Raw genomic sequence first — 57,671 nt, 5'->3', positions numbered from 1 at the left:
ATCCGGTATCCAAAATATGCTTATCCAACACACCAAGTATATTCGTATAAAATCTATTGAATTGCCGGATATCTGCAATGGTATTTTTATTCATTATAGACTTCCTTTTTAGTGGACTTTATCCACTAATATTTTATTTTGATTAGTGGACTTTGTCAACATTTTCAATAAATCTTTGAAGGAACAATACCACTAGTTTAACCATAATCAAAAAATTCACTTTTAGCTTGAACCTGATTTAGTTTATATTCTTAGAAGGACATCCATAAAATTAAAGATTATCGAACACGGGATGAGTTAAGGTGCATAAAATAGGATTGTGATATTTAACTATATTTTTGAAAGGATGTAATATTGTGTATCCTTCTTACACTAACCCACACCAGCTCAAACAAGAGACATTGTCACAGGTTGGCCCTTGGGTACAGTATGGTTTAAACGAAGCCCAAAAAACATCTGTCCCTCATGCAATGATGGAAATTGCAGCTATTGCTTATCTGATGGGTAAAGGATATGATCCAAGGTTGGCGCATCAAATAGTCGAATCATGGGAAGTTAATGAAATGTTTTAACAGCTGTAGACTTGAAATAATGATTAATCAAAATATCCTCTTTAACCCGGATATTGGCGTAATTTAAAAAATCCATTTTGAAAAAAGATTGATCAAAATGGATTTTCTTGTGATTTCTTATTCAGTTTGATAATTTTTAGTGAGCCTTGATGAACTTCGCACCCGTTCGTTGCATAAGAAAACGAGCTGATTGTGACCTTCATAGCTCATTAAAGCTATAAAACCTTTTAGTTGAATTAAACAAATGGCTGTTTTTTCTCCTTTTCAGATTAAGCAAAAAGAAACCCATTCGGCAGCTCTGGATGTTGAAATTGTTTGTTAAAGTACCAAAAAACATATCTTCAAATGAGGAACTCTTTATTTTGCACAAACAATGAAACTATTTAATGAATTCTCCTCACCATTCGAAGTATTCATCAGTTCATAATAACCAGTTATCAACGTTTGTATCATGTTAGGGACTTTGATAAACTCTGCACGGATACTATTTGCATAATTTTTTTCCCATTGACCGTCCTGTAGTAATGTTGCATCGACTGTAAGTTGTTTTATCACTTCAAAATTTGCTTGCCGGAGTAGCTGCTGAATTTGAGTTTTATGAAATAGGTTTTGGATATTTCCATCATTCTTTACGAAGTTTGAATACAATGCCAGAATGGAAGCTGCACAAAAGTGGGAACGTTGAGAGATGCAGGTGAACTCGAGGTCCCAATCAGCAAAACATATATGTTTTGCCAATTTACGAATTTTTTTAAAGTAATTCAATAAATCCTCTGGTTGCTTGAAATACCATGAACAATGGGATAATACCGCCACATCAAATGGTATAGGTGATTCAAAATAATCAAAATCCATTTCAAAATGGAAGTCAATTCGTTCTCCTAATGAAGATTTCTTAATGCGCTCTGTTGCTTGACCTAATGTTAACGGTGCTCCGTAATCGGGACTAGCGATATCCATTGCGACAACACATCCGCTTTCCCCTGCTGCGTCTGCTATAGCAACGGTTGTATCCCCTTGACCACAACCTATTTCTAATACACGCATTCCTTTTTGAATCCCAAATGCCGCTACTAATTCCAAACGGTGCTGGAGCTGAACTTGTTGTATCAAATCATCTTCAAATAATTGATATTCCGCTAAAAAAGATCTTGTTTTTTCGCTCAGTTGAAATGACTTCAAGTATAATTCACCCCGCATTTATTATGTATTGGTACATCAACAATGAAAAAGGCCGCCTAAACAACCTCCATTATTGAAATTACACTTCAAATTCACGAGGCTAATTTTAACATCTTACATGCTTGCGTTTAAAACCAAGCTTTCCTTTACCGACTTCTTTTTGAATACTTTCATAAGCATTTAGAAAACTGCTTTTTTTCTTGTCCCGTTTGACTTCTACTATTCCTATTGCTTTTGCGGTCTCGACTGCCTTTTCATGGAGAGGCACATATGAAATCCCCACGGTGTATAGAAAATTATTCATAGCGGATTTCGTTCTTTCTGGCGAATCGTGAATCGTATTTTTCACAAGGTCAAGCATAGTGGAAATCTTGCTTACTGAAAATTCAACGTCTAGTCGATTCCCTAAAAGCCAACAGTAGCAACTCCAGCCCGCTGACATTCTCAGCTCTTCACCGCTTGCAATCCATTTATCAGAAACTTCTTGTGCAATATCTGACTCTGATAAAGTTACAGCCACTACATAATCGGACAGCATATAAAAATACGCAGCATCCATCCAACGATCATAATCAGACTCAGTCATGGCTTTTGGGTCTGCAATAATGCCTGCAAAGTACATTGCATCATAATTGCCTGTCGAATAAAGCTCTTCAGCTAGATGCTGATTTATTTTTATTTTCCTTACAATTGGTTTCATGGCGCCTGTAGCCACGCCAAAAAGCGGCTCATGCGCACCATTGGATATGTACATTTTTTTAGTTCGTTCCTTGCCAAGGGCTTCAAGCTCCTGCATAACCATTTCTAAATTCATCATTTAGCACTTCCTTCATTATGGAGTTTTCCCCTAATATTTTGCCCATCAAATATATCACCATTATCCTATAACAAACTGCCACTTGTCAGCAAAACTAGCATTTTCGCACATGATGCTATGCAGGGACCCACTTCATGCATGTTGGCACTTCGTTACCGAACTGATGGTAAGAAACAATGCCTTTTGTTACTGTTGCTTATAACGCTTAGAACCATGGGATTTCCTCTTTGTTCTTATTTAACTATACTGCCCCTTTAGCTTCATTAAAAAAAGAGCTGCCGAAGCAACTCCATTATTTGAAGGTTTAAAAAGCTCTTTTTCCCGTACTGTTTCGGTCAATTGTCTTAATTTTTTTTATGAAATAATAATGTTTGTAGAGGGCGAGCACTACCAATAAGATTTTCACTAATAGGATGTCCACATAAAATACAGAAATTACGATGAAGAAATCGGCCATTAAATTGATTCTGATTTTCTCTTTTCGAGTCATACCTTTTTTTTGCAGGAATGCTTCAACGTATTTTTCATATAATGAAGTGCTTTTGAACCAGTTTTCAATCGACTTGGAACTTTTAGCAAAGCAAAAAGCAGCAAATAAGTAAAACGGACCGCCCGGCAGAACTGGTAACACAGTCCCTGCAATACCAATCAAAAGAGATATGGATCCAAGAAGAAAAAATAGGATACTTTTTACTTTTTTAATTGTAATCACCTTTTTATTTATATTCTATTCTCTTATAACGTAAAGAGGAAGTCTAATTGATTAGTATCTTCCCTTTTTCTCCTTGAACTAACCTGACCCTGTTAGTTTCATATGAAACAGGATGCCGCAGCAACCTTCCTTAGTGAAGTGAAGCTCCTGTTAGTTGAACGATTATCATCCTATTTATTACTACAATTCTTCCGAACTGGACACAATAAATTTTAGTGTCATTTTCATATAACAAAAGCCTGTCTAGATGACAGATCTGATTTACTGCTCTTGCACCTACTACTTCAATATAACGTTTGATGGAGTGTCAAAAAATCCCCCTAACAATCACATAGGAATGTACCCTCTTGTTAGATATACAAATATCATAACAGGAATAAAACTAAAGACCATAAATATATTGCTTAAGGTTATTAATCTATTGTTTGAAAAAGACCCTACTATTACTCCAATTGGGTTAAGAACAAATGTCAGCATCCCATAAGATACTTCAATTTTGAAGACCAAATAAGGAATCCAAGAAATAATTCCACAGAGTAAAAGCGTAACAGATAGCCAAAAGTATATCTTCGTTTTTGGATTGGCTTGACTCATATTCCAACGCCTTTCAATATTAATACCCCAATCTTAACATAGTTTCCAAATAAAGTTACCGATTCCCCTGCCCCTTTAACTCCATAAGAAAAAGAGCTGCTAAAGCAACTCCCTTATTTTTGCGTGGGTGATCGAATCCTTCTTGTTTTAGAGCGAGTAACATTCTACGAATTTATACGTTACCCCATTTAAATTTACTACACGGTATACGAAATACTTATGTTTATACGTTTTGTCTATGCTTGAATTAAAGTGTGACAATAATCGGACCATTTTTAGTAAGGATAATCGTATGTTCCAATTGAGCTACAAAACTTTTTTCTGTTGCATAGGTCCAACCATCTTCTTTTTGGTATACTTCTTCTTCAAAGGTTGAGATAAATGGTTCGAATGCGATAACCATCCCTTCCTTTAATAGTTCATTATCCCATAGATCATTATAATTACAAATATGGTCAGGTGCTTCGTGTATACTACGTCCAACGCCATGTCCTGTAAGGTTTTTGATAACAGTGAATCCATGCTGTCCCGCTGTTTCGAATACTGCTTTTCCAATTCTGCTTTTTTTGGAACCGGGTTTTGCTTTCTTAAGACCTGCTTCAAATGCCTTTTTAGCAACGTCGCATAATTTCGTTAATACTTCGTCACCCTCCCCTACTACAAATGAGATTCCTGTATCTGCGAAATAACCGTTCTTTGAAGCAGATACATCTATATTCACTAGATCCCCTTCATGAATAACCCGAAGACCCGGAATACCATGTGCCACTTCTTCATTCGTGCTAATGCAAGTATAGCCCGGAAAATCATATTCACCTTTTGGAGCCGAAACTGCACCTGCCTTTTCTAAAAGTTCTCCGGCTACATCATCAAGTTCTTTGGTCGTAATCCCCGGAATTGTTCTTTGTACCAATTCATCTCTAATCGAGGCAACAATTTTGCCAATTTCCTTCAAACCATTAAAATCTTCTTCTGTTTTTGCAATCATTTTTTCCTACCTCATTATCGTTTAGAGTCTATAATCCATAAGCTAAATAAGTATTAATTGTACCTTTATTTTCTCGCAAAATAAAAGCAATGTAAATGATTTGGAACAATACCTTTTTTTACAAAGTTACCGACGTTCAAAATATATTATCGAGGGTTCCTTCACTAAACAACATGAACAAAGAACAAACAGCACCCTTTAATAAGAAAAAGCTGTCTTGAGGACAGCTCTGAACAGACTATTAAACTGCTTTAATCTTGTTCATCAAGTTCAATAAAATAATGATCCTTACGGTATGACACTGCCTCCATGGTTGCGATCAGGTTTTCCTCATGAAAGACGTCTATTCGATAAAATCCTGTCCGATAGTTTCGTTTGACTTCCGTTGCACGGGCTACTATCTTGTCTCCGGGTTTAGCTGATTCAATAAACTGGATGGTTGTGGAGAGGCCTAATGATGTTTTTCCATAGGCATTACAGGCTACGGAAAAAGCATGATCTGCCACAGCATAAATGACTGCCCCGTGAACAGTTCCATACGCATTTACCATAGTGCTTTGCACTTCTAACGTTGCTTCTGCTAAACCTGCCTCGAATTTCGTTAACTGAATGCCTAACGACAGAGCATACGGATCGTTTTTCACTTGTTCATGTATTTGTTCATAGTGTTTTTCATGTATTTTATCTTCATCAATTTTCTTCTTCACTATTACCTGCCCCTTCCAATACCATTGATCTCAGTGATTTGGATGTGCTGATTATTATCCATTTAAAAAACCAATTGAACCAGCATCATGTAGACAATCGTTCCCCCCGCTATGGAGAGGAGCATCATTTTCTTCCAAACGTGAAGCAGGGCAACTACAGCCACCCCAATAAATTCAGGGATGCCGTGACTTCCAGATTGTAAGCTCACATCCTTTAAACAATAAATGACCAAAAGCCCAATTACTGCAGATGGCAGCATTTTACCGAGATACTGTACATACTTCGGTGTGGGTTTACCTGATGGGAAAACGATGAAGGGAAGGAATCTTGTAAGCATTGTGCCTAAAACAACCATCGCAATTGTAATGATTTGCTGCGTTAAAGTCATTGTCATATGGTACTCACCTCAACTTTCTCTAACGGCTTTCTAAGTAAGGTGAGTACCCCCAAAATGGCAAACATAGCAGGGATAATGAAATTGCTTCCGCCAAAAATAATAAGACAGACAGCTGACAGCCCAAGCCCAGCGAGAGCACTATGATGTTTTTTCTCTTTCATCCATTGTTCAATGAAAATCACTACAAAGAGAGCCGTCATAACAAAATCGAGTCCCTCTGTGTTGAATTTGACAAAAGAGCCAAAAATACCGCCAATCGCCGATCCTATCACCCAATAGCAATGATTGAGCAGTGTCACGAAGAACATAAACCATCCCTTGTCTACATTCTTCGGAACATCAACGGTACAATTGATGGAAAAAGACTCATCGCAAAGCCCAAAAATCAGATACAGCTTTTTCTTACCGGTCCCCCTATATTTATCAAGCATGGATATGCCATAAAACAAATGCCGTGCATTCACCATTAAAGTTAGAAAAAGGGCGTTAATCGGATTGAACGCGACAAGCAATAAATTGGCTGCAATAAACTCCATCGATCCTGCAAATATCGTTAGACTCATCAATATCGGGTAAATCGCACTGAACCCTAATGAATTCATAAAGATTCCATATGCGATGCCTAAAAATAAAAAGCCTGCCAAAATGGGCACTGTGTACGGAAACGCCGCACGAAATGCAGTTATCATTTGAGTTCGTTTTTTCATATAAATCACATCCTGATGGCTAAATTTATTTAAACTTAACATACAAAATCCGTACAAAAAACTAGTTAATTGTATGGATTACAATTAAAAATAAAATTCCCCCATTTTATCAAAATGGGGGGGCTTATAGGATAATCACCTTATATTCTTTTAAAGCCGACCGTTTCAATATTAGAATTCCATACAAAAAATGATATGATTGTATGGAATAAGATAGTAGAGGTGAACTATGCCCGTAAATTCATTCGACAATTATCCAATGTCTTGGAAACCTGATAAGAATGCATTAAAGCGTCCCTTTTATAAATCCCTTGCATCATTACTTGAACAAGATATAACAAATGGTTTTTTAGCACCTGGAACCAAGTTGCCCCCGCAACGAGAATTGGCAGATTTTCTTGACTTAAACTTCACCACGATTACCCGTTCCTACAAAATATGCGAGGTAAAGGGATTGATATATGCCGTTACGGGAAGGGGAACTTTTGTGGCTCCCAATGCCACTCGTTCCATAACCATTTCCGCGGATAAAACGGCAAATGGCATTGATCTTGGTTTTGTGGCCTCTTTTGAGCAGACCAATGATATTGTATCAGAAACCATTCAAAAAACTGTGAATAAAAGTTATTTGGAGCAGCTGCTGAATTACAACGATCCGACTGGTATTCCACATCAAAAAACAGCAGCTCTAAACTGGATGGAATCTTTCGGCATTCACGCGGATCAAGAGCATATAGCAATCGTTTCCGGTGCCCAAAATGCATTGGCAGTTGCCTTGGCTGCATTGTTTGAGCCTGGTAATAGAATTGCGACCGACTTATACACCTATTCAAACTTCATCGAGCTGGCAAAGATGTTTCATATTAAGTTAGTGCCCATTCCCGGAGACCAGTTCGGAATGCTGCCAGATGAACTTGAAAAACAGTGTTGTCAAACAACTATTGACGGCATTTTCCTGATGCCCTCTTGCAACAATCCAACCACAATCATGATGTCAGATATCCGAAAGCAAGAAATAGCGACGGTCATCCGTAAGCATCGTTTAATTTTGATCGAGGATGATATCCATGCATTTCTGACGGCGGGCATTATCTCCGATTACCGGCAGCCTATGTACCGCTTGCTTCCAGAACAGAGCGTTTATATTTGCGGTACCTCTAAGTCAATATGTTCTGGATTGAGAGTTGCCTATATGGTTTATGGGGAGGCCTTTTGCGAGAAAATAGCCCAGGCCATTTTCAACATTAATGTAAAGACCTCTTCTTTTGATGCAGAGATTATCACAGAGCTAATCCTATCAGGAAAAGCTCATGAAATTGTTTCTCAAAAGAAACAGCTTGCACAGACTGCAAATGATATTTATTCCGAATATTTTCCTTTAAGAAAGGATGTTGGACACCCTCTCAGTCTTTATCGTTGGCTTCCAATTAAAGGACATAACGATGCGTTACAGCTGGAAACGGATTTGAAAAGGCGCGGTATTCGGGTTTTTCATTCCAATCGTTTTCAAAGCGGGCAGACCACCCCTGATATGTATTTGCGTATTGCACTATCTTCCACAAACTCATTTGATGAGTTAAAAATAGGACTAGACATATTAAAACAGTATCTTAACTGATTCAAAAATCGATGATACCTAAAGTTAAAAAGCCCGGCCGATAAAGGTCGGGCTTTTTTATACCCATCTTCCGCCTTAAAAACCACTACATCCAACAATAGTTAAGAGTATCAACCAAACGAATTTAAAGGCGAAACCTCCACCAAATCCAAAATAAATATGACAGCAATAGTCTCCAGCTCTGTACAGAGGATAAGGTGTTGGATTTATATGTATAGGCAGTAAAGGTACAAATTCAGTTGACATCTTAGAATAGGTTATCCATGTTTAACCTTTGCAATATTATTAGAACTGGACAAAATTAATAAACATATGATGGATAATACATTTTCATTAATTCCGCTCCTAAGTTTAACTATAAAAGCTACTGAAAGAGGAGATGTTTTTTTGTATCCGAATGATTATTATTATCGAGTAAACAACTGGGAACCGATTTTATATATGCTGCATCAAAGTTTATATGCTGAAGAAATGGTATGTGCTATGAGTAGTGAGCTTTTCCATATACCTGAAACCAAAGATTTAAAAGGAAGTCGCGAGATGCATAACCACCTAATCCCTGCTTCATATCACCGTGTAACCGCAGTGGGATCAGCCCAAAGGCTAAAAAATGGTGAGCAACAGCAAACCATTATAGAAACCATGACAACTTGTATAATAAACGCAGAAACCCAAGATAAAAAAGTAAGTGAAGGATTAAAAATAATGGAGGAAAATGCAAGACCTGAATATATAGCCTTTATTAAAGTGATCATCAAATGGCAAGAACAAGCAGAATCCTATTTAAATCAAGCAAAAGAAGCTTTACGAAATATGGGGGTTACATTTCCTGTTGGAAGTGAACAGCAGAATTATTAATATATTATGATTCTACAAAAATATTCAAACTAGCAAACCATATAGATTCCAAAGGTTATATCCCCCACCTTTGCTTGACTGAACGGTGAAAAGTTCGGTTTTTACGTAGTACTAGAGAAGCTGAAACAACCCGCAATAAATAATTTTAAAACTTCAAACACATATACCCCCTTCCTGTTTTAGATCGGGGTTTTATTTCTGCACCTTAACTATCCTGCCCCTTTAGTTCTCATAAGAAAAAGCTGCCTTTAAAGACAGCTCCATTATAAAGTGATTGTCCCACCATGATAACAATAGTAGTTTTCAGCTATTAAATCTTTAATCTTTCTTAAAGACTGTTCTGCTTTCTCGACATTTAAACAAAAGTGCGGATTAGCAATGACCAATTCATGATTCTCTACAACAGCTGCATCACCTGCTATTACAGTTTCTAAACTGGGAAAATATAATGAAATATGCCCTGACGTATGTCCTGGTGTTGCTACTACTCTACATTCGTTATCCAAAATCCATTCACCGTCATGTACCTTTTCGTCAATTGAAACATGCTTCAATTTCTTTAATTGTTGTATAAACCATTTACCGAATTCGATTTCTTGATTTGGCATATTTTCCAGCATTCCTTCGGCTTGAACCAATCTCTCTGACTTCATTTCACCACTAATAAATTTCGATTCAACTTCACTAGCTATAATGTTAATAGAAGGATACTTTTCCTTGAATTCAAATAAGGAACCTATATGATCAATATCATAATGAGTGATGATTATATTCTTTAAATTCTTCATTTCATAGCCATTTTTTATAATTTCATATTCAATTAAAGGTAAAAAATTAGGATAACCTGTATCGACCAAGGTCAGTTCATTCTTCAAAATAATCAAGCTAGGATTAATGTGGTTTTTTTGCCCATTAAATTCAAATTCAATTGGCAGTTCTATTATCTTCATTTTGCTCCTCCTCACCTACTAAAAAGGTAATAGTAGTTCTCGTTTTTAGTCCATAAAGAAACCCAGCATGGATACAAAGAATAGAAATAATGAGACAACAACGTACCTCAAAAAACCTCCTTTTCTATCTTTTTGAGGTTCCTCTAATCCTGTTATTAACAAAATTGCCGCCAGCAACAACATAGAATATGGCATCAGCTCAACACTTCCAGTAATTAGCTGATATGCATATAAAGCAACTACAATTATTACTAAGATGATTTTAACTATTTTCAAGAATATATTTCCCCTTACACATAATTTTTCCATTTAATCATTCCACTTAACCCCTTTTCATTTGTGTGGAAAATGGAAATTCCTCGATTCACACCCCCGCTTTTCTGCAAACAAAAACGAGACAGTTCATATAACCTCAGTTAATTCTGATATTCCTTTAGTTAAAAAGCACAAAATAATATCTGAAATTTCACACTTCTTCTAATGATTCCTAAATACGAAACCTGTATACTTTTCTCATGTTAGTTTTCATTACATCATCAGTCATATCATATAACGCTACGAATGGGAGTTGAGTGTAAATTGTCTACATATCTAGAAAGTCAAACTTTAGAAGAGGCGGAGTTCCACCATGCTGCGGATTTGGATGAATCTCTGAAGCCGAGGTCAAAAGAAGATAGGACGGTTGGCCCGATATCCTATACATTCATGTGGATTGGAGACGGCGTCAATTTAGGGAATATGACACTGGGGGCCAGCTTGGTCGTAGCGGGAACCGCAACGTTGAATATCATTCAGACATTTGCTGCAGCAGCCATTGCCATCGCTATCATTTCCGTGATATTCGCTTTAAATGATAGGATTGGATACAGGACGGGCATTCCCTATGTTGTTCAACTCCGAATGTCCTTCGGGATGAAAGGCTCCATCATATCATCACTTTTGCGCGGAATTCCGGCCATCATCTGGTACGGTTTTCAAAGTTGGATCGGCGGTACCGCTTTAAATGAAATCGTGAAGGTCATTACGGGTGGTGCTTTTGATAATGCCGTCATTTGCTTTGTCGTGATTCAATTGGTGCAAATTGTACTTTCGCTGTATGGCTTCCATGCCATTAAATGGGTGGAAATGCTTGCATCCATCGTTATCATGCTAGCTCTAGTCTATGTATTCGGCATTCTACTTACATCACATAGTGAGGTCATCGCGGAAAAATGGGTGCACACTGAAGGCTCATGGGGCTTGCCGTTCTTTTCTTTCATCATGATGTTTTTAGGAAATTATGCGGCTATCTTTTTAAGCGCAGGGGACTATTCAAGAGAGCTTAAGTCTGGCATAAGTGATGCAAAACGAGGGTTTTTGTACTTTTCGCCCATTTCACTGGCTTACGGCTTCGTACTGACAATCGGTGTAATGCTCGCTTCCGCTACCGGCATTTCCAATCCAGTTAAGGCGTTTGCCATTGTGGTGGATAATCCTTATATCACAGTAGGCGTTTCGGCATTTATCGTCATAGGTGCAATTGCGGTAAATATGGTTGCCAATATTATTCCTCCAACCTATGTCATTACTTTGCTTACAAAGTTGAAATATAAGATTGCCGTTATTATAACCGGAATTCTTGCCTTTTGCTCATTCCCTTGGGTGCTTGTACAGGATTCTTCGGCGAAGGGCCTTGGATTGTTCATTCTGATTTATTCCGCATTTTTAGGTCCGATCGTTTCGATTTTATTAGTCGAATATTATATATTAAGAAAGCAAAAAATGAATGTCGCCGATTTGTACAGAGAAGACGGGCCATTTGCAGGATATAATCCATGCGCACTGCTCGCCATGCTTATCGGCGCCGGCGCTGCCTTTATTAAAGTCGAGCTGGCTTGGATCATCGGCGTTGTCGTGGCAGGCATTGCCTATATTATCCTGATGAGGTTTGCCTTCAAGGGTTCAAGATTCAAAAAGGGGACGATCTTCGAGAATGAGCTTTAACTTATTGAAGGGGATACTAGGTAGGCAGTATCCCTTGTTTAAGTAAGGCTGGTTTCATGAAATATATGTCTGGCCATTTTTGTAAGTGAATGCATGGTTTCCTTCTTCTTTCAATAATACCGGCAAATACTGTGCGACCATCTCAGCAATTCCGAGATTAAGCGGGTGAAGTATCCAATCAATGGATTTCCAATCAAGAATGCCTTCCCGCGTTTTTTTCGGTGTTTCATATATTAAATCCTCATCCGCCATATACAAATATACATATATTCCATCCCATTCACCTTCTGGAGTTTCCCAGGTTACCGTCCCTTTAGAAAAAAAAGTCCCTACCACTATGCCCGTTTCCTCAAATACCTCACGCTGTGCACCTATATCAGGAGTTTCACCTTTCTCGATTTTGCCCCCCACCCCGTTCCAAACCCCCATAATAGGAGCTTTCTCCCGGTTAAGCATGAGAAGTTCATTATTCTTCTTTACAAAACAGACTGTATACTTAAACATTTATTAAAGACCCCTTTATCGTTAATTAACCACATCGCCGTTTGCTGTTTTACCCGTGAGTTTTCCACTATACTTCGGTATATATAATAGGAAAGATCTTAACCAAACATTCTAATACAATTTGTCCACTAATAAAAACAGTAGCTTTTCTCAATATTAACAATGAATAAAGTATCCGTAAACGTTCTCCGCCAATGTATGAATGCACTTCCCATTAGTTCCAATTCTTATATTTTTAGCGCATTTACTCGTGAATTTGAGCGATATAAACCTGAGTTTGCGCTGTTTACTCGTGAATTTTGCTGTTTTACTCGTAAGTTTTACTGTTTTACTCGTGAATTCGCACTTTTTACTCGTAAGTTTTACTGTTTTACCCGTGAGTTTTCACTATTTACTCGTGAATTTGTATTTTCATAAAGAAAGCAGCGATTCCCTTACGAATCGCTGCACCTTTCTATTTATGCTCCGGCCCAAACATCTTTCGCATATCTGCCATTCTCCTCTAATGATTGCAGCCATACTGTGGCTTCTTCTTTCGATGTTTGATAGATATGCATATAGCTTTCGATCAGTGTTCGTTCAACATCGGGTGCCATTTTGCTTCCGTCTCCGCAGATGTATAGGTGTCCCCCTTCTTTTAATAAAGGCAGGATGTCATGGGCGTTTTCCGCTAATCTGTTCTGGACATATGTTTTTTCTTGACCGGGACATCTTGAGTAAGCGGTGTGCAGTGTTACAAGGCCTTCTTGTTCGGCTTGCACGAGTTCTTCTTGATAGAGGAAATCGTGTTCCGGATTACGGCATCCAAAGTAAAGGTGAGCAGTCCCTAAAGTTTCACCTTTTTCTTTCAAAGCGCGACGTGCCTGTATGAATCCCCTGAATGGTGCAATTCCTGTTCCAGGGCCAATCATGATGATTGGTTTTCCTGTTTGCTCTGGAAGTTGGAAATTAGATTGCGGCGTATTGATAAAGCAGGCTATTTTGTCTCCTTGGAAGCGTTCTGCCAAATAATTCGATGCAATTCCTTTGTATTCCCCGTTTCCGCTCAAAGCTATTCCACGGACGACGCTGACGGTGATGCTTGCTTCTCCTTCTTTGTGGAGTGGTGAGCTTGAGATAGAATAGTATCTTGCTTTTAAAGGTGGCAGTAAAGCCAGGAAACGTTCAAACGGGATTTCACATGCAGGATACTTTTCTATAAGGTCAAGCATGGTTATGCGCTTGTTCAGGATTTCTTGTTTATAGGTACTGTCCAATAGAAGATCTTCGAGTTCTTTTACATGTGGAGGACATACCGTATGAATGGCAAGCGCCCGAATTTGAGACCGGGTGGCGGGTTCTTGGAACTCCACATAGTTTGATAGTAACTCCTCTAGTTTTACCGGTTTTCCTGTAGGAAGGTGGCCAGCTTTTCCGGAATCCCCTGTTAAATTGACGTAATCTTGGCTATTTAGGTTAAATCGACTGAGCACTCGCTCGACTAATTCCGATGGATTTTGTGGAAGTACCCCGAGATGATCGCCTTCCTGATAATGTATTCCCTCTGGCAGAGTTAATTCTATATGTCGTGTACTTCTTCCGCTATCTACATGTTGTAATTCAAAATTCCTTTTTACAATGGATGTAAAAGCATGATGGGTGCGGGCAAGTGGTGTGCCGCTCACATCACTTACAAAGTTCATCGTAATCGAACTGACTGCCTGATCATTCCTATTCACTTCAATGTTCAGGGTTTCGGCAAGATTCGGCCAAAGGGCTTCTGTCCATTTCTCGTAATCCCCTTCAAAGTCATCACTTGCATCTCCATAGCCTGTTTCTGACAGCCGCACTGCTCCTTTTTGCTCCAGCCGCTCATCAATGAGGATTGGAATGCGTTGATACGTATTGGCCCAATTGCGGTCCCCGCAGCCGAAGATCGCATAGTGAACACCATCCAATGTGTCACCCTGGCTTTCCTTCAGCCATGAAACGAAGTCACCCGCATTATCCGGGGAATTTCCATTATAAGATGCCGAGACTATCAGAACAGCTCCTTCTTGGGGAAGCCGATCAGTGTAATCATTTAAAGGGGCAACCTCGGCATGGAAGCCTTGTCGCTTCCCTGTTTCGGCAAGGTCACGAGCAATCCCTTCCGCTGTTCCCATATTTGATCCAAACAGGACAAGTAATGGTGTGCCATGTGAGGATTCGATTGGAGATGCCGTGGCTCCTTTGACCGCTGACTTTGGTTCTGGCGAAGCAGCGGTAAATGACATCGCCGGCTTCCTCGGTGAAACGCGCATGGTCAATCCGTCCGGTTTGAGTGTCAAAGTTTCTTTAACATCCAATTGATATTCTTCATGATCAATCAAGTCAAAGTGCTGTAAAACCATGCCGAGCACCAGTGTCGCTTCATGAAGGGCAAACTGCTGTCCGATACAGGCGCGCTGCCCGTTTCCAAATGGTTTATAAGCATGATAAGGGATGGAATCCAAATCCTCGAACCGCTCAGGAATGAACGATTCAACGTCATCACCCCAAACAGATGGATCACGGTGAAGCTCGGGAATAAGCAGCGAGAACACATCCCCTTTCTTCACATTGTATTTTCCGTCCAGCATGGTATCTTCTTTCGCATAAACAGAAAACGCCGGAGCTGTCGGCCACAGACGAAGCGTTTCATTCAGCACCATCCGGACATATTTCAGCTTTTTCACTTGTTTGTAATCAGGAACATCATCACCCAGCACTTCATCGACTTCCTGCTGCGCTTTTCTTAACTTGTCTCTGTTATTCATGAGGAAATAGATGGCGAACGATAGGAGACCGCTCGTCGTTTCATGCCCAGCTATTAAAAAGGTAATGATTTGAAAACGAATATTTTCATCATCCAGTGATACACCCGTTTCAGGATCGACTCCTTTCAACATATGGGAAAGAAGGTCATCTTCTCCCTGATCACCATTTTGTTTTCGGTCAGCAATCAATTCATCCACTAGAGAGAACATATATTGAATGTCTTCCCTGAATTGTCTTTTAGATTTGATCATCAGTTTATCTTGGATGCCAAGCCGCTGCGTTTGGCTCATCGCTTCATCCAAAGCACGCACCATACTGGTGACAAAAGGATGGGTGGTCTCCCGATAAAAACTGTTAAAACGGTAATTGAACCCGCAGAGTCCGATCGTATCCAAGGTCAATCGCGTCATATCTTCAGGAATATCTATCTCATCAGCCGGATTCAGGCGGGCCCATTTTTGAATGAGTTGGGTAGCAAGATCCACCATTTTGGCATGATATCCCTTCATTGCCTGCTGGCTAAAGCTGGGAAGCAGGATGTTATGGGCCTTTTTCCAATTCGGTTCCTTCGTTTCACTTGTGAAAAGGCCATCACCGCCAAACGCCCTAACTTTCTGCAGGGCTGGACCGACTTTCTTATCAAATCTTGTTTCATCACATATTTCTTTTGCGAGGGCAGCACTTGATACGAATGTAGTGATTCGCCCCGGAAATTGAAACTGAAAAATCGGCCCAAGTTCTCGTGCCAGCTTCATGAAAGACTGAAGCGGCTTATCCTTATCAATGATAGGCAGGCTGCCTAGGGGGCCATATGTCTTTGGCTGTGGAAACTGAGTTGTATTTTCCATTTTATTAGCACCTCTTTAGATAGTTAGATTGCGGAATGAACGTTCATTCATTCCGATTTATATTAAACATGTCTCAAGCATACAAGCGGACTGCATCCCAAAAGCTTTCTTCCACATCTGCCAAAAGTTTTGGTTCAGGTTCTAACTCCCCGATGCGTACAAGTCGCTCAAGCTCAAGAAATGCTCCGTAAATGATGGCAATCAAGGCTGAAGAAGGAAGCTCCTTAATTTCTTTTTTCTCTTTTCCTGATTCAAAGAAATTTTTAAATATATCCAATAGCCCTTGAAAGCTAGCATGACTATCTTCATTTAAAAAATGGGCTCCACTATGGATTTTAATAAAATAAAGTGCTTGTTCCTGCTCGGTTGTAAAGTGAACCATTGATTTAAAAATATGGTGAAACTGATTGCGAATTGAATCATCATGAGGAAATCCATTCTTGACCGTTTCAGTGAAAATATCCAAGTACTCTTGAAAAATCTTGTTGCCCAGCACTTCCTTATTCTCGAAATAACGATAAATGGTCCCCGCTCCAACTCCTGCCGATGTAGCAATCATCGGGATCGTCGTCGCATCATATCCCCGTTCTGCGAATAGCACTAAAGCGCTGGATACTATACTGTCTCGTTTATTTACTGCCGTGATCATAATGATTCACCCCTTTTTCACTCGATACGGAATGAATGTTCATTCCGTTTAATGTAAGTGTAAACCCAATAAAACCCAATCTCAATCGCGCATACTACCCATATTTTGTGAATTCTTTATTAACGAAGGGGGATAAAAGGCTGAAAGCATTTCTTTTTATGTAATTAAATGGTATAACGAACGATCATTTATCCCACAAGAAAAAGAGCTGATAGTCACAGCTCTTACTCAAATTATGTATGTAAAATTCTTTTTCACCTATTAAACGAGAAGAAACCTATGCCTGATTATAGCGTTCAGATAGCTTCTTTTTATGGGCATTAAACACTTCTTCCAATGGGATATTGTACTTGTTCGCAATCACAATCAAGTTTCCTAGCACATCTCCCAATTCTTCGGTTAACTCCTGTTTGTTTTCTTCATACGAACCAATAACCTCATCAGGTCTATCCCTGCCAATTTCAAGGGAGCGAATGGCTCGTGCCACCTCGCCGGTTTCTTCTGCCAAAAAGCCGATGCGAATGAAAATGTCCAATTCTGACCACCCGCGTGCTTCATAATAATCTTTTACCCATTGTTGAAATTCAGTAACGTTCATATTCATCCACCTTTCATTAGATAATTCAAGTTTAACAAATCCCCTTTAATTTTGTATGATAAGAAAGGAAGATTACTGAAAAATGGGAGATGTGATATTTTGAAAAGTCTAGCTGTATTTTGTGGATCAAGCAAAGGTTCATCTGCTGTTTATGCAGAAGAGGCTAAAAAACTGGGTGCTGAACTGGCGAAACGTAAGATTACCCTTGTTTATGGAGGCTCAAGTGTAGGAATCATGGGTGCAGTTGCAGATTCCGTATTGGAAGCAGGCGGAAATGTAATTGGCGTGATGCCGGATTTTCTAGAAAAAAAGGAAATAGCACATAAGAATCTAACCGAACTGATCGTCGTGGAATCCATGCATGAAAGGAAAGCAAAAATGGCTGAGCTTGCAGATGGGTTCATGGTCTTGCCAGGCGGGCCAGGAACATTGGAAGAATTCTTTGAGGTTTTCACTTGGGCTCAGCTTGGTCTTCATCAAAAACCTTGCGGACTCTTAAATATCAATCACTATTATGATCCTTTGGTCGCTTTATTCAACCATATGTCCGACGAACAGTTCCTGCATGAAAAATTCCGTTCCATGGCGCTGGTGGATGTTGAACCAAATGGACTTCTTGATCAATTCATTACATATGAACCTCCAACCGTAAAAACTTTCATTACCGAGAAACAAACCTGATCATAAAAAACAGCCGGCCAAGATCAATAATGATTTTGGCCGGCTGTGATTAACTGCAGGTTAGGTTAATATCTGGTTTAAATAATCTCCATGCCCTTTGATAAGCTGTATTTCATGCTCGGATGAAATCCAGAAGAAATGGAATGTCAGCCCTCATCTCCTCTAACAGCCGGCTGATGGTCCCATTCATCAGAAACATTCGATACACTTATTTGATAAGGCTGTTTTCTCATACTTTGTTGCTATTTACCAAGTAGTGCGGTGTGGTTGATTTCCCCTCCAGATGCTCACCTGTCCCGCTGCTCCCGCAGGAGTCTCGCACTTCCGCTCCAATAAACCTTATATCGTTTCGTTTTAAAAACAACAATCTTTACGAAAAGGGCCTTTGATAAAAATATCTATTATGTATGGCACCATCAGGGTTCTCCCAAAAATCCACTGCCATTAATTTCTCCACATGAAAATTTTCTAGATCTGTTTCTTCTTTTCCTTGAGGCTTCACTGTTCCCTTGGGTATCTGTATACCAGCTTCCTTAATGGGATGTTAAAAAACCAATACCCTGTGTTTCTCCATTATTGATTCTTGTCACTCCCCCCCTTAATCACCAAAGGCAAAAATGAGCTCTGTCTCGCATACAGTTTCTCCGTCGACAGTTGCCCTTGCTTTTCCTTTACCGATAGGACCTTTCAAGCGAGTAATCTCCACTTCTAAACGTAATTGGTCTCCTGGTCTTACTTGCTTTTTAAAGCGGCATCCATCGATCCCGGCCAAAAGCCCGATCCGCCCTTTATTTTCTTCTTTTGTAAGCATGACAACAGCACTTACCTGCGCTAAAGCTTCCACGATCAATACACCTGGCATCACTGGGTAATTTGGAAAGTGACCAGCAAAAAACTCTTCATTTGCTGTAACATTTTTAATGGCCACCGCTCTCTTTCCTTCTTCCAATTCCAGTACTCCATCAACTAAAAGGAATGGATAGCGATGCCTGATAATATCTTTGATTTCTTGGATATCAATCATTATTAAGTCCCCCATTGCAATGGATTGCTTTCACTTCATTTTACCAACAGTATCAATATATGGATATATTTTCATTTGTTAAAATGTTTTTTGTTCCGCTTACAAATCGTTTGATTTTTTTTCCTTTGATTTTGTTAACGGGGATAGAACCATTTGCTCATACCTTTCATATCCCCCTAATAATTTATGAATCAAGCTTATTTTCGGAACAACAAAGTAAACCGCCAATCCTGAAATGGTGCTCAGTATAGCTCCTGCCAGCACATCCGCCGGAAAGTGGACACCTACCCAAATACGGGAGATGCCAACAAGGAAAGCCACCATGATCCATAACAACCACCATCCTCTTTTGAAAAGCCAAAAAGAGACACAAAACGAGAAAAACAAGATGGTATGGTCGCTTGGAAATGAATTATCCACTGCTTTTTCAATTAACTGATTAACATTGTTCAATTCGGCAAATGGCTGATTATTCGAATGCAATCGCCCTGCCATTTTTCCCATCATTTCAGCTATTCCAAACGTAATCATCCCACAAACAACCATCATCCTGCTCTGTTCATTTCGAGTGAACCATATAAAGATGACTGCCAAAGCTAATAAAAAAACCATGTATTCGGCAATGAAAATGGCAGAGGGGTTTACATAATCGTACTGTTTCCCTAAGTCATTGATCATTCTGAACACATTGATATTCAACTCAAAAAAGTCCATTTCATATCCAGCCTTCCTCTTTTTCTTACATCTTAAAGAGAAAGGAAATAAATCGCCATCGTTCTCCCTAACAGTTCAATCCATTATCTTACAATTTTGTCACATGATTGTTAGGCTACTCAGCTTCACAGGTGAGTGCAAAAGCACCACACAATCATATAAGAGTGTGAAAACTTTATTCTTTTAAAGGTTTTATTGAAGTTGAATAGAATTATTATTTTGAATAAATAAACGAGGTGATAACTTGCAGATACTATTAATTCGGCATGGTGAGTCAGAAGACGATTTTCTAGAAGAAAATTACAAAGGAACTACTGATTTACCCTTAACTATTAAGGGTGTTGAACAAGTAGAAAAAATGTGCAGACGTGTATCCGAAGAGTTTCCACCAGAATTCATTTGGTCAAGTACCTTGCTTCGAGCTAGTAAAACTGCCGAAACTTTATCAAATACTATCAAATGTCCAGTAACCTTCCTGGAAGATTTACGAGAGATGCAGGATAGGGAAAATCATTTAGATTTTAGATTACGAGCTCAAAATGTACTTTCTTATATTAGAGAGAACAGTGCAAATTATAAACGAATTGCTATTATATCCCATGGAGGAATGATTACTAAAATTATTGAAAGCTTTCTTCAATTACCACCCGCAATTCATGATGTGTGGTTCAATTCTCATAATACAGGAATACATCTTCTTGAGTATACCAATCATCCATACAAACTTATAAGGTTTTTAAATAGTACTACGCATCTGGAATATAGCTGACGATCAGGTCTGTCTTGAGGCAGTCTTTTCTTTATGTAATATACTGGGGAAAAGGCTGACGTTCATAAAAAAATGAGCATTTCTATGCAGGTGTTGAATATGCAAATTTACAATGATTAATAAAGGTTTTAATGGTGATTCGTTGAATTTTTAGGTAAGGTTCAACGAAAGGTGGTAACGTATAAAATCAATAAATTCTCCTATTCACCCTAAAGTTAACAATGTTTTTATTCATGTTAAATATTTAAAGAAATCAGCTGGATGGTATTGTAATCTCCTTGGCATTCCTCATAACAGTGATTCTGTAGAATCGCCGGTTTACAATATTCCTATAACATATGAAACAGGATTAACGTTAGATGACCATACATTTGATCCTGATTTTAGATTCGAGCCATCCAGCAATGTATTGTTTAATTTCTACGCAAAGGTATAGACGAAGCTTATCAATTCATTAAGGGTAATAACATTTCTATTGTTAAAGAAATAGAGTGTATTGGAGATTTTGCTTATTTTAACTTTCAAGATCCTGATGGTAATATTCTTATGATTTGTACTTGTTAAGGATGAAAAGAACTGGTTGGTTTTTATGTCTAGTTTTAAGTTTAGGGAGGTTAAACATGCTGCACATACAGAAAAAATCCGATATTGTCATCATTGTCATTCACGAAATATATGGACTGAACCAACATATACAGGGTTATGGTGAGTTATTATCAAAACAGGGTTTTGATGTGATCTGTCCGGATTTGTTAGAATGTGAGACTCCTTTTGATTATTCCCAAGAGGATGCTGCTTATCGACATTTTATGGAGAACGTAGGTTTCACGGGTGCTTTAGGTAAGATAAAGGATATATTATCGGATATAAAAGATGAATACCAAAAGATTTTCATCCTTGGATTCAGTGCAGGGGCAACTGTAGCTTGGCTGTGCAGTGAGGAAGAATGTGTCGATGGAATAGTTGGTTACTATGGTTCGCGTATTAGGAATTATGCAGAATTAGTGCCACAATGTCCTGCACTGCTATTTTTCCCGCTAGAAGAGCCATCATTTAACGTCGACGAGTTAATTTCAGCTTTAGAAAGAAAGGATGTCGAAGTTCATAAATTCAGCGGAAAACATGGATTCAGTGATCTTTACAATTCAAACTATCATGTAGAATCAGCACAAGCAGCCGTTAGCAAAATGATGAAATTTTTTATGGTTCATGAACATTCAGCCTAATGCCGCTTTGCATGGATCCACTGTATCGAACCCGCATTACTATGGGGGTGACAGTCATTTTGAACCTTTTTATATTCTGTTTCCAATTCTTTTAAGGTTAACTTCATAAGCTGTTCCACAGTTTTATTTACAGTATGGATCATAAGTTTATAGATTAATTCCTTCCGCCTTTCTTCCACGCCCTTCCTCATTTCACCCTCTCCTTTTATTCTGACATTATATGAACTGTATCCTTAGACAGGGGGAATGATCGTCGGATTCCTTCTCCTCGATTTTACTTATTTTAATATACTCATTCTCTAAATCGGTTAAGGTTAATTCAAAAAGATGGATGTCATTCTTTTTATAAACTCCCTTGTTAATCAACTTGTTGATTAGGAAGTTTCTTTTTTTCTCAATGGCTTTACGTAATAATATTCCCATGATAAATCCCCCTTTATAGGATGTATTGAAAGAGAATCTTTCGACTTGCCCATTCACAAAAAAACCGGAGACGCCTCTTTACATGAAAGAAAAGTCTCCGGTTTTCCGGTCAATTAACCTATAATTCCCATTTAATTACTTGGTATTGTTATTTTTATAATACTAACTCTATGCTCCGCAGTCAACAATTTTTTCCTGCATCTTATTTATTTTTGCTTCGCTTCATGAAATGCTGCTTTCACTTTATCCAGCAGGTCTTGATCTGAAATCAATTTATACCCTGTAAGTGAAAGGGCTTTTGCTCCGGTCAGGATGGCTTTGTCTCCAGCAGGAGATTTGGCACAGTCGCGGAATTCATTCGTATGGGCAATCAGCTCATCATGGCCAATTTTTATATAAGGATGTGCTGTTGGCACTACATGGCTTACATTACCAGCATCCGTCGAGCCAAAGCCACTCTCTTTTCGAGGGCCCACCGCTTCCCCTAATTGAGCCAGTTCTTCTTTTAACAGTTCATCCAGAACTGGATTAATGACAAAATCGAGTACTTCATTTTGGAAACGTTCCACTTTAACCGTACTTCCTGTGGCAAGTGCTGCCCCTTCGGCAACAGCACGGATTTTATTGGATACTTCTTGGCAGAGTTTCCATGTTGTTGCTCTAATGTAAAACCTGGCGGAAGCATATTCAGGAATGATGTTAGGCGCTTCCCCGCCATTGGTGATGATTCCGTGGATTTTGACCTCGGCTGGGAGCTGCTGGCGCAAAGCATTAATGCCATTGAACAGCTGAATCACCGCGTCAAGTGCATTCACACCTTCTTCAGGTGCAGCTGCTGCATGTGCTGACTTCCCGTAAAAATGAAAATCAAGGGGGTCGACTGCCAAAAATGGACTTGTGACACGCGTTTGCCCGCCAGGATGGATAAGGATGGCCGCATCCACCCCATCAAATAGACCGTGCTTCACAAAGCTGCCTTTTGCGCTTCCATTCGGCCCGCCCTCTTCTGCCGGTGTTCCGAAAACAATCACCTCTCCGCCCGTTTCCTCCAGCACTTGCGCCAAGGAAATGCCTGCTGCAACACTCGTTGTGCCAATGATATTATGGCCGCAAGCATGACCTAAACCCGGCAATGCATCATACTCGGCTAAAAAGGCAATTGTGGGCCCTTTCTTTGAAGAGGCTTTTTTGGCGATGAATCCTGTTTCATGACCGGCAATATTGCGTGTCACTTCAAATCCTTCATTTCGAAGTATTCCGGTTAATGTATCCGAAGCGAAGAATTCTTGATTCCCAATTTCCGGTTTGGCATGAATGGCTTGACTCGTTTCGATATATAATTTGGAATAAAGGTCGATGTGATCTTCAATGATCTGCTGATGCTGCTTCTGCACTAATTCTCTCGCCATATTCGTATCTCCCCTTTTTGGTTTAAGGAACCGGATGGGCAACTTGAATCCATCCGGCATTCCTCACTTGTTCTTATTTTTCGTTAGCTGGTTTTGTCCAAGCATCCTGGTAATTCACTAATTCATCTACAGAAACATAGGCAGGAATGGTGTTTCCTTTAAACGTTTTTTCAATGAACGCTTCCACTTTTTTCGATTGATAAAGCTCCACTAATTTTTGCAGCTCAGGACGATCGGCATTCCCCTTTTTAACTGCAATGATATTAATATATGGTTTCGCCGTTTTACTTTCATGGAATAAAGAATCTTTTAAAGTAAGGCCTGCTTCGACAGCAAAGTTATTATTGATGGCTGAAGCATCGGCATCATCCAATAGACGCGGTGTATTGCCGGCAGCAACAGGTTGGATTTTCAAGTTTTTCGGATTTTCTTTAATGATTTCCAATGATCCCGATCCATTGAATTCCTTTTTCAAAGTAATCAATCCAGCTTCCTGAAGAAGGAGCAATGCACGGCCAAAGTTTGTTGCTTCATTCGGAACGGCAATCGTAGCGCCATTTGGAAGACTTTTAAGATCTTTATGTTTTTTCGAATAAAGGCCCATAGGCGCAATGACAGTCGACCCGATGGCCTCTAATTTCAGGTTTTGGTCTTGAACGAATTCATCGAAGTAAGCGACCGTTTGGAATGAATTGGCATCAATTTCACCTTCACTTAACGCAAGGTTTGGTTGGATATAATCATTGAAAGTGACCAGTTCGATATTAAGCCCTTCCTCTTTCGCTATATCGACAATGTATTCCCATGTTCTCGTATCCCCGCTGCTGACACCGACTTTTACTGTTTTCACATCATCCGAACTGCCTGATGCACCTTCTTCTTTCCCGCATGCTGCAGCCACGATGGCCAATGCCAATACCATGATCGTTAATAAGATTTTTTTCATTTCTCCTACCTCCTGTTATTTTTATCTTCTTCTTATTTTTCTTGAAACGAAATTCCCGGTGGATTGCAATAATTGAACGATGATCACGAGCGCCGCCACTGTAACGATCATCGTCATCGTATCGAACCTTTGATAACCGTAAGCCAAAGCCAGATCGCCGACCCCGCCTGCCCCGACGGCACCTGCCATGGCAGTAGATCCAACAAGCCCGATTGTCGCTGTTGTAAATGTAAGGATCAACGAACTAAGTCCCTCGGGAATCAAAAAGCGATAAATGATTTGCCATGTCGTAGCCCCCATCGCCTGAGCTGCCTCGATGATCCCTTTGTCCACTTCCAACAGGGAGTTCTCCACAAGCCGTGCAATATAAGGAGCCGCGTAAAAGATGAGCGGAACAATGGCCGCATTCATTCCGATCGCGCTGCCTACAATCATTCTGGTAAGGGGAATAACTGCTACAAGCAAGATGATGAAAGGAACCGACCGTAATATATTGATGATCGGGTTCAATACATTAAAAATCCATTTATTCTCCAGGATGTGACCCTTTCTTGTAATGACAAGCAGGATACCGAGCGGAAGTCCGATCAACCCGGAGAATACCAATGAGATGGCTACCATATAAAGTGTGTCACCGAAAGCTGTCAACAGCTGGTCTGCCGTTATTTCCATTCCCCAAAGCGTATTACCCATTTACCTGCACCTCCTGGACGAGAATCCCCTCATCTTTAATATATTGATAAGCCATGTCCACCTCATTTTTGCTCCCGGTAACTTCGATGATCAAATTCCCGAAAGGCGTTTCCTGAATTTCAGAAATATTGGCTGATAAGACACTTAAATGAACATCATATTTCTTCGAGATCGTTGAAAGTAAAGGAGTACCAGAAGTAGTCCCAATAAAATTAATTTTCCAAATAATCGGGATATGAGACCCTAAGCTTTTTATGAAACTTTGTGGTATTTCGTCATGTATGACCGTTCTCACGAAGTTTTTTGCAATATCCGTTTGCGGCTTCGCAAAAACTTCGAAAACCGAACCTTGTTCAACGACACATCCGCCCTCCATGACCGCTACCTTATTGCAAATTTCCCTAATGACAGACATCTCATGTGTGATTAGCAAGATGGTGATATTGTAATCTTTATTAATTTTTTTTAAGAGCTGCAGAACAGCACTCGTTGTTTGTGGATCCAATGCCGACGTAGCTTCATCACACAATAAGATCGATGGATTTGTAGCCAATGCTCTCGCAATGCCGATCCGCTGCTTTTGACCGCCGGATAATTGATCCGGATAACTCTTTGCTTTGCTCGATAAGCCAACGAACTCCAATAGCTCGCCTACACGGTTTTTGATTTCCTTAGCCGGAGTTCCCGATAAAACCAGCGGCATCGCAATGTTATCAAAAACATTCTTTGAGTTTAGCAGGTTGAAATGCTGAAAGATCATCCCGATTTTTTTCTTTTCTGCCCGTAATTCCTTCGGGCTTAACTTGGTTAAATCCTTGCCCCCAACAATCACTGAACCATCTGAAGGATCTTCAAGCAAATTGACCAGCCTGATCAACGTACTCTTTCCGGCCCCGCTATAACCGACTACACCGAATATATCCCCCTTTTCCACTGTCAAATTGATGCCCTTCAAAGCCTCGACAGTCTGTTTTTTTGTTTGATAATCCTTTTTAACATTTTGAAACTCAATCATCCAATCTCCCCCCATGTTGTTTATTTGTACGAATTCATTATCCAGAGAAGAGCTTTGCAAAGTTTCATAATGATAGGGTTAAATTTTTGGGACTTACGAGTAAATGCGCTGAATTCACGAGTAAATGCTCGAAACTCACGAGTAAATCTGCGAAATTCACGAGTAATTGCACCAATGCTCCAAATAACCATATACATTTTGAATAAACAAAAGAGGCCTCTTCCGTCATCAGACAGAAGAGGCCTCTTTTAGACATAAAAAAGAGTAAACTCTTAAATTAATTATCTAAGAAAAGCTCCTTCTTATCTTTCAAACTTTCGTCCGTTGGAATTAGCACAGTATTTTTACAAAAGTAAAAACCCGCTGCCGAGGTATCATAGGGCCAAGTCCCTCCACATCTCTTGATAAGAATTAACGTTTTATTTAATTATGTCCTTCACTATATATTCTAATCCCTCTAAAGTCAACCATATTTTTCATCGCTTAAAATATTTTCACAGTATAGTGAAATGATACTTTTTAATTATATCAATATAATGATTTACTCATTCTCCATACAAGGTATTTTTCATTTTCTTCGCTTATCTTCTTCATGCCTGAATTCGTATATAAACGAATTGCCCTTCCATTATCCGGAGAAACCCTTAAATGGTATTCGGATACAATAAATTGCCTGAAAAAGTTTTCTGCGTAGCGAACCAATTCCTTGCCAAGGCCTTTACTGCGGTATTCGGGAATAAGATAAAATAGATTCACATATCCAATCTCGTTTCCTTCATACTCCCGAATGTGAAGTTCCATTTGACCAATCGGTTCTTGGTCCTTTTCAATGATTACCTGCCCCCCCGGAAATTTGCGAACCCTTTCTTCCATTCGTTGCAGATATGTATTTTCATCTCCAAAACCAGCTTCAGATCCAAAACTTACAACAAAGGAATCTTTCCTGAATTTAACGATAATATCTTTATCTTTTTCCGTATCAATGGTCCGAAAGATCAAATTTATCCACCTCTATCATTTTAGTGAAATAGTTATCAAGCAAACAAACTTATTTTACTTACACTTTTTATGATATTTCATTATTTACTTTTACAAGCTTGTTATTTCATTTTTTCTGAAAAGAATATTGCCTGTATCCCTTTATGAAATGGCCATAATATTAAATTAAAAACAAATCCAATATTGTTTGGAGAGGTCTAGTAATGGAGATTGGGTTGGAACAAACAAATTTATTTTAATTTTCGAGTCTAACTTTGCAGGGTAACCCTAAGTGAGGAATTTGTTTATTCAGCTCTACTCAATCCCAAGCATCTTTTTTCTCTTTCATTTATATTCCAATTATAATGGATAAGTGGAACACATTTACATTTATCCATTATAAAAATCATTGGAGGTATTGAAGATGAAAGTTGTTGCAATAGTAGGAAGTATCCGTAAAGAGTCTTACAACCTTAAGCTTGCCAAATATATTCAATCTAAATATCAAGATCGGTTCGATCTCGAAATCTTGAACATTCGGGATTTACCTTTTTATGATCAAGATATTGAAAATGACCCTCCATCAGTTGTAAAGGAATTTAAAAGCAAAGTGGCCGAAGCAGATGCAGTCTTGTGGGTCACACCTGAATACAACGGTACGATTCCAGGAGTATTGGGCAATGCAATCGATTGGTTATCACGTGTCGATAAAGTCTTGAACGGCAAACCATCATGGATCATGGGTGCGTCAATGGGGCAATTAGGAACGGTTAAAGCTCAATTGCATTTGCGTGAAATCTTATTCGCAATAGGCATCGCCTCCCCACTCCTTCCCGGGAATGAAGTATATGTTGGTGCAGTGCATGACAAAATCGATAACGAAGGCAGACTTACACATGAGTCGACTGTCCAGTTTATCGATACGGTCGTCGATAATTTCATTAGCTGGTATAATCATCATACTCGTTAATGGTTTTAAAAAAAGAATCCCAACAGGTTTAATCCTGCTGGGATTTTTTTTTATTATCATTAAACATAATTCATCCTCTTCCAGCTTGGAATGCAGGGTATTTTGTCATTCCTCCGTCAGCGAATAGAGTGATGCCCGTTACATAACTGGATTCTGAAGATGCCAGCCATGCAGCAACCGCAGCAATTTCTTCAGGCTTTCCGATATACCCCATCGGAATCATGCTTTCAAGATCCTTTTTCTTTTCGGGATCTTCAAGCTTGTCTGCATTTATTGGTGTGGCGATGGCTCCAGGACCAATGCTGTTCACACGGATCCCTTTTGGTGCATATTCAAGAGCCAGGGTTTCCGTAAGCAGTTTCACCCCGCCCTTGCTTGCCGCATAGTGAACGAATAAAGGCCAGGGTATCATCTCATGTACACTGGACATATTTATAACATTCCCTTTAATGTCGTTCTCGACAAAATACTTGATAGCTTCACGGCAGCCTAAGAAATTCCCCGTTAAGTTGGTATTGATTACCCTATTCCAGTCGCTTAACGGCATCTCGTGAGACGGAACAGGATTTTCAATTCCTGCATTATTGATGAATATATCAAGTTTCCCGAAATTCTTTATCGCTGATTGAACAAGGTTAATCACATCTTCTTCAACGGTGACGTCGCCTTTTACTGCAATAGCTTCCCCGCCATTTGTTTTGATTTCCTCCATTACACTATCCGCTTCCTCGGATTTAGTGCGATAATTAACCACGACCTTTGACTTTTCCCTAGCAAAGCGGATGGCCATCGCTTTTCCTAAACCAGTGGATGAACCGGTTATAACAACGACCTTACCTTCTAAATCTGTATACATATAATCACCCTCCAATTAACTTTTTGCCATTCCGAGCATAATCCCAGCAATGATGATCAAGATAATTCCGATTATGATTCCAATTAGTTGGCGCTTCGTTTTCTTTTCACGTAAAATGATGATCCCGCCAAGAGTTGAGATGACAATGCCCATTTGCGAAAGGGAAAAACTAGTGGCTACTCCCACACGAGGCTGGGATATGAATAAAAACATGTTCCCTGCAGCCCATATCAATCCTGGAATGATATTGCGAATCGTATATTTGTTAAACGGTTTATGTTTAAAAGTCAATAATAGACCGCCTATCACCATCCCTATCGCTTGTGGGAACAACGCTGACCACCCATCAACATTAAAAAGACGGGCCACGACCACATAAACCAAATAACCGAATGTCGAGATAAGCAGAATAACAATTCCTTTCTTCAAGTTTCCCGATTTGCCCTCTTTTGATTCTTTATCCTCCAAGGAAGTCAAGACAATTCCTATAATAATGAAGACTAACGCCAACACGCCTAAAATGATTGCTTTCATTGTAGACCATTCATTAAAAACAATGACCCCGAATAAAGTCGTTGAAATGAGCTGCATTCCAGTGGATATCGGCATTGTTTTGGATACTCCCATTAAATCAATGCTCTTAAGCTGATTAGCTTGTCCAACGGCCCAAAACAACCCAGAAACAACTCCGACTCCAAACACCAGCAGTGACAACTTAATATCGGCAAAAATATAAACACCTATTGAAAAAATCAAGGCGCCAATCGTTGTACCTAGTGTTTGACTATAGGGCCCACCCCCTAGTTTCACATTAAATAAAACGATGCTTCCCCAAAATATTGCCGGCAAGAGAGCTAATAATATATCCATTTTCAACCCCCATATATGTAAGTTCAAAACTAAGCAGTAAATTTCCTTATGTCTTCTTTTTAATATGTTCGCATTATTTGAAATGACCCTTGGTAATTTTATGAAGTGTTTTTGCAAAAATAGTGTTCTACATAAAAAGGGCTTCCGATGCTGATAAATATTGGGAGCGTTAGAGTAAATACAGCAGTACTGCTGTCTAGGTTATAAAAAAAAGCAAACCTTATGTAGGTTTGCTCAGTTTGTACTATCTAACATTTTTAAACATAGTTGTTTGGAGCGGATGTGCGAGACTCCTGCGGGAATAGCTAGTCCAAGAGAGACCCCACAGGCGCAAGCGCGCCGAGGAGGCTCCCGGCCGCCCGCGGAAAGCGAGTGCCTGAAGTAAAAACAACGTCCAAATTTGTACAAGCAAAAAAACTGTAGACAAACCTTATGTAGGTTTGTCTACAGTAATAGATATGGAACTTATTTCTTCAAATGATAGGGCACTGTCGTAATAACCACATTTCTTTTATAAAGTAAGTAGGCGCGGATCAGTAAACTTGATTGGTTATGAAGTATATTGTGCCAGCCCTTCTTCGGAATGAATTGGGGGATGATCACCGTAACTTTATAATTGGATTCACTAGCCTTATGTTCAACTGTGTCCACAAATTTAGTTAGTGGTTGAATGATACTTCTGTAATAAGAATTCAGTGTAACGAGTCTGACATCTGGCTGCCATTTTTCCCACTTTTCTTCGAATTTCTTTTCGTCTTCTCTTTCAAAAGCGACATAAACGGCAATCACCTGATGTGCAGATAGAGATTTTGCATAATTTAAAGAGTTCTCAACCACATGGGTTATACCTGCCACAGGTACAATAATGATATTTCCTTCAATTGGTAAGATCGGCTCACATGTTGTAATCCTTAGTTGGTCACCAACTGCTTCATAATGCTTTTTAATTCGATGAAAAATTAAAATGATGATAGGTAAAAAAATCAATACAGGCCAAACCTGAGTAAATTTGGTTAAAAAGAATATCATCGTGACGATAAAGCTAATTATGGCACCAATTGAATTAATGGTTAATTTCATCATCCAGCCTTTTGGCTTTTCGCGGAGCCATTTAACAATCATGCCAGTCTGGGACAACGTAAATGGAATGAATACCCCTACCGCATAAAGCGGAATAAGATTTTCTGTATGTCCTTCAAATGCGACTATCAAGATGATGGATGCGAGTCCCAGTATGATGATTCCATTGGAATACCCTAATCGGTCCCCTCTGATCGTAAACGCCCTTGGTATGAATTTATCCTTCGCCAGATTTACCGCAAGCAGAGGGAAGGCCGAATAGCCAGTATTGGCCGCAAGTATCAAGATCAATGCAGTCGTACCTTGAATGAAGAAATACATGAAATTCCGTCCAAAGATCTCTTCAGCGATCTGGGAGACGACCGTCACCTCTGCGCTTGGAACGATGCTTAAATAATAGGCTAAGAATACGATTCCCGAAAATAATACAGCTAGCAATGAACCCATCGCTATTAAAGTTTTCGCCGCATTATTCGGGGCTGGATCTTTAAAGTTCGGGATTGCATTGGAAATTGCTTCTACTCCTGTCAATGCGGAGCTTCCTGATGCAAATGCTCTTAGCAGGATGAATAAACTGATGCCCGCTACCGGAGTCCCTAGTGACGTGTGTAATTCCGGTGAAACTCCCCCCGTCAAAATCTTGAAAATTCCAACACCAATCAAGATGAACAATGCTAAAACGAATAGGTACACCGGATAGGCCAAGACAGAGGCCGACTCCGTAACCCCCCGCAGGTTCAGGATTGTAAGTAGAATGACGAAAATGATGGCTATGATGACATTATATGAGTGCAGGCCGGGAAAAGCGGACGTGATGGCATCCGTACCTGCCGAAACACTTACAGCCACTGTTAATATATAATCCACCAATAAGGATCCTCCGGCTATCAACCCTGGATTGACTCCTAAATTGTTTTTTGAAACCACATAAGCCCCCCCGCCATGCGGATAAGCGAAAATGATTTGCCTATAGGACAAAATCAATGCCGCTAACAGGATCAATACCCCGATCGCGATAGGGATGGAATACCAGAATGCTGCAGCACCGATTGTGATCAGAACGATCAATATTTGCTCAGGTCCATAAGCAACCGAAGACAAAGCATCAGAAGATAATATCGCCAAAGCCTTTGTTTTGTTAAGCTTTTGTTCACCAAGCGCATTTGACTTTAAAGGTCTTCCAATCAAGAACCTTTTTATAGAAGATAACACTAAGTAGTCACCACCATAGTTAATTTATAAGTTTATGTTACCCAGCTGTAGCAAAAAAACGAGACGAAACACAAAAATGCCTACAAGTCATAGCTAAATAGACCTGTAGACATCAATTTTTTTGTCTAACAAGCTCCACCTTCCTTCTCATATAACGCTTACGAGGTTAGCTGTCGGATTCGGGCCTTAGAGTAGCCCTACCTTTTAAAGGATTCACCCCTTGGATTGTAGACAATCCCAATAACGGGTCCCCCGCACCATAAGGTTTAAGCGATTTAGAAATATGAAACTGTTGATTATCATACTCCCGTGTAATGGAAAAGTAAATGAAAATTTTGCTCAAAAACTGAAAAATTCTTTGTTCGTGAGGTTTTGTTTTGACGTATATAACATAAGTCCTGCAATGACATGATTCGAAGGTCGGAAAGGAGGTAAGTAAACGTCTAATACAGAAATAATCCAGGAGTCGATGAACAAAGGGTGGTCTGAAAAGGAAAAAAATCAGCCTCATGGAGAAGGCGTTGAAAGAAATTAACCAGTTCTGCCCCAGCTCGGATCGCATCTGTCCGATAGGGGCACTATTCCACTGATTCACCTAATTAGTTCCTTCCTTCTTGAATTGGTCTCAAATTGCCTTTTTTAAAGACAAAATATTTCTGGCCAATATAGTTAAGCACGGTATAAAAGATTGTTCCTATGAGAACAGCCAAATTTTGTTGTATGGATAAATGAACGGATCCTTCCAGAGATTCTGCAATAGCTTGGCCTATAGAATAAGCTGCGGAATAACAAATCAGGATGACGCAAAAGAAACGGGCAACTCCTCGCCGCCATTCTATATCGCTTTTAAAGGTAAAAGTCCTATTCAAAAGAAAACTCGTTATAGCTCCCGTACCATTGCCGAAAAAGGTGGAGACCCAGTATGATAATTCAAGGACATTCATAAGAAAAAGCATGATGGAAAGTCCAACCGCTGTATTGACTATTCCAACCAATAAAAAACGGATGAAGGAGTTAGTGTGTTTTAGATAGTTTTTCAATACTGTTCCGTTCATTGTCCAGTTGCTCCCGTTTTTTCAAATCGAGCGGATTAAATAGATCAAGATCAACAATATATTTAGGCCGGCGTTTGGATTCATTATAGATTTTACCGATATATTCCCCAATCAAGCCGACAGCAATCAACTGCAGTCCGCCGATCAACCAAATGGAGGTGATTAATGAGGTCCAACCAGTTTCAGTCTGTCCATAAAACTTTAACCATAAAAAGTAAGACCCAAAAAGTAAGCTAATGAAAAAGGAAAGACATCCTAGCCATAAGACAAGCCGAATCGGTGTAACTGAAAAGGAAGTAATGCCATCAAGCGCAAAAGCAACCATCTTCTTAAATGGATATTTCGTTTCCCCGGCCAATCTTTCTTTTCGGTCATAATAAACAGAGTCCGTCTTAAACCCAATGAGCGGGACAATGCCCCGTAAAAAAAGATTCGTTTCATCAAATCGTTCCAGCTCCGCGATCGCCCTTTTGCTCATTAGCCTGAAATCGGCATGATTATAGACAAGGTTAACCCCCATTTTGTTCATCAATTTATAAAAACCAGTTGCAGATGTCCGTTTAAAAAATGAATCAAGGTCCCTTTTCTGGCGGACACCATATACGATTTCACATCCTTCATTGAATTTCCGAATGAATTCAGGGATGACTTGAATATCATCCTGTAAATCTGCATCAATGGAAATCACACAATCCGAGGCTTCCTTGGCTGTAAACAAACCTGCCAGAAGCGCATTTTGATGTCCTGCATTCCTGGAAAGCTTTAGCCCGCGAACATATTCATTATTGATCGTTTCCTTATAAATGATCTTCCAGGTTTGATCTTTGCTTCCATCATCAACAAGCAGAATTTTACTCTGACCAGAAACAACGTTTTCTTCGACTAATCCCCTCATCAATCCACAAAGCTGGGAAATGGTATCCTGCAAAACGCTTTCTTCGTTATAACAAGGTACAACAATCGTTACTATCGGTGAATTCATTCTATTCCCCCCTTTCACATGACTCTGTATAAATAAATTTTCCATTTGCTGCCTTTTTTCGTGAAAACCCTATCCAGTACCAATCCGTTTTCCTTCGCGTTGTTGATTGGGATGGCAGAAAATATATACTTCCCGCCTAATCCTTTAAACGCATCCATGTTGAGGTCCAAATTTTCCAGTTCTTTCTTTGAGCCTTTCTTGAACATATAATGCTTTCCAAGCTCATCGGTAAATAGGTAACAACGTCCTCCCCATTCATCAAAGTAGATTCTGATGTTTTTATTCTTAGCCAATTCGTTTTCAATTATTTGACGAAATTGATGTTTGTAAGAAAGCGGATAGAAATTGTTATAGCTATCGAGGGTGTAAAATCCATTAAATTGTGCGATTGCAGGATGCAGTCCAATGCTAGCAACACGATACTCTTCCTGTGGAAGGTCAATATGATCTTTTATTTCCTGAAAAAGGCTTTCTGAATAGAACTCTTTAAAAGAGGGTTTTTTATTGTGAGTGATTTCTTCATTGAAACCCATTAAGATCAGAATTTGAACGGCTATGAAAATAGAAAGGGTTTTCTTAGCATAGTCGCTGTGTTCCCAAATGATTTTTATCGCGAGGGCAAAGCCCAAGTAAATCACCATCGGCCTTAAAAAGTGAAATCTGGCAAAATTAAAGGTATCCAGGGTATGGAACCTTTCCGTTAAAGGAAGCCAGCCTTTATAAAACCAAAATGCGTACCATGCTGAGAGTATAAAATTCAAGCCGAATAAAAATACATATACCTTTTCCTGTCTCCACAGTTTTTTGGTCAGAATGATATAAAGGGCAAAGACGGTAATCGGCAGAATGATAAGCGCATGTACAGTCATGACATGCGTATGTCCAAGAACGAAATTTTTGAAAGTAAGCTTGATGACCCAATCGAGCGGCAGCCTGGCGTGAAAATATTCATCTCTGCTGTTTGGCTCCGAATCAAAAATGAATGAAGACACCAAACGATACTCCACCAAACCAAAAATGAAGGTCATATACACGATTGAAAGAAGGAATGTTATATTCCACCCTTTTCCCCTGATTACATCCGTTAACCAAAGAAGGCCCATTGCAGCTAGGAAGAAGAAAAAACCAAGCACAATGCTTGAATAAAGCGGTAAAAGTGTAAGGACCAAATAATTCTTCCACGAATGGTCCTTGCTGCGAATATTCAAAAAAGCCCAAAGTGCCAGCGGCATCCCGAGTGTACTGAGCATTCCCGATGGCCAAAATGGGGTAAGGGCAAAGGCCAAGGATGTTCCAACCCTGATCCAACCTGATTGTCTTCCTGTAACCAAATGTTTCTTCAATAAGATATACATGCCAAAGAATGCAATAAACCTTGTTAATGCCTGGCTTATTGCATATGCAACCATTGTCGGGAAAAGAGCATGAAGCCACACGATAATACTGAACTCACTGCCAAAAGCATTACGTGGCAGCCCATTCATGATCTGCGGAATTCTGGCGTCAATTGCACCGAATAACTCACCGCTTTCTGAAAGGACTTTATACCAGGCAAGGTTGGAATCCAAATTATCATGTACACGAATATGCGCATTTTCTCCGAGGATGAATAAAGGAGAAAGATATAAAACAATGACGATTAAGGCAAAAAGGATTTGTGTTCTCTCTTGTTTTTCAATTGGCAAAATATACACCTCTTGACTCAATTCATATATCCATAATATTTGCTTTAAATGTAAATCTATTCTTTTTCAGGGATTTATTTTCACCTTTTTTGATATAGGTCAACCAATTGCCACATAAAATGAAGGGTAGAATAAAAAGCATATAAAAGAACCTTAAAAAGGGGCTGGGCTATGATAAAGAAAGCGGTGATTCCAGCAGCCGGTTTAGGAACACGGTTTTTACCTGCTACGAAAGCTCAACCAAAGGAAATGCTGCCGATTGTCGATAAGCCCACCATTCAATATATTATCGAGGAAGCGGTTCAATCAGGGATTACAGATATTATCATCGTTACGGGTAAAAACAAACGTGCCATTGAAGATCATTTCGATAAATCCATTGAACTAGAAATGCTCCTGCAAATGAAAGGTCAAAATGAGCTGCTTAAGATCGTGGAGAACATTTCCAACATGGTGGATATCCACTATGTAAGACAAAAGGAACCACTAGGTCTGGGGCATGCAGTTTTATGTGCCAAAACTTTTATCGGAGACGAACCTTTTGCCGTCCTGTTAGGGGATGATATCGTGGATAGCCAGGTTCCAGCTTTGAAGCAGTTAATGGAACGGTATAACAAGGTTCAAGCGAGCATTATCGGATGTAAGGAAGTGTCACCTGCCAATGTCTCCAAGTATGGGATCGTAAATTTCCAAGAACGATATGAGGATTTATTTCTGGTAAGAAACCTAGTGGAAAAGCCAAAAGTGGAGGATGCACCTTCAACACAGGCGATTATTGGCCGATATATTTTATCACCTGAAATTTTTGAAATCCTTGAAACCGTTCAGCCCGATCGGAAGGGGGAAATCCAGCTTACTGAAGCTTTAGACCTTTTGTTAGAAAAGGAACCATTATACTCGTATATCATCGAAGGAAATCGATATGACGTCGGCGATAAATTCGGCTTCCTTCAAGCCTCAATAGATTTCGCCATGAAACGACCTGAACTTCGTGATCAGCTAATAACATATTTAAGGCAGCTGTTCCCTTAATCAAGTATATAACCCAAGCCCAATTGCCCTGAGGTGATTGGGCTATTTCCACATTGGATTCAACCCTTTGATGGTAAGATTTCGACGTACCATAATCTCTAAGCTAAATATACTGTCTTCTATAAATGCTTCCGTGAAATGTAAATGCAAGTGAAAATGTTGGACAAAGAAAGAATAATTTATTAAAAGTGAGGTTATGTTGATAACGTATCCTTAATAAATGATCCAAACAACGATATCCAGAAAGGATTGTACATGCATAAAAAATCTAATAATCCGATAATATCAGATGAATTCTTAGATCAAGTGGTTAAGGAAATCAATGCAGAATTTGGCGGGCCCATTAATGAAAAAACTGATCGTCTCCAACATGGAGACGATGAAGAAAGAAGTTAAATCCCACATCATAAAATCTAAAGCTTTCATGAAAACCTCTGGCTCTATTCAGCCAGAGGTTTTTTATGGCTAACTTAAGTAGCTTTTTCTTCATAGAATTATCCGCCCTTTCTTTAACGACTTGTCCAAACCAATTTAGCTGACCCTCATAGAATGATTACATGTAATTATTTTAAAGAAAGGGGAAAAACCACATTGAGCCACGCTGATGATGTCTTCCGCACTTCTCCAAAGGTTCCAAAAGGAAGGCTGATTTCCGGACATACAATGGAGTTTCAAGCAGATCCCATTGGCTTTCTGACCCGATTGGCCAAGGAATATGGAGAAGTCGCTAAATTCCGTTTAGGCCCATTCCAAAATGTTTATCACGTTTTAAATCCTGATTTAATAAAACAAATACTCGTAACAAAACAAAAATCCTTCATCAAATCCAAGGACTTCAATGTTTTAAAACCGCTTATCGGTGAAGGTCTGCTTACAAGCGAAAAAGACTTTCATATGCGACAGAGAAGGCTTATCCAACCCTCTTTCAAAAAGACTCATATTAGCCAATACGCCAAGGATATGATCGATACCACAATGGATTTTATATCAACTTGGCAACATGATGAGGAACGGATCATAACGAAGGATATGATGGACATCACTCTCGGGATAATCAGCAAGACGATGTTCAGCATGGAATTCAAGGATGGGTATGAGATTGTTGGAAAACCGCTGGAAAATGTTTAAGAATTACAGTCAAAAGGATGAGAAAGATTTTCCGTATGCCATTATGGGTACCCACCAAAATCAACCGTGAATATAAAAAGGCGATACGAAGACTTGATAAAGTGATTTACGGCATTATTGAAAAAAGGAAGAACGACACAGAAAAACATGAAGACATGCTGGGGATCCTGATGGACGCCCGTGATGCAGACGACGGATTAGGTATGACAAGCCATCAGGTCCGTGATGAATTAATGACTATTTTCCTTGCCGGTCATGAAACGACAGCAAATGCTCTTTCCTGGGCACTGTACGCAATTTCGAAGCATCCAGAAATACAAGCCAAGCTTTTCAATGAAGTGAATAGCATAATCGGTCACCGGACACCCAAGCCTGAAGACTTCATGAAATTACCATACACTCAAAATATCATTCATGAAACACTTCGCCTGTACCCGCCACTTTATATCTTATCCCGTGATGTGACGGAGGATGTCGTAATAGGAGGATATCGCTTTAAAAAAGGCGATATGATTCTAATAAGTTCTTATGTGATGCAGCATGATCCACAGTATTTTGATCAACCGGAATTATTTATTCCTGAGCGATTTGAAAATAACTTCATGAAAAGCCTGCCTGCGTTCGCTTACTTTCCATTTGGCGGAGGGCCGCGGGTTTGTATCGGCAATCATTTTGCCATGATGGAAGCGGTGTTTGTCCTGGCCTGCATTGCAAAGCGGTATAGGATAAAGCTTGCACCTGACCATCATGAAGTAACCCCTCTTTCATCCCTTACACTCAGACCCAAGAATGGACTGCGCATGGTGATAGAAGAAAGAGATGCAGAAGCCTTCGAACCTGGCACATCCAATTTTTGAAGTAAAAAGAACGATCTCATGGTTCGATTAACGCCTAAGAATGACTGGCCTATTCTTTTAGAAAGGAGGGATGAAAAAATGTATATGCTCCATTCACCACGGAAGGGAATCATCCACACTGAATTGCACTATTTAGGGATGGCCTCACAGGTATATACCGGTTATTTGGAATTTCTAAGCGAAATTGAACCGATACAAGAAACCGAATACCTACAGACACCCCCTCTCCCCTTTTTATATGAAAACGGATAGTCTCGTTAGCTTCTCCCGCTTCGTCCCTTATATTAAAAGAAAAACCGACCTTGAATGGTCGGTTTTTTGTTATTCAGCAGTATGTTCCATAACCCTTGCCGCCTCTAGTGCTGGCTCCAACAATTACTAAAAGGATAAACAGAACGATTATAAAGGCGAAACCTCCTCCAAATCCAAAAGCGCCATCACTCCTTATTCATTTTTATGGAAGGACTTGAACTGATTACATCATCGTATTCTCTTCCAAACAAAATCTCAGAATTATTACGATTAAACGGAATTATTTTTCTCTCTTTTCAATATGTATTTCATTCAATAGAGAGCCTTGCGCCGATTGGTTAATTTTCCCTATGATTCATTTCATAAAATCCAAATACTTTCAGATAATAAAGACAATTCCTTCCTTACGGATTAGGAATCTATTCCAGTTCACCTGCCTAAATTGACATTTTTCCGATTCATGATATATTAATATAATACTTTAACACGTGAAAGCGTTCAATAAAAGAAGAAATTCCTAGTTTTACTGATAGACTATTTTATTAAAAGGAAAGGCATGAATAAAATGGAGCAGACTCATCAAGATTTAAAAAAGGGCCTATTGCCGAGGCATGTCCAGTTCATTGCTTTAGCCGGAATGATAGGAACGGGGATTTTTAAGGGGAGTTCCGATACATTAAATATGGCAGGTCCAAGTGTTGTAATAGCCTATTTAATAGGGGGGCTATTGTTATTTATTGTAATGGCCGCATTAGGAGAGATGGCAACCGCTTTTCCTAATTTGAACGTACAGCATCTCATTAATAAAGCTTTTGGGTTTCAACTATCCTTCATTGTCGGATGGCTCTATTGGTTTAACTGGATTATCGTGATCATTGTGGAAATAGTCGCAGCCGGAAGTTTTCTTCAATATTGGTTTCCTGCAGTACCATTATGGCTGTTAAGTATCCTTTGTGCTTCAGTAATTATAGGAATAAATTTGTTTCAAGTTAAATACTATGGAGAACTCGAATTTTGGTTCGCAGGAATTAAAATTATAACCTTGATTGCCTTTATTATTTTAGGAGCTTTGATCATGCTAGGACTTTTTCCTAGTTCTGCTTCATTTTCTAATTACACGGAACATGGTGGTTTTTTCCCCCAAGGAATTGACGGAATGTTAAGTGCACTTTTAGTCGTAATGTTTTCATATGGTGGTGCAGAATTAATTGGTGTAGCCGTTACGGAAACAAAAGATAGTCAGCGAGTCATCCCAAAAATCATTAAAGGAACAGTATGGCGGGTGATTCTTTTCTATGTCTTGCCGATATTTATTATTTGCGGGGTAATACCTTGGAACCAAGTAAGCACTGAAGTAAGTCCTTTCGTTCAGGTTTTCAGCTTATCGGGTCTTCCCGGAGCCGCCGATATCATGAATTTCGTTCTGTTAACCGCTGTCTTATCAGCTGCAAATTCAGGTATATACGCTACTTCAAGGACACTGTTCACTCTTTCCCAAAACGGGGAAGCGCCTAAGGCATTTTTAAAAACAACGAAAAAGGGTATCCCGCTTAATGGTATATTTTTAACTACATTATGCATATTGGCTGGTGTGTTTTTATCCTATTTGTATCCCGAACTGATTTTAAGCTACCTTATGGCCATTCCTGGATTCACAGTTTTATTATTATGGATCAGTATTTGTTCCGCGCAATTGAAGCTGCGTAAGCAATACATTGGCAAACCAGGTTTCAAGGTAAAATGGTACCCATATACAACTATATTAGCCATCACGGCATTAAGCATTATCTTTTTGGCATTTATCTTTAATAAGCAAAACATCATTGGAACCACAGTATGTCTTGTCACGTTAATGATATTTATCCTTCTTTCCTTTATTGTGAAACAAAAAAAATAGAAATATAATTCCCCCTGCATTTAATAGGGACTTCAGACTGTAGGCAAACTCGATGAAACTCGAGTTTGCCTACAGTTTTTTTAGTGCAATAGACCAACTGGCGTTTCTTTACATTTGTCTATAGTCTGCCGGTTCCATCAATAGAAATGGTCTCACCCCTAACCATGATTTTAACAAACTTGGTTACGCCTTTTGGGATGAAACCCTGCGACATCCCTGCCGAATAACTGGCTAGTCTAGCCCCAGCTAGATGCTTGCTTTGATGAGGCTTGGCAGGCAGTCGGCAGAAAGAGAGCGGATTTCTGAATTTTTTTTCTGAAGAATAAAAGTGAAACAAATTTGGATTTAAAATACTCGTTTGCTCCATTTTCAACATACATATGTTAAAATAACCAATGAACCAATCATCCTACAAATTTGAGGTGTATATTTTGACCATATCTAAAACAAATCGATTATCACTTGTAGAGCAAGTGGTTTCCCAAATCGAATCGTTAATCGAATCAGGTGAATGGAAAATTGGAAATCAAATTCCCCCTGAAATGGATTTGATCCAACAGTTCGATGTAAGCAGAAATACATTAAGGGAAGCTGTACGATCACTTGTTTATGCAGGTCTTTTAGTAACGAAACAAGGAAAGGGGACATTCGTAAGGTCATCAAGTGCCTTGGGGGCTGCTTTTGAAAGAAGGATCCAGCAGTCAAGTTTATTAGAAACGTTAGAGGTCCGTCATGCCCTTGAAAGAGAGGGAGCTCAGTTAGCGGCATTAAGACGTAATCAAGAAGATATAGAACAATTGCGGTTTCATATAACAGCATGCAGCAAAGCTGCCGAAGCAAAGGATATCAAGGCTTACGAAGAAGCCGATATAAAGTTGCATAAATCGATTATGGGTTCCTCACATAATGATTTATTGATTGATTTGTACGAACATATGGAACACTCCCTGCATGAATCCATCCATCAGATAGTGGAGATGAGTTCTGATGTGAACTTTCATTTGAACATTCATTGCAAACTTGTAGATGCCATCATCGAACAAGATGTGAACCGGGCAATCGAAACAGTGAATGAATACATTGCACAATTCAAAAAATCTATAGAGTGAGTAAGGAGGAGATTATGGGCATTCATCAAGCGGCAAATCAACTAGAACAAACAAAAATGGATATTAAAACCAGAGTTGGACTACTCATCATCGGAATCATACTTCTTGGGGCAAACCTTAGGGCCCCCTTAACATCGGTTGGCCCCCTTGTCACTTCGATCCGTGATAACTTGGGGATATCTAATACATTATCAGGTTCATTAACGACATTGCCTTTGCTTTCCTTTGCTTTATTATCACCGTTTGCACCTAGGATAGCACGGCGTTTTGGAATTGAGCTTACGCTTTTCCTTTCCTTGATATTACTAACAATCGGAATAGGAATACGCTCAGTTGGCGGGGTGCCGACATTGTTCATTGGGACCATTTTAATCGGGTTAGCCATTGCAATCGGCAATGTATTGTTACCAAGTCAGATTAAACATAACTTTGCCAGGAACATCGGTTTGATGACAGGAACTTATGCTGTTTCCATGAATTTATTTGGCGCAATAGGTTCCGGGATCAGCATTCCCCTTGCTTCTTCTTCGGGATTGGGATGGGCTGGGGCCCTTGGATGTTGGGGAATTTTATCGCTTATTACAGTTTTCTTATGGATGCCGCAATTAAGACGGCCATCCAAGTCAGGGAAGGATGTACAAACGGCACAAAAGGATAAAAAGATTAACTTATGGCGTTCTGGTTTAGCCTGGCAGATAACATTCTTCATGGGTTTGCAATCGTTTATTTTCTATACAGTAATTACCTGGATGCCGGAAATCCTGGAGCAAAAAGGCCTGAACGCTGATGAAGCTGGTTGGATGCTATCCATCATGCAGCTTGCAGTCATCCCAATAACATTCCTTGTACCAATTTTAGCTGGACGCTTACAAAGTCAGCGTCTGTTAGTGGTCCCGCCTGTCGTCTTCCTTATTGCAGGGATATTCGGCATATTATATGGAAGCACTCTCTTCATACCAGTATGCATGATATTGATTGGGATTGGAGTTGGAACCATATTCAGTTTATCGATGATGTTCTTTAGTCTTCGAACACAAAGCACCCATGAGGCGACGGAATTATCAGGAATGGCTCAATCATTCGGGTACCTCTTAGCTGCGATTGGACCAGTATTATTCGGCTTGCTTCATGACATTACACACAGCTGGACAGTTCCCTTATTGATGTTGGCCGCAATATCGGCACTTATTTTCATTGTTGGAATGCGTGCAGGAAATAATGAATATGTAACTACTCAGTAAAGGTAAAAAAGGTTCTAAACGGCCATGGTCCCGGTATTGTACCGGGGCCATTTACATACCAGCCGCTGATAGCAGTACGACAGGTTCCTATTTCGTGACTTTAATTTTGAATAAAGAGTATGGTCTGTGGTTTAAATTGGGAAGGAATGTATGGCGTTCTCGCTTCGGTCATTTCGTGGCTCCCTTATCTTTAGTAAATTATCAACCTTAAACTCTGTCAGATAAGTAAGTTTCACCTTCTCCTTTTGGAGAAAAAAGAAATGACCTAGGCTTAGACGAGGTAAATTTATTTGCTGCACATTACTGTTCATTATCAGTGGGGTAAAGTACAAAGTGAAAAATGCCTTAAGTCGGATCTCAATCCATGTCTTCTTCAAATGGATATAAAATATTAGGATTTAAACCATACCGATCAATGAAATTCTTTCGAGTGAACATCTTAATTTCTTTTAATTCAGAGGGAGTTGGAAATGAAGAAACTTTATATACAGGAATGTGTTCGATATTAATTAACTGCCCTAAATCTGTGGTTATTAAGATATCAAACCCATTTTTTCTAAAAAGTGAGTCTATATCGGAAAAATCCATTACATAAATATTAAGTTTGTTTCCGAAATGATGTTTTAATACTTCACGAATATAATCTTTCTCTATATATGATCGGCAAATTAATGCAGTCTCAATAACCATTTGGTTTTGTTTTCTTAAAATCGAAGCTTGGACCAACATGAATATCTCTAATATTTCTATATTTTCAAAAGAAATAGCAAATTCATCCGATATGTATTGTGCTATTTCTTCAATGAGCACAAATAACTCATTATCCTCAAAATAAGGAACGAATTGTAAAATATTATTTATTCTCGTATCCGTTTTTAACTGTAAGTCAAACGATATCCCACGAAGAGTTTGTGCAAATTCGTACATGAAAATATCATCCTGAGAAACATCCAGCCCAATTTTCTTTGATAGATTAATTAAAAATTGACCTAAAGGCTTACCGCTATCCGAATTAAGTTTGGAACGAATGTACCGAAGTTCTTGGGTACGATTTAAAGACATTTCTTCGCTCATAAAATATAAAGAAAAAAATAAAATTTCAGAAATCTGTTTCTCCCTACTTGGACATTTCACCATGAATTTAAATAGTTTCTTTGATATTTCAAATGCTGTGGATGTTTCATTTTCATCTATAACCACTTTTGGAAATGTCACAAAACAATTATGGGTTATGCGAATGTTGGAGATATGAAGGATTATCGCTAGTCTTTGTATGGCACCCATGTGTAAAGAAGTTGTATGTTCCTTTAATAGTTCCAATAAAGTGTCTTGAAACTCCTTAAGATTAAAGGAAGTAATAAAATCATTTAAATTGCCGGACATATACTCTACATACTGCATGATGAATCTTCTGATCTTTATTTCATCCCCAACAATTTTAAAAGGACTATTTGATAATTGAACTTCGGCATTTTTTAATACTTCTTCTATTTTTTCTAACTGTCGGTATACTGTGGAGCGACTAATATGTACTTTTTGAGTAATATACTTTATCGTTACTCCATTGTTAAAAAGAATTAACTCCAAGGTTTGAAAATAGGTGTTTTCACTTTTAAGATGAAACCAAAGTTCTTCTAAGGTGCCGTTTTTAGGTTTCATTAACCTTACGCCCTGCACTTCATTCTTATCAATTTTCCATTCAGGCGGAAGATTTGAACTCATATGCAATATATCCCGCCATAATGTACTTTTCGAATAACCTGTTTTTTTTGATAGCTCTGTTAAACTACACCAGTTATCCTCATAAAATAAATGATACAGCAGTTTTGAATAGCGGTCAGTAAATCGATTCATACAATCACCTTTAACTTTATTGATTTTCATATCTTTTCTTATTAAAAATATTAATATATAAGTTGAGTATTAATACCTAATATTTATAATTATCCCACGTTTCTTTAAAAGCAACAGAAAATAAACACTACTTACTACCCAAATTTACCATAATTTTATTCCTGCGTCGTTTCATATGTGGTATGGGGAAATCAATTATTGAAACTTATCTTTGATGTAACAAGCATGACCCGTCGATTATTATCAACAAGCTATGTATAGTTGTAAGGTATAAAATATAAATACGGTTAGTAATATAACCCAAATTAACAATGAAGCATTTCATTTTAGAAACAATTTCTTTTGCATTATCAATCGTTAAGCAATTATGTTTTCTTTACAGCATTCATTTGTTCTGGACAAAAAAAAACACCTCATTCTTTTATAGAGGATTTAAGAGAATACACCTTAAAAGAATGCAGTGCTTACTATTTAAATAGCAACGCCTCAAAAGCAGTGCTCCATGTAAAAAATCGGTAAAGAGGTTTATGAAAATGAAAGGTTAAATTGATAGAAGGCATCCATATTGAGGAGGAAGAACAAAGTATTCATAGGTTTAATACATTCCCCAACAAGGTTCAATAGAATATTGAAGATACATCGTCTTTATATGTTGATGTGATAAGTCAAGAAAAAGACTGTGTAGAATCGCTTGACGGCCTGGTGTGCCATCTGCCATTCTATTCAACAACCGCTACTCAACAATTTTCATAAGGGGACCCCCTTTGCAGATTCTCTACATAAGCCTGGTTAGTCTTTACCAAATGGGATATATGCGCTAATTCGAACTTTTCATGCTTAGCATCAAAGGAAAGAAGCTCTGCTTTTAAATCATTTCTATAGATGTAAATAATTTTATATTCCCTTGATTTATAAATAACTTTATCACCAATCTTCATAAGCACGCTCATTTCTACTGTAGATTTAAAAAGGCTCCCAAAATGAATTCATTTTCAAAAGATAGGATGATATGGGGAAATTCATCCTGGATCTTTCTTTTTTAAAATGATGGTATGCAGTTCTATCGCTTTTATATTTTCAACCAGTCTTTTTCTTGTAAGCTCAATCTCTCTGAAATTCAAACTATTTCGGTTATTGGATAAACATACTAAATTGTCGATATCTTGATAAATCTGTTTAAATGTAATTCTCATATTTTGGTTTGCCTCCTTTTCATTGTAAGGAAGGTAAATTATTAAACGAGCTTTGGTATATCTGCTAAATTTGTCTGCATGCAGCAGTTCCTTTAATGAATTAACTCGTATCACACGACGAAAGAATCATTGGGCTAATTTGGACGGTTCAAGTACTTCCTTTACAATTTCCACGACCCGCTCTTGATCTTCAAATGTCATACCCGAACCGGACGGCAAACATAAACCTTGTTCAAATAACATACTTGAAATGCTTTTATCGCCGCTTTCTGTAAAAAATGCTGCATCTTTAAAGACAGGCTGTAAATGTAATGGTTTCCATACTGGTCTGGACTCAATATTTTCTGCTTCTAACGCATTAATCACGTCAATGGATCGTACTCCATTGATTTTGTCGTCTATTGTTAATGCGGTAAGCCAGCGATTCCCCATCGTATCTTTTAATTCAGGCATGAAGGTAATGCCAGGTATGTTCCTTAACGATTTTTTATACCGATCAAAAATTTCTCTCCGAACTTTTACACGGTCATCCAATACTTCTAATTGAGCACGGCCGATTCCAGCTAGAATATTGCTTAAACGATAGTTATATCCAATCGAGCTATGCTGATAATGAAGCGCTTGATCACGTGCTTGTGTTGATAGGAAGAGAGCCTTATGTATGTATTCCTCGTTATTTGAAACCAGCATGCCCCCTCCAGAAGTTGTTATGATTTTATTTCCATTAAACGAATAAATCCCTATATCACCAAACGCTCCTGTTTGCTTCCCCTTGTATGTGCCACCAAGGGATTCGGCCGCATCCTCTATTAAAGCAACCTTATATTTCCCGCAAATGCTCTTGATCTCATCTACCTTTGCACTTTGTCCAAATAGATGGACCAAAATTACAGCTTTTGGAATTTCCCGATTTTTCCTCGCATATTCCAAAGCCAGTTCCAATGCCTTAGGTGACATATTCCATGTATCAGATTCGGAATCAATAAAAACAGGCTTCGCACCTTGATAGATGATGGGATTGGCACTGGCTATAAAAGTTAATGAAGAACAGAATACAGTATCACCAGTGGTGACTCCCAATACTTGCAATGCCAAATGAATGGCCGCAGTTCCTGAACTTACTGCCAACGCCCCCTTAGTTCCTGCATATTTGGCAAATTCTTCTTCCAAAGCTTTTACATTCGGTCCTAGCGGCGCTATCCAATTTGTCTCGAACGCTTGGCTAATGTACATTTGTTCATTCCCACTCATATGAGGAGGCGAAAGATACAATCTTTTATTCTCCATCCCACACACTCCTTATTCTATTATCCTAGCTGGGGACCCCACAGCCGTAGATGCATCAGAAATGTCTTTAATAACGGTTGCACCGGCACCAACCGTACACCATTCCCCTATTGTTATGCCAGGTATGACCGTAGATCCAGCTCCTATCAAGGTACCCTTTCCTACCTTGACAGCTCCTGTCAAGGTAGCACTTGGTGCTATATGGATAAAGTCATCAAGATGGGTATCATGCTCAATGACTGAAGACGTATTAACAATGACGTGACTCCCCACTTTAGCGCCAGCGTTTAAGACGACATTAGGCATAATGACCGTTCCTTTACCTATGGAGACATTTTTACCCACTATAGCGGTTGGATGAATGACTGTCTCATAATCCATTACATCTAAATTCAGTTCGTTTACGATTTTTAATCTTAAATCGTTCCTGCCTATCGCAATAATTACCTTAAATTCAAAATGAATAAACAAGCTTTTATAACTTAAGATGGGTCCAAAATATACATTTCCCTTTCTTTTCAGCACTTCGTATCGATCATCTAAAATGGCCATGAGCCGATATTCACCCATTGCTTCAACAATATCTTGAACAACTTTTGAGTGCCCGCCCGCACCGATTATTATGATTTTCTTCAATTCAAATCACTTCTCACATCATCAAATTTGGAGTTTCTTGATTTCCTCGTTGTACAGTTGAATATTGGTAAACCTTAAATCAATATCATTCATCCTATTATCCAACAAATTTTTGGGTTGTGACATGGCCTTCCTGGGTAATGGCTTCTTGTTTACATACTTTTATCAAGGTAAGGTATATGATCTTCATATCCAGTAAAAAGGATTGGTTTTCAACGTACCATACATCAAGCTCGAACTTTTTCTCCCACGAGATTGCATTTCGTCCATTCACTTGGGCCCACCCCGTCATTCCAGGCCGGACATCATGCCTCCTTGCTTGTTCGGAAGTATATAACGGGAGATATTCCATTAATAATGGCCGTGGGCCTACAAAACTCACATCCCCTTTCAAGATATTGAATAATTGAGGTAATTCATCTAAACTTAATTTTCTAAGTAATTTCCCGAAATCGGTTAATCTCTTCTCATCAGGAACCAAATCCCCTTTTTCATCCTTTTCATCTGTCATCGTTCTGAACTTATACAAATAAAATGGTTTGCCATTAAGGCCTGGCCGCTCCTGCTTAAAAATGACAGGTGAACCTAATTTCAAACGGATGAGGATGACGATTAACAGCATAAGAAGTGAACAGGATATAAGCGCCAGACAAGCTATCAATAATTCAAAAACCCGTTTCATTTTTTCCTCCCAAATTACCATTGTGTATCGATATCAAGTAAACGAAGGTATACTTCAGATAAGCTATACAGAATTCTAGTCATTAATTGCAAATTTCATCGCATCTATTATTCTTACTTCTTTTTAACAAGGTGAACATATTGCCCAATTTCATTCATTGAAAAACGGAAATTATCAAATTTGCCTGAATGTGTAACACTTGCTTTTCTGATAATTGCTAACATCACCCGGATTTGAGGCATTATCACGGTATTGGAATTTTGTTATTCTTCCTGTAATTCGCCAAATGCAGCATTCTTTCTTTTAACGTTTCTTCGCTCATGTCATCAAATGTTGTGATAATCTCTTTTATCGCTTTCCAATTTACCTCTCTTGGTTTTCCAATATGAATTTTCGGATAGATCTGATTTAAGTAAACTTCATCTTCCCCAAGCAATTCTTCGTATAATTTTTCACCTGGCCGGATTCCGGTATAAGTTATCCCGATTTCTTCAACGGTGTAACCTGACAGTTGGATAAGCTTTTTAGCGAAATCGACAATTTTGACAGGTTCGCCCATATCAAGTACGAATACCTCTCCGCCTTTAGCCAGAACTCCTGCCTGAATGACTAATCTTGAAGCTTCCGGAATCGTCATGAAATAGCGAATCATATCCGGATGAGTGACTGTCAAAGGTCCACCTTTTTTAATTTGTTTTTTAAAGAGTGGGATGACGCTGCCATTACTGCCTAGTACATTCCCAAATCGGACCGTTACAAATTTAGTATGACTCGACGTACTCTTATACTGGATCATCATCTCTGCTAAACATTTAGAAGCACCCATTATACTTGTCGGATTGACGGCTTTATCTGAAGAAACCATGACAAAAATATTCACCATGCCTGCCTCCGATGCCTCCGCGACGTTCATCGTGCCTATCATGTTATTTTTCACCGCTTCTTTAGGGTTGGACTCCATAAGCGGTACATGCTTATGGGCGGCTGCATGATAGACTATATTTGGATGATGATGGTCGATTACCTGAAACATCCTCCTCCGGTCCTGAATGTCCGCGATTTCGGTCACGATCTCAATTGTATCTGCATAAGCCTCCCGCAACTCCAACTCGATCGCATATATGCTGTTTTCACCATGCCCGAGCAATACAATTTTAGCGGGATTATACTTCATGATCTGGCGACAGATTTCCGATCCAATTGAACCGCCGGCACCGGTTACTAAAATTGTGCTATCAACAATCTTTTCTAAAATCCCTTTATCATCAAGTTGAATGGGTAAGCGACCCAATAAGTCTTCCATCCGGATATCCTGCAATTCATTAATTGGAACCTTGCCTTGAACAATCGCTTCCAGGCTAGGGACAATTTGAGTCTTTTTACAAGCTTTGGTGCACTCCGAAAGAATCGCATTTATTTCCTCTCTTTTCAAAGAAGGGATCGCAATCACAATATGTTCGATCTTGTATTGCTCGACCACATGAGAAATATGTTTTGTTGCTGCTACTACAGGTATATTGAAGATTTCTAAACTTAGCTTCGCTTTATCATCATCAACGAATGCAACAGGGACTAAGTCTATATTGCTGGATTTTAACAACCGACTCGTTATCATCGTCCCTGCAGATCCGGCTCCAACGATCAACGTTCTTTTTTTATTGGGTGATTGCTTAATGTATCGTTCAAAATAGATCCTCCATGCCAAACGTGAGCACCCAATCATGGCCATATATAGAATACAAGTAATGAAAAGCTCTCTACTATATAGAAAATCGGTAAAGTATAGCTGAAAGACGGTTGCAATGGTAATAGAAAAGGCCGTTACTTTGAATATATTGAACATTTCCCTGATACTGGCGTATTCCCATGCTTTTTTATATTGTTTCAAATAAGCAGTAAAGAAATAATGACATAAGAGCAAAATAAGCGTAATTGTCACTGTAAATGCCGGAAGTTCATCATATGGATGTAATAACCAATAACTTAAAAATACAGCCGTCACAACAATCATGGCGTCCAGTAGGACTAATGTGAAAAGCCGGTTATAATATGTCAAATCTACTTCTCCCCATATTAATATTTTTAGTCAAACAAGAGTTCCTTAACTTTCAACCCGGACAATACATTTTTGGCATTTTCATTAAAGGCGTCGACCATTTCTTGTCCGAAATTCTTTTCAATCAATTTATGTGCTTCCCTGATCTGAAAACCTCTTTTTCCAATATTATGAGCATCTGATGCAATAAAATGAGAAAGACCTGATTGGACTAAATATTTGGAAAACCTTTTTGTTCTCCATCCGAATTTACCTGTGATGCTCCCTGCTGTTATTTGTGAATACGCACCCTTCCAAATCAGTTCTTTTAAAAGTTGCGGATTTTTTATTATTTCCAAATTCCGCTCTGGATGAGCGATGATCGGTGTCATCCTTTTCATTTGCAGATCATAAATTAATCGCTCCGTATACCTTGGCACATGGTTAGAAGGCAGTTCGAGAAGGATGTACTGCGAACCATTCAAGCCCATGATTTCATTATTATCATAATCATCTGAAAGTTCATCGGATATCCTTATTTCCTGCCCTGGCCATACCTTTAGCGGGATTTCGAGATCAGCTAGCACTAGGTTTAATTTTGCAGTTTCATTGACGACTTTTTCCTTATCATTTTCATATATCCCCTTATTATAATGAGGGGTTGCTATGATGTTGGAAATTCCTTGATCTACAGCTTTTCTCGCCATTTCTATACTTTCCTGGATATCTTCAGCACCATCATCCATCTTCGGTAAAATATGACTATGAATATCAATCATCGTTATCCCCTCTTTGGCCTAATCGCGAATGTAAAATTCATACTACTTCCAAACTACTATTTTCAGTTACCATAGTAGTAGTATTCGTCTGGATGCTCTTGTTTTTTCTTATTTAGGATTGCGCCCAAAAGCTTTGCATTTGCATTCTCAAGTAATTCCTTCGCTTTTTGTGCTTGCTGTATTTCAGTTCTTCCGCTGCTGACCACTAAAACAACGCCGTCTGTCATATTCGCTAATACTTGAGCATCTGTAACAGCATTAACAGGCGGTGTGTCCAGAATTACTAAATCATAATTCAGCTTTGCTTCATCCAACACTGCCACCATTCCGTTAGACCCTAGCAACTCCGATGGGTTTGGGGGAATTGGCCCACTTGTCAACACATCTAAATTAGGGAAAATGGAAGGTTGTACAGCTTCAAGTAATTGATTTTGCTTTGATATGATATTCGTTAACCCCAAGTAGTTCTCCATACTAAAGTTAGTATGAACACTCGGCTTTCTCAAATCTGCATCAATGATGAGAATGCGTTTCCCTTGCTGAGCAAAAACTGCTGCGACATTGATTGAAGTCGTCGATTTTCCTTCACCTGCATTTGCAGAGGTGAAAATCATCGTCTTTATGTCTTTTTCCACAGCGGAAAATTGAAGGTTCGTTCGTATTGTCCTATATTGCTCCACAACAGGTGACTTCGATTTCAACATGGAAATACTGCTTCTTTTTTTAATTTCCTTCTTTTTATGCCGTTTATTGCGTGTCAAGCTTTTCACCTCTTGAGGTTGTAATTACAGATTTATAACTTCCGTTTTTTTTTTATTTTCGATTAAATTCACGATGCCTAGCATCGGGATCTTTAAATGTTCTTCAATATCAGACTCAACCTTGATTGTTTTGTCGAAAAATTCGATCATGAATGTAATAAATAAACTTATGATTAACCCTGCAAAACATGCAACGATCGTATTCATGATTGGGTTCGGTTTTATAGGTGAGGAATTATCTCCTATAGTTGCTCTGGATAAGACATTGACATTGTCCACATTCATAAGCGTTTTTATTTCATCTTGGAATATGTCCGTAATTGCGCCGGCGACACTAACGGCAAATTCGGGGTCAGCACCCTCAACTTTAATGGTAAATATTTGTGAATTACCATTACTGACAATTTTGATTTGTTCCGATAATTTTGCATTTGATATATCAAGATTCAGTCGTTCTTTGACTTTTTCTAACATCATCGGACTTTTTATGATCTCGCTGTACGTTTCGATCAATTGAATATTGGTTTGAATCTCACCTACATTGTAAAGCTCTGATTTTTCTTTGGATTGATTGACTAAGATTTGTGTAGAAGCTTGGTAAACAGGCGGAAGAATGAAAAAGCTAACAATTCCCGTTATCGCCGTTATAAGGGTTGTTATAATAATAATGAGCATGATGCGTTTTTTTACCATCTGCAAAAGATCTTTTATATTGAGTGTCTCCCTCATTCAATCAACTCCAATCCTTCTAAAATAATTTTCAATTTATCCTTTGCTTATTTCCGGCCCCTATAATTTTGCGACCTTATCAGAAAACAGTCCATTTTCCTCCATCACATTTTTGGAATCGAATATTAATGAAGCATGATCATGGACACTTTTCCAGTCAAAACAATTGTGTGGTGTTCCTATGACAACTAAATCGGCTTTTTGAAGAATGGCAGCATCGTATTTTTCCACCTGTAGAACTTGTTCATTGATTCGGATTTCTTTTGCATAGGGTTCGATGACGGTTAGATTCTGGACCTTGTTTTGTATTCGTTCAAGTAAGCGGACGACCGGGCTTTCCCTTAAATCATCAATATCACTTTTGTAAGTTGCACCTAAAACCACAACATGTGAGTGTTTCATGAGCTTGTCATTTGCTGCAAGCAGTTCAAGTATGCGCGTATAGGAATAGTGAACCATTCCGTCATTAATATCCCCAGCCAATTCAATCATTTTGGTCCGATGACCATGTTCTTTCGCTTTATAGAGCAAGTAGTATGGATCGACCGGTATGCAATGCCCCCCGACACCAATGCCTGGGGTGAATTTCATGAACCCGTATGGTTTTGAAGAAGCCGCATTGATCGTTTCCCATATATCAATTTCCAATTCATTACATAAAACCGTCATTTCATTGACCAAAGCCATGTTAATCCACCGGAAAGTGTTCTCAAAGATTTTGCTTAATTCTGCAACACGAATCCCATTAACACGATGAGCTGTTGGGCCGATGAACTTGCACGCTAGGTCTGTACAGGTTTCCGTCATTCCTCCGACAACCTTTGGAGTGTTGCTTAAATTAAACCTTTTATTTCCCGGATCTATTCTTTCCGGAGAATATGCTACAAAAAACGTCTCTCCAATCACATATCCCTTATCTGTCAATGGTGTACAGATATATTCTTCTGTCGTTCCTGGATATGTTGTACTTTCCAAAATAACCAATGTACCTTCTTTCACATGTTCAGCGACAATTCTCCCTACATCCCTAACATACGAGATATCAGGTTCCTTCAAATTATTAACTGGGGTCGGAACACAAATCAAAAGGACATTCATGTCTCCAAGCTGCTTCATATCCGTCGTCGCTGTAAACCGCTTTTGGTTTATCAATTCTCTAAGCCCGTCATCATCTACATCATTGATATAGTTGATTCCGCTATTTAAACTTTCCACTTTTGTCTCAGAGACATCGAATCCTGTCACCATAAAACCTTTAGATGCATAATGGAAAGCAGTTGGGAGACCAACATAACCCAATCCAATCACTCCGACTTTAGCGGTCTTGTTCTTTAATTCTCTTTGCAGAGCAGATTTGTGCGAGTATTGGGCATTACTTTTTTGTTGTTGCCTTTTTTGTGTTGTCGCTGTTATCATGATTCAACTCCTCCATTTCCCTTACCAGAACATAACGAGTATTTAAAATTATTAGGACACAATGAAAATTCAATACAAATAAACTAGCAAATTCTAACGCCATCTTTCTTAATCAGCAAAATCGACCAGATAGATCATTAATATTTTTTGGTTGATATACCTTCTTAGAAATCAGCCTTGAAAATTCGTCTTGTAAGTTTCCCGTTAATTTTTTTCGTCAGCATTAATAAATTATCATAATTATTTTTGTTGCTGGTTCCAGATTTCGAATGAACCGTTCTGTTTTTGATTCAACTGTTCTTTTGACGTGAGGTACAAGCCATAAAACCGCGTTCAAGTGCATGGTTAGGGTAAAACTAAATCTGTTTTTAGCCAACACACCTATCTCCAGAATTAAATATTTCTTTTTGAATCAGAACTTTTTCCCCACATTTCACATTTATAATGGACGTCCCTAAAAAAAATTAGCAAACAGCTCATAAAAACGAACATAGCCTTTTTCTATCCGATACTCCATTTCTTATCGATCAGGAAAAACAAATCCCCCGATTGAATGGCCTTTAACCGTGGTACCATTCATCGGGGGAACTCCAATATTCAGTCAAAATACAAATTACATACTACTTTCCAGATGCGTCTTCTGTCATGTCCTTCACTTTGTCAATAGTCCATTCCTGCTTATCTTTCGTTTCAGTATTTTCATACCGCACCTTGTAAGGTCCCTTTCCTTCAATCACATAGTATCCATTTCCTTTTACACTTTTTCCTGGAGCCAGTTTGGTGCCCAGATTATCTCCTGGATAGATACGTAGTTTTTTATCCTCTTGATTCCATACCGACATTTCAAAAACGTCTACGAATTTTTCTTCTGCCGTTTTATTAGTCGCCTTCAGCTGTAACTGTAAAACTTTTTTACCCTTTTGCTCTGGGTGCTCGAGCTGCAATGCTTCTTCAATCCCAATACTTACGCCAGATATGTCTTTTTCCTGTCCTGCAACTACTTTAGCAGTGGTGGAATCCGTTTGCTTTGACACTCCTCCCGGTTCATCCTTAGTATCCTTTTCTCCTGACATACAGCCTGTCAAAAATATGGTTAAAGTTAATATACAGATTCCAATACTTCTGAACCTTCTCTTTAATAGCATAATCTCACCCCTTGAAAAATATCAAAATCCTTTTATAACTGAGATTCTTCAATATCTTATCTATATTTCTGACTCTCTTTACATATGGTGATCTTTTTAGTTTGAAACGAAGACATCATAACAGAAGGGGTTTTTCAAGCATGTAAGAAGGACCCACTTCCAATAGGAGAGGCCTTCTTACATCATTATCACATTGATTATTTAACTATTGTTTTTGCTACATCTCCGCCAATTACTAGAGGTCCATTATCTACTTCAATGACATCACCTGCTTGCAATCTTCGAGTAGCCCCATTTTCATCCACAATAAACCGGCTGTAAATTTGGTAACTTCCATCCGGATTAATGAATCCTGCCCCAGTCTGAGTAAGGGACACTGTTCTCTGTGCAATTCCATTCACTAGCAAACGGAGACTCTTAGTTCCCTCCGGTGCCTTGCCCGTAACATAATCTGCATTAGGAGCTACAGGATTCACCTGCAGTTTCTCCGCTTCCTTGATTACCGTAGTATGAGCTTGCAGATTCGATGGAGTCCGAACACCGTAGTCAACCGTTACGATATCGCCTACTTGTAGGGTTTTATTATTTCCATTTCCGTCCACTCCTACGTACTTACTGTATATACTGAATGTTCCATCTTCATTGACAGGTGCCGTACGAAGCGCTTCCCCATTTACCAATAAGCGAACGATAGTTGCCCCTTCAGGTGCAGTTCCAGTTATAACCTCTGCATTTTGATACACAGGATTTATCTTGACTGGTTCGCTCGGCATAAATTGAACTACTCTAACAGTTGAACTATTACTGACATTCCCAGCCGTGTCGGTAAGAGTAACTGTAAGAACCGTATGGACTGGTTGATTTGGAATCGCAACCGCGAATTTCCCATCTGGACCGACAACCCCGGTATAGGTTTTCCCATTAATGGTGACAGTTACTTTAGTATCCGGCTCTCCAGTTCCTGTTACCTCTTTACTGTTTGTTGTAACTTCATTCAGTTTCGGTGAATTTGGAGCCGTTATATCTTTATCCAATAGATCTTGCGCTTTGTTCAACAAATCTTGGAGACGGTCTTTTTCTGCACCTTCCGGAAGCTTATTGATCGCTTCTTGGGCTTCGTCAATTGATGCTTGATCCGTCGTGTCTTCCAATGTATCGAACTTATCGTCCGTGAACAGATTTTCCACTTTATTCTTCGCATCGGCTAGATCCTTTTCTGCTTGTTCTTTTTTGTTCAATAAATCTTGCGCTTTGTTCAGTAAATCTTGCAGACGGTCTTTTTCTGCACCTTCCGGAAGCTTATTGACCGCTTTTTGGGCTTCGTCAATTGATGCTTGATCCGTCGTTCCTTCCAATGTATCGAACTTATCGTCCGTGAACAGATCTTCCACTTTGTTCTTCGCATCGGCTAGATCCTTTTCTGCTTGTTCTTTTTCGTTCAATAAGTCTTGCGCTTTGTCCAGTAAATCTTGCAGACGGTCTTTTTCTGCACCTTCCGGAAGCTTATTGACCGCTTTTTGGGCTTCGTCAATTGATGCTTGATCCGTCGTTCCTTCCAATGTATCGAACTTATCGTCCGTGAACAGA

At 39.0% G+C, this 57,671-nt stretch carries 58 protein-coding genes and 2 riboswitches (1 of these 60 running past the window's edge); of the genes, 16 read left to right on the top strand and 42 right to left on the bottom strand.

All coding sequences use genetic code 11. The features are described 5' to 3' along the window. A protein-coding gene (locus MPH60_RS00855; RefSeq protein ID WP_241589333.1) for a MarR family winged helix-turn-helix transcriptional regulator crosses the window boundary here: on the bottom strand, positions 1-94 show its 5' end (the start). Its footprint begins 344 nt before the window's first position; the window shows 94 of its 438 coding nt (coding positions 1-94); it begins with the start codon at positions 92-94; the stop codon falls past the left edge of the window. Between the two features lie 262 nt (positions 95-356). Here MPH60_RS00855 and MPH60_RS00850 point away from each other — a divergent pair, with 262 nt between their 5' ends. Continuing rightward, entirely contained in the window at positions 357-572 is a 216-nt protein-coding gene (locus MPH60_RS00850; protein WP_101223304.1) for a hypothetical protein, read from the top strand. A gap of 357 nt (positions 573-929) precedes the next feature. On the opposite strand, the gene MPH60_RS00845 is transcribed toward MPH60_RS00850, so the two are convergent. The 7 genes from MPH60_RS00845 to azlC form a co-directional block, all read right to left on the bottom strand. Next, the gene (locus MPH60_RS00845; protein WP_241589334.1) at positions 930-1,754 is read right to left on the bottom strand and encodes an SAM-dependent methyltransferase; all 825 of its coding nucleotides are present in this window, start codon (positions 1,752-1,754) and stop codon (positions 930-932) included. Positions 1,755-1,860: 106 nt separating this feature from the next. Next, on the bottom strand, positions 1,861-2,568 hold the full coding sequence (locus tag MPH60_RS00840) for a DNA alkylation repair protein (RefSeq protein ID WP_241589417.1): 708 nt from the start codon (positions 2,566-2,568) through the stop codon (positions 1,861-1,863). Between the two features lie 307 nt (positions 2,569-2,875). Continuing rightward, entirely contained in the window at positions 2,876-3,283 is a 408-nt protein-coding gene (locus tag MPH60_RS00835) for a YbaN family protein (protein WP_336275376.1), read from the bottom strand. 841 nt (positions 3,284-4,124) lie between these two features. Further along, entirely contained in the window at positions 4,125-4,865 is a 741-nt protein-coding gene (gene map / locus MPH60_RS00830) for a type I methionyl aminopeptidase (protein WP_241589336.1), read from the bottom strand. Positions 4,866-5,116: 251 nt separating this feature from the next. After that, a complete protein-coding gene (locus MPH60_RS00825; protein WP_241589337.1) occupies positions 5,117-5,572 on the bottom strand; it encodes a PaaI family thioesterase in 456 nt (151 codons plus the stop codon). Between the two features lie 62 nt (positions 5,573-5,634). Then, positions 5,635-5,967 carry a branched-chain amino acid transporter permease gene (locus tag MPH60_RS00820; RefSeq protein ID WP_134784136.1) on the bottom strand — a complete coding sequence of 111 codons (333 nt, stop codon included), beginning with the start codon at positions 5,965-5,967 and terminating at the stop codon, positions 5,635-5,637. Next, positions 5,964-6,719: an azaleucine resistance protein AzlC gene (azlC, locus tag MPH60_RS00815; protein WP_241589338.1), complete on the bottom strand. Its 756-nt coding sequence runs from the start codon at positions 6,717-6,719 to the stop codon at positions 5,964-5,966. Before azlC ends, MPH60_RS00820 begins: the two co-directional genes overlap by 4 nt. Positions 6,720-6,906: 187 nt before the next feature. Here azlC and MPH60_RS00810 point away from each other — a divergent pair, with 187 nt between their 5' ends. Together MPH60_RS00810 and MPH60_RS00805 are read left to right on the top strand one after the other, a co-directional pair. Further along, complete coding sequence (locus MPH60_RS00810; protein WP_241589339.1) at positions 6,907-8,295, top strand: aminotransferase-like domain-containing protein; 1,389 nt, start codon at positions 6,907-6,909, stop codon at positions 8,293-8,295. 387 nt (positions 8,296-8,682) lie between these two features. Next, positions 8,683-9,153, top strand: coding sequence for a hypothetical protein (locus MPH60_RS00805; protein WP_241589340.1), 471 nt, complete (start codon positions 8,683-8,685; stop codon positions 9,151-9,153). A gap of 263 nt (positions 9,154-9,416) precedes the next feature. Here the strand turns inward: MPH60_RS00805 and MPH60_RS00800 are convergent, their stop codons facing one another. Beyond that, entirely contained in the window at positions 9,417-10,103 is a 687-nt protein-coding gene (locus MPH60_RS00800) for an MBL fold metallo-hydrolase (protein WP_241589341.1), read from the bottom strand. 45 nt (positions 10,104-10,148) lie between these two features. After that, on the bottom strand, positions 10,149-10,379 hold the full coding sequence (locus tag MPH60_RS00795; RefSeq protein WP_241589342.1) for a DUF3953 domain-containing protein: 231 nt from the start codon (positions 10,377-10,379) through the stop codon (positions 10,149-10,151). Between the two features lie 303 nt (positions 10,380-10,682). On the opposite strand from MPH60_RS00795, the gene MPH60_RS00790 reads away from it, so the two are divergent. Next, a complete protein-coding gene (locus MPH60_RS00790) occupies positions 10,683-12,086 on the top strand; it encodes an NCS1 family transporter (protein WP_241589343.1) in 1,404 nt (467 codons plus the stop codon). A gap of 54 nt (positions 12,087-12,140) precedes the next feature. Here the strand turns inward: MPH60_RS00790 and MPH60_RS00785 are convergent, their stop codons facing one another. The 4 genes from MPH60_RS00785 to MPH60_RS00770 form a co-directional block, all read right to left on the bottom strand. Continuing rightward, a complete protein-coding gene (locus MPH60_RS00785) occupies positions 12,141-12,590 on the bottom strand; it encodes an NUDIX hydrolase (protein WP_241589344.1) in 450 nt (149 codons plus the stop codon). 458 nt (positions 12,591-13,048) lie between these two features. Further along, a complete protein-coding gene (locus tag MPH60_RS00780) occupies positions 13,049-16,216 on the bottom strand; it encodes a bifunctional cytochrome P450/NADPH--P450 reductase (protein WP_241589345.1) in 3,168 nt (1,055 codons plus the stop codon). Positions 16,217-16,289: 73 nt separating this feature from the next. After that, positions 16,290-16,865 (bottom strand): TetR/AcrR family transcriptional regulator, encoded by a 576-nt coding sequence (locus MPH60_RS00775; protein ID WP_241589346.1) that lies wholly within the window; start codon positions 16,863-16,865, stop codon positions 16,290-16,292. A gap of 277 nt (positions 16,866-17,142) precedes the next feature. Continuing rightward, positions 17,143-17,463: a MazG-like family protein gene (locus MPH60_RS00770; RefSeq protein ID WP_241589347.1), complete on the bottom strand. Its 321-nt coding sequence runs from the start codon at positions 17,461-17,463 to the stop codon at positions 17,143-17,145. Positions 17,464-17,562: 99 nt separating this feature from the next. On the opposite strand from MPH60_RS00770, the gene MPH60_RS00765 reads away from it, so the two are divergent. Next, a complete protein-coding gene (locus MPH60_RS00765) occupies positions 17,563-18,144 on the top strand; it encodes a TIGR00730 family Rossman fold protein (protein ID WP_241589348.1) in 582 nt (193 codons plus the stop codon). A 598-nt stretch (positions 18,145-18,742) separates the two neighbouring features. On the opposite strand, the gene fabZ is transcribed toward MPH60_RS00765, so the two are convergent. Together fabZ and MPH60_RS00755 are read right to left on the bottom strand one after the other, a co-directional pair. Then, complete coding sequence (fabZ, locus tag MPH60_RS00760; RefSeq protein ID WP_241589349.1) at positions 18,743-19,168, bottom strand: 3-hydroxyacyl-ACP dehydratase FabZ; 426 nt, start codon at positions 19,166-19,168, stop codon at positions 18,743-18,745. 99 nt (positions 19,169-19,267) lie between these two features. After that, positions 19,268-19,882 carry an undecaprenyl-diphosphatase gene (locus tag MPH60_RS00755; RefSeq protein WP_241589350.1) on the bottom strand — a complete coding sequence of 205 codons (615 nt, stop codon included), beginning with the start codon at positions 19,880-19,882 and terminating at the stop codon, positions 19,268-19,270. 244 nt (positions 19,883-20,126) lie between these two features. Between MPH60_RS00755 and MPH60_RS00750 the strand changes: the two genes are divergently transcribed. Then, the gene (locus tag MPH60_RS00750; protein ID WP_241589351.1) at positions 20,127-20,651 is read left to right on the top strand and encodes a histidine phosphatase family protein; all 525 of its coding nucleotides are present in this window, start codon (positions 20,127-20,129) and stop codon (positions 20,649-20,651) included. Positions 20,652-21,271: 620 nt separating this feature from the next. Beyond that, positions 21,272-21,877 carry a dienelactone hydrolase family protein gene (locus tag MPH60_RS00745; RefSeq protein WP_241589352.1) on the top strand — a complete coding sequence of 202 codons (606 nt, stop codon included), beginning with the start codon at positions 21,272-21,274 and terminating at the stop codon, positions 21,875-21,877. Here the strand turns inward: MPH60_RS00745 and MPH60_RS00740 are convergent. From MPH60_RS00740 to MPH60_RS00710, 7 genes are all read right to left on the bottom strand, one after another. Further along, positions 21,874-22,068 carry a Fur-regulated basic protein FbpA gene (locus MPH60_RS00740; protein ID WP_241589353.1) on the bottom strand — a complete coding sequence of 65 codons (195 nt, stop codon included), beginning with the start codon at positions 22,066-22,068 and terminating at the stop codon, positions 21,874-21,876. The two genes, MPH60_RS00745 and MPH60_RS00740, sit on opposite strands and share 4 nt — an antisense overlap. A 25-nt stretch (positions 22,069-22,093) precedes the next feature. Beyond that, positions 22,094-22,300, bottom strand: a complete 207-nt coding sequence (locus tag MPH60_RS00735; RefSeq protein ID WP_241589354.1) for a Fur-regulated basic protein FbpA — start codon at positions 22,298-22,300, stop codon at positions 22,094-22,096. Between the two features lie 206 nt (positions 22,301-22,506). Further along, the gene (locus MPH60_RS00730) at positions 22,507-23,709 is read right to left on the bottom strand and encodes a M20 family metallopeptidase (protein WP_241589355.1); all 1,203 of its coding nucleotides are present in this window, start codon (positions 23,707-23,709) and stop codon (positions 22,507-22,509) included. 73 nt (positions 23,710-23,782) lie between these two features. Continuing rightward, entirely contained in the window at positions 23,783-24,655 is an 873-nt protein-coding gene (locus MPH60_RS00725) for a MetQ/NlpA family ABC transporter substrate-binding protein (protein WP_241589356.1), read from the bottom strand. Between the two features lie 21 nt (positions 24,656-24,676). Continuing rightward, positions 24,677-25,327, bottom strand: coding sequence for a methionine ABC transporter permease (locus tag MPH60_RS00720; RefSeq protein WP_133350669.1), 651 nt, complete (start codon positions 25,325-25,327; stop codon positions 24,677-24,679). Positions 25,328-25,340: 13 nt separating this feature from the next. Beyond that, positions 25,341-26,363, bottom strand: a complete 1,023-nt coding sequence (locus MPH60_RS00715) for a methionine ABC transporter ATP-binding protein (protein ID WP_241589357.1) — start codon at positions 26,361-26,363, stop codon at positions 25,341-25,343. 299 nt (positions 26,364-26,662) lie between these two features. Next, positions 26,663-26,774: riboswitch (SAM riboswitch) on the bottom strand. Positions 26,775-26,891: 117 nt separating this feature from the next. Continuing rightward, positions 26,892-27,362, bottom strand: coding sequence for a GNAT family N-acetyltransferase (locus MPH60_RS00710; protein WP_241589358.1), 471 nt, complete (start codon positions 27,360-27,362; stop codon positions 26,892-26,894). A gap of 403 nt (positions 27,363-27,765) precedes the next feature. Here MPH60_RS00710 and MPH60_RS00705 point away from each other — a divergent pair, with 403 nt between their 5' ends. After that, positions 27,766-28,311 (top strand): NADPH-dependent FMN reductase, encoded by a 546-nt coding sequence (locus MPH60_RS00705; RefSeq protein ID WP_241589359.1) that lies wholly within the window; start codon positions 27,766-27,768, stop codon positions 28,309-28,311. 70 nt (positions 28,312-28,381) lie between these two features. Here MPH60_RS00705 and MPH60_RS00700 read toward each other — a convergent pair whose 3' ends face one another. From MPH60_RS00700 to MPH60_RS00675, 6 genes are all read right to left on the bottom strand, one after another. Next, positions 28,382-29,167: an SDR family oxidoreductase gene (locus MPH60_RS00700; protein ID WP_241589360.1), complete on the bottom strand. Its 786-nt coding sequence runs from the start codon at positions 29,165-29,167 to the stop codon at positions 28,382-28,384. Between the two features lie 15 nt (positions 29,168-29,182). After that, positions 29,183-30,037, bottom strand: coding sequence for a RhaT/GlcU family sugar-proton symporter (locus MPH60_RS00695; RefSeq protein WP_241589361.1), 855 nt, complete (start codon positions 30,035-30,037; stop codon positions 29,183-29,185). Between the two features lie 465 nt (positions 30,038-30,502). Then, on the bottom strand, positions 30,503-32,329 hold the full coding sequence (locus MPH60_RS00690; RefSeq protein WP_241589362.1) for an APC family permease: 1,827 nt from the start codon (positions 32,327-32,329) through the stop codon (positions 30,503-30,505). A gap of 139 nt (positions 32,330-32,468) precedes the next feature. Further along, positions 32,469-32,612: riboswitch (cyclic di-AMP (ydaO/yuaA leader) on the bottom strand. A gap of 316 nt (positions 32,613-32,928) precedes the next feature. Then, positions 32,929-33,384: a GtrA family protein gene (locus MPH60_RS00685; RefSeq protein WP_241589363.1), complete on the bottom strand. Its 456-nt coding sequence runs from the start codon at positions 33,382-33,384 to the stop codon at positions 32,929-32,931. Further along, a complete protein-coding gene (locus MPH60_RS00680) occupies positions 33,344-34,366 on the bottom strand; it encodes a glycosyltransferase family 2 protein (protein WP_241589364.1) in 1,023 nt (340 codons plus the stop codon). The genes MPH60_RS00685 and MPH60_RS00680 overlap by 41 nt, the downstream gene beginning before the upstream one ends. A 14-nt stretch (positions 34,367-34,380) precedes the next feature. Further along, positions 34,381-36,051, bottom strand: a complete 1,671-nt coding sequence (locus tag MPH60_RS00675) for a DUF6044 family protein (protein WP_245406208.1) — start codon at positions 36,049-36,051, stop codon at positions 34,381-34,383. A 171-nt stretch (positions 36,052-36,222) separates the two neighbouring features. On the opposite strand from MPH60_RS00675, the gene galU reads away from it, so the two are divergent. The 5 genes from galU (at position 36,223) to MPH60_RS00655 (ending at position 39,320) form a co-directional block, all read left to right on the top strand. After that, positions 36,223-37,083, top strand: coding sequence for a UTP--glucose-1-phosphate uridylyltransferase GalU (galU, locus tag MPH60_RS00670; protein ID WP_241589365.1), 861 nt, complete (start codon positions 36,223-36,225; stop codon positions 37,081-37,083). A 255-nt stretch (positions 37,084-37,338) separates the two neighbouring features. After that, positions 37,339-37,479 (top strand): hypothetical protein, encoded by a 141-nt coding sequence (locus MPH60_RS00665; RefSeq protein ID WP_241589366.1) that lies wholly within the window; start codon positions 37,339-37,341, stop codon positions 37,477-37,479. Between the two features lie 195 nt (positions 37,480-37,674). Next, entirely contained in the window at positions 37,675-38,211 is a 537-nt protein-coding gene (locus tag MPH60_RS27665; RefSeq protein ID WP_272492782.1) for a cytochrome P450, read from the top strand. Positions 38,212-38,246: 35 nt separating this feature from the next. Further along, on the top strand, positions 38,247-39,068 hold the full coding sequence (locus MPH60_RS27660) for a cytochrome P450 (RefSeq protein WP_272492783.1): 822 nt from the start codon (positions 38,247-38,249) through the stop codon (positions 39,066-39,068). 78 nt (positions 39,069-39,146) lie between these two features. Next, positions 39,147-39,320, top strand: a complete 174-nt coding sequence (locus tag MPH60_RS00655; RefSeq protein ID WP_241589367.1) for a hypothetical protein — start codon at positions 39,147-39,149, stop codon at positions 39,318-39,320. A gap of 73 nt (positions 39,321-39,393) precedes the next feature. Here the strand turns inward: MPH60_RS00655 and MPH60_RS00650 are convergent, their stop codons facing one another. Beyond that, entirely contained in the window at positions 39,394-39,516 is a 123-nt protein-coding gene (locus tag MPH60_RS00650) for a YjcZ family sporulation protein (RefSeq protein ID WP_241589419.1), read from the bottom strand. A 369-nt stretch (positions 39,517-39,885) separates the two neighbouring features. Here MPH60_RS00650 and MPH60_RS00645 point away from each other — a divergent pair, with 369 nt between their 5' ends. From MPH60_RS00645 to MPH60_RS00635, 3 genes are all read left to right on the top strand, one after another. Further along, the gene (locus MPH60_RS00645) at positions 39,886-41,217 is read left to right on the top strand and encodes an amino acid permease (protein ID WP_241589420.1); all 1,332 of its coding nucleotides are present in this window, start codon (positions 39,886-39,888) and stop codon (positions 41,215-41,217) included. A gap of 431 nt (positions 41,218-41,648) precedes the next feature. Further along, a complete protein-coding gene (locus tag MPH60_RS00640; RefSeq protein WP_241589368.1) occupies positions 41,649-42,326 on the top strand; it encodes a FadR/GntR family transcriptional regulator in 678 nt (225 codons plus the stop codon). Positions 42,327-42,382: 56 nt separating this feature from the next. Beyond that, the gene (locus tag MPH60_RS00635) at positions 42,383-43,567 is read left to right on the top strand and encodes a CynX/NimT family MFS transporter (RefSeq protein ID WP_241589421.1); all 1,185 of its coding nucleotides are present in this window, start codon (positions 42,383-42,385) and stop codon (positions 43,565-43,567) included. Positions 43,568-43,924: 357 nt separating this feature from the next. On the opposite strand, the gene MPH60_RS00630 is transcribed toward MPH60_RS00635, so the two are convergent. The 12 genes from MPH60_RS00630 to MPH60_RS00575 all read right to left on the bottom strand — a co-directional run. Beyond that, complete coding sequence (locus MPH60_RS00630) at positions 43,925-45,421, bottom strand: BglG family transcription antiterminator (RefSeq protein WP_241589369.1); 1,497 nt, start codon at positions 45,419-45,421, stop codon at positions 43,925-43,927. 1,019 nt (positions 45,422-46,440) lie between these two features. Beyond that, complete coding sequence (locus MPH60_RS00625) at positions 46,441-46,614, bottom strand: hypothetical protein (protein ID WP_241589370.1); 174 nt, start codon at positions 46,612-46,614, stop codon at positions 46,441-46,443. Between the two features lie 126 nt (positions 46,615-46,740). Further along, on the bottom strand, positions 46,741-47,901 hold the full coding sequence (locus tag MPH60_RS00620; RefSeq protein WP_241589371.1) for a DegT/DnrJ/EryC1/StrS family aminotransferase: 1,161 nt from the start codon (positions 47,899-47,901) through the stop codon (positions 46,741-46,743). Positions 47,902-47,913: 12 nt separating this feature from the next. Further along, on the bottom strand, positions 47,914-48,537 hold the full coding sequence (locus MPH60_RS00615) for an acetyltransferase (protein WP_241589372.1): 624 nt from the start codon (positions 48,535-48,537) through the stop codon (positions 47,914-47,916). A gap of 97 nt (positions 48,538-48,634) precedes the next feature. After that, a complete protein-coding gene (locus tag MPH60_RS00610; protein WP_272492784.1) occupies positions 48,635-49,219 on the bottom strand; it encodes a sugar transferase in 585 nt (194 codons plus the stop codon). Between the two features lie 244 nt (positions 49,220-49,463). Further along, the gene (locus MPH60_RS00605) at positions 49,464-51,275 is read right to left on the bottom strand and encodes a polysaccharide biosynthesis protein (protein ID WP_241589373.1); all 1,812 of its coding nucleotides are present in this window, start codon (positions 51,273-51,275) and stop codon (positions 49,464-49,466) included. 26 nt (positions 51,276-51,301) lie between these two features. Further along, positions 51,302-52,033 (bottom strand): tyrosine-protein phosphatase, encoded by a 732-nt coding sequence (locus tag MPH60_RS00600; protein WP_241589374.1) that lies wholly within the window; start codon positions 52,031-52,033, stop codon positions 51,302-51,304. 62 nt (positions 52,034-52,095) lie between these two features. After that, entirely contained in the window at positions 52,096-52,803 is a 708-nt protein-coding gene (locus tag MPH60_RS00595) for a CpsD/CapB family tyrosine-protein kinase (protein ID WP_405390196.1), read from the bottom strand. Between the two features lie 15 nt (positions 52,804-52,818). Then, entirely contained in the window at positions 52,819-53,523 is a 705-nt protein-coding gene (locus MPH60_RS00590) for a YveK family protein (protein WP_241589375.1), read from the bottom strand. A 60-nt stretch (positions 53,524-53,583) separates the two neighbouring features. After that, a complete protein-coding gene (locus MPH60_RS00585) occupies positions 53,584-54,939 on the bottom strand; it encodes a nucleotide sugar dehydrogenase (protein ID WP_241589376.1) in 1,356 nt (451 codons plus the stop codon). A gap of 620 nt (positions 54,940-55,559) precedes the next feature. Beyond that, positions 55,560-56,084 carry a hypothetical protein gene (locus tag MPH60_RS00580; RefSeq protein WP_241589377.1) on the bottom strand — a complete coding sequence of 175 codons (525 nt, stop codon included), beginning with the start codon at positions 56,082-56,084 and terminating at the stop codon, positions 55,560-55,562. A gap of 197 nt (positions 56,085-56,281) precedes the next feature. After that, positions 56,282-57,671: toxin Cry1Ac domain D-VI-related protein (locus tag MPH60_RS00575; protein WP_241615803.1), on the bottom strand; the 1,390-nt coding region annotated here is incomplete at its 5' end.

Source organism: Peribacillus sp. Aquil_B1, from assembly GCF_022603275.1.
GTDB lineage: Bacteria > Bacillota > Bacilli > Bacillales > DSM-1321 > Peribacillus.
The sequence above is the reverse complement of the archived record's forward strand: the minus strand, read 5'-3'. Positions and strand labels throughout refer to the sequence as shown.

Excerpts from the sequence above, each read along its gene's own strand:
- map (WP_241589336.1), bottom strand. The coding sequence starts at position 4,865 with ATGATTGCAAAAACAGAAGAAGATTTTAATGGTTTGAAGGAAATTGGC.
- galU (WP_241589365.1), top strand. The coding sequence starts at position 36,223 with ATGATAAAGAAAGCGGTGATTCCAGCAGCCGGTTTAGGAACACGGTTT.
- MPH60_RS00715 (WP_241589357.1), bottom strand. The coding sequence starts at position 26,363 with ATGATTGAGTTTCAAAATGTTAAAAAGGATTATCAAACAAAAAAACAG.
- MPH60_RS00705 (WP_241589359.1), top strand. The coding sequence starts at position 27,766 with ATGAAAGTTGTTGCAATAGTAGGAAGTATCCGTAAAGAGTCTTACAAC.
- MPH60_RS00625 (WP_241589370.1), bottom strand. The coding sequence starts at position 46,614 with ATGAGAATTACATTTAAACAGATTTATCAAGATATCGACAATTTAGTA.
- fabZ (WP_241589349.1), bottom strand. The coding sequence starts at position 19,168 with ATGATTGATATCCAAGAAATCAAAGATATTATCAGGCATCGCTATCCA.
- MPH60_RS00680 (WP_241589364.1), bottom strand. The coding sequence starts at position 34,366 with ATGAATTCACCGATAGTAACGATTGTTGTACCTTGTTATAACGAAGAA.
- MPH60_RS00585 (WP_241589376.1), bottom strand. The coding sequence starts at position 54,939 with ATGATAACAGCGACAACACAAAAAAGGCAACAACAAAAAAGTAATGCC.
- MPH60_RS00720 (WP_133350669.1), bottom strand. The coding sequence starts at position 25,327 with ATGGAAATAACGGCAGACCAGCTGTTGACAGCTTTCGGTGACACACTT.
- MPH60_RS00600 (WP_241589374.1), bottom strand. The coding sequence starts at position 52,033 with ATGATTGATATTCATAGTCATATTTTACCGAAGATGGATGATGGTGCT.
- MPH60_RS00745 (WP_241589352.1), top strand. The coding sequence starts at position 21,272 with ATGCTGCACATACAGAAAAAATCCGATATTGTCATCATTGTCATTCAC.
- MPH60_RS00725 (WP_241589356.1), bottom strand. The coding sequence starts at position 24,655 with ATGAAAAAAATCTTATTAACGATCATGGTATTGGCATTGGCCATCGTG.
- MPH60_RS00635 (WP_241589421.1), top strand. The coding sequence starts at position 42,383 with ATGGATATTAAAACCAGAGTTGGACTACTCATCATCGGAATCATACTT.
- MPH60_RS00810 (WP_241589339.1), top strand. The coding sequence starts at position 6,907 with ATGCCCGTAAATTCATTCGACAATTATCCAATGTCTTGGAAACCTGAT.
- MPH60_RS00775 (WP_241589346.1), bottom strand. The coding sequence starts at position 16,865 with ATGATCACGGCAGTAAATAAACGAGACAGTATAGTATCCAGCGCTTTA.
- MPH60_RS00665 (WP_241589366.1), top strand. The coding sequence starts at position 37,339 with ATGCATAAAAAATCTAATAATCCGATAATATCAGATGAATTCTTAGAT.
- MPH60_RS00780 (WP_241589345.1), bottom strand. The coding sequence starts at position 16,216 with ATGGAAAATACAACTCAGTTTCCACAGCCAAAGACATATGGCCCCCTA.
- MPH60_RS00655 (WP_241589367.1), top strand. The coding sequence starts at position 39,147 with ATGTATATGCTCCATTCACCACGGAAGGGAATCATCCACACTGAATTG.
- MPH60_RS00820 (WP_134784136.1), bottom strand. The coding sequence starts at position 5,967 with ATGACAATGACTTTAACGCAGCAAATCATTACAATTGCGATGGTTGTT.
- MPH60_RS00580 (WP_241589377.1), bottom strand. The coding sequence starts at position 56,084 with ATGCTATTAAAGAGAAGGTTCAGAAGTATTGGAATCTGTATATTAACT.
- MPH60_RS00800 (WP_241589341.1), bottom strand. The coding sequence starts at position 10,103 with ATGAAGATAATAGAACTGCCAATTGAATTTGAATTTAATGGGCAAAAA.
- MPH60_RS00630 (WP_241589369.1), bottom strand. The coding sequence starts at position 45,421 with ATGAATCGATTTACTGACCGCTATTCAAAACTGCTGTATCATTTATTT.
- MPH60_RS00740 (WP_241589353.1), bottom strand. The coding sequence starts at position 22,068 with ATGAGGAAGGGCGTGGAAGAAAGGCGGAAGGAATTAATCTATAAACTT.
- MPH60_RS00695 (WP_241589361.1), bottom strand. The coding sequence starts at position 30,037 with ATGGATATATTATTAGCTCTCTTGCCGGCAATATTTTGGGGAAGCATC.
- MPH60_RS00770 (WP_241589347.1), bottom strand. The coding sequence starts at position 17,463 with ATGAACGTTACTGAATTTCAACAATGGGTAAAAGATTATTATGAAGCA.
- MPH60_RS00645 (WP_241589420.1), top strand. The coding sequence starts at position 39,886 with ATGGAGCAGACTCATCAAGATTTAAAAAAGGGCCTATTGCCGAGGCAT.
- azlC (WP_241589338.1), bottom strand. The coding sequence starts at position 6,719 with ATGTTAAGTTTAAATAAATTTAGCCATCAGGATGTGATTTATATGAAA.
- MPH60_RS00610 (WP_272492784.1), bottom strand. The coding sequence starts at position 49,219 with ATGAAACGGGTTTTTGAATTATTGATAGCTTGTCTGGCGCTTATATCC.
- MPH60_RS00840 (WP_241589417.1), bottom strand. The coding sequence starts at position 2,568 with ATGAATTTAGAAATGGTTATGCAGGAGCTTGAAGCCCTTGGCAAGGAA.
- MPH60_RS00685 (WP_241589363.1), bottom strand. The coding sequence starts at position 33,384 with ATGAACGGAACAGTATTGAAAAACTATCTAAAACACACTAACTCCTTC.
- MPH60_RS00735 (WP_241589354.1), bottom strand. The coding sequence starts at position 22,300 with ATGGGAATATTATTACGTAAAGCCATTGAGAAAAAAAGAAACTTCCTA.
- MPH60_RS00700 (WP_241589360.1), bottom strand. The coding sequence starts at position 29,167 with ATGTATACAGATTTAGAAGGTAAGGTCGTTGTTATAACCGGTTCATCC.
- MPH60_RS00755 (WP_241589350.1), bottom strand. The coding sequence starts at position 19,882 with ATGGACTTTTTTGAGTTGAATATCAATGTGTTCAGAATGATCAATGAC.
- MPH60_RS00730 (WP_241589355.1), bottom strand. The coding sequence starts at position 23,709 with ATGGCGAGAGAATTAGTGCAGAAGCAGCATCAGCAGATCATTGAAGAT.
- MPH60_RS00590 (WP_241589375.1), bottom strand. The coding sequence starts at position 53,523 with ATGAGGGAGACACTCAATATAAAAGATCTTTTGCAGATGGTAAAAAAA.
- MPH60_RS00620 (WP_241589371.1), bottom strand. The coding sequence starts at position 47,901 with ATGGAGAATAAAAGATTGTATCTTTCGCCTCCTCATATGAGTGGGAAT.
- MPH60_RS00785 (WP_241589344.1), bottom strand. The coding sequence starts at position 12,590 with ATGTTTAAGTATACAGTCTGTTTTGTAAAGAAGAATAATGAACTTCTC.
- MPH60_RS27660 (WP_272492783.1), top strand. The coding sequence starts at position 38,247 with ATGCCATTATGGGTACCCACCAAAATCAACCGTGAATATAAAAAGGCG.